The organism is Paenibacillus sp. SAF-068 (assembly GCF_051967555.1).
Taxonomy (GTDB): domain Bacteria; phylum Bacillota; class Bacilli; order Paenibacillales; family Paenibacillaceae; genus Paenibacillus.
Genome location: NZ_JBQCJX010000001.1, coordinates 1,757,972 through 1,815,642 on the forward strand (window position 1 = coordinate 1,757,972; position 57,671 = coordinate 1,815,642).

46 protein-coding genes (2 of these 46 running past the window's edge) are annotated in these 57,671 nt (G+C 45.4%); 38 read left to right on the plus strand and 8 right to left on the minus strand.

The genetic code is table 11. The annotated features are described in order from the left end of the window. The 9 genes from ACTHPG_RS07885 to ACTHPG_RS07925 form a co-directional block, all read left to right on the plus strand. A protein-coding gene (locus ACTHPG_RS07885) for an ROK family protein (RefSeq protein ID WP_440388559.1) crosses the window boundary here: on the plus strand, window positions 1–282 show its 3' end. 771 nt of this gene lie to the left of the window's left edge; 282 of the gene's 1,053 nt are visible here — the last part of the coding sequence; its start codon lies beyond the left edge, outside the window; the stop codon is at window positions 280–282. Window positions 283–331: 49 nt separating this feature from the next. Then, window positions 332–1,555 (plus strand): MFS transporter, encoded by a 1,224-nt coding sequence (locus tag ACTHPG_RS07890; protein ID WP_440388560.1) that lies wholly within the window; start codon window positions 332–334, stop codon window positions 1,553–1,555. 21 nt (window positions 1,556–1,576) lie between these two features. Then, window positions 1,577–3,817, plus strand: a complete 2,241-nt coding sequence (locus tag ACTHPG_RS07895; protein WP_440388561.1) for a helix-turn-helix domain-containing protein — start codon at window positions 1,577–1,579, stop codon at window positions 3,815–3,817. A gap of 255 nt (window positions 3,818–4,072) precedes the next feature. Then, window positions 4,073–4,447, plus strand: a complete 375-nt coding sequence (locus ACTHPG_RS07900) for a hypothetical protein (RefSeq protein WP_440388562.1) — start codon at window positions 4,073–4,075, stop codon at window positions 4,445–4,447. Between the two features lie 394 nt (window positions 4,448–4,841). Then, window positions 4,842–6,443 (plus strand): extracellular solute-binding protein, encoded by a 1,602-nt coding sequence (locus ACTHPG_RS07905; protein WP_440388563.1) that lies wholly within the window; start codon window positions 4,842–4,844, stop codon window positions 6,441–6,443. A gap of 110 nt (window positions 6,444–6,553) precedes the next feature. Beyond that, window positions 6,554–7,456, plus strand: coding sequence for an ABC transporter permease (locus ACTHPG_RS07910; RefSeq protein ID WP_440388564.1), 903 nt, complete (start codon window positions 6,554–6,556; stop codon window positions 7,454–7,456). A gap of 38 nt (window positions 7,457–7,494) precedes the next feature. After that, the gene (locus ACTHPG_RS07915) at window positions 7,495–8,367 is read left to right on the plus strand and encodes a carbohydrate ABC transporter permease (protein WP_440388565.1); all 873 of its coding nucleotides are present in this window, start codon (window positions 7,495–7,497) and stop codon (window positions 8,365–8,367) included. Window positions 8,368–8,453: 86 nt separating this feature from the next. Further along, window positions 8,454–10,160 carry a hypothetical protein gene (locus ACTHPG_RS07920; RefSeq protein WP_440388566.1) on the plus strand — a complete coding sequence of 569 codons (1,707 nt, stop codon included), beginning with the start codon at window positions 8,454–8,456 and terminating at the stop codon, window positions 10,158–10,160. A gap of 67 nt (window positions 10,161–10,227) precedes the next feature. Continuing rightward, window positions 10,228–11,193: a sugar phosphate isomerase/epimerase family protein gene (locus ACTHPG_RS07925; RefSeq protein WP_440388567.1), complete on the plus strand. Its 966-nt coding sequence runs from the start codon at window positions 10,228–10,230 to the stop codon at window positions 11,191–11,193. Between the two features lie 149 nt (window positions 11,194–11,342). Here the strand turns inward: ACTHPG_RS07925 and ACTHPG_RS07930 are convergent, their stop codons facing one another. The 4 genes from ACTHPG_RS07930 to ACTHPG_RS07945 all read right to left on the minus strand — a co-directional run bounded on the left by ACTHPG_RS07930 (window position 11,343) and on the right by ACTHPG_RS07945 (window position 17,405). Beyond that, window positions 11,343–11,978, minus strand: coding sequence for a response regulator transcription factor (locus tag ACTHPG_RS07930; RefSeq protein ID WP_440388568.1), 636 nt, complete (start codon window positions 11,976–11,978; stop codon window positions 11,343–11,345). Then, on the minus strand, window positions 11,975–14,056 hold the full coding sequence (locus tag ACTHPG_RS07935; protein ID WP_440388569.1) for a sensor histidine kinase: 2,082 nt from the start codon (window positions 14,054–14,056) through the stop codon (window positions 11,975–11,977). The genes ACTHPG_RS07930 and ACTHPG_RS07935 overlap by 4 nt, the downstream gene beginning before the upstream one ends. A 384-nt stretch (window positions 14,057–14,440) precedes the next feature. Further along, window positions 14,441–16,489, minus strand: coding sequence for a serine hydrolase (locus ACTHPG_RS07940; RefSeq protein WP_440388571.1), 2,049 nt, complete (start codon window positions 16,487–16,489; stop codon window positions 14,441–14,443). Between the two features lie 331 nt (window positions 16,490–16,820). Further along, window positions 16,821–17,405, minus strand: coding sequence for an AAA family ATPase (locus ACTHPG_RS07945; RefSeq protein WP_440388573.1), 585 nt, complete (start codon window positions 17,403–17,405; stop codon window positions 16,821–16,823). 286 nt (window positions 17,406–17,691) lie between these two features. Here ACTHPG_RS07945 and ACTHPG_RS07950 point away from each other — a divergent pair, with 286 nt between their 5' ends. After that, window positions 17,692–18,027 carry a PadR family transcriptional regulator gene (locus ACTHPG_RS07950; protein WP_190945664.1) on the plus strand — a complete coding sequence of 112 codons (336 nt, stop codon included), beginning with the start codon at window positions 17,692–17,694 and terminating at the stop codon, window positions 18,025–18,027. Beyond that, window positions 18,024–19,355, plus strand: coding sequence for an FtsW/RodA/SpoVE family cell cycle protein (locus ACTHPG_RS07955; protein WP_440388574.1), 1,332 nt, complete (start codon window positions 18,024–18,026; stop codon window positions 19,353–19,355). Before ACTHPG_RS07950 ends, ACTHPG_RS07955 begins: the two co-directional genes overlap by 4 nt. A 50-nt stretch (window positions 19,356–19,405) precedes the next feature. Here the strand turns inward: ACTHPG_RS07955 and ACTHPG_RS07960 are convergent, their stop codons facing one another. Beyond that, entirely contained in the window at window positions 19,406–21,217 is a 1,812-nt protein-coding gene (locus ACTHPG_RS07960) for an ABC transporter substrate-binding protein (RefSeq protein WP_440388575.1), read from the minus strand. Between the two features lie 135 nt (window positions 21,218–21,352). Between ACTHPG_RS07960 and ACTHPG_RS07965 the strand changes: the two genes are divergently transcribed. The 3 genes from ACTHPG_RS07965 (at window position 21,353) to yidC (ending at window position 24,242) form a co-directional block, all read left to right on the plus strand. Then, window positions 21,353–22,975 carry a DUF4153 domain-containing protein gene (locus tag ACTHPG_RS07965; protein WP_440388576.1) on the plus strand — a complete coding sequence of 541 codons (1,623 nt, stop codon included), beginning with the start codon at window positions 21,353–21,355 and terminating at the stop codon, window positions 22,973–22,975. Window positions 22,976–23,067: 92 nt separating this feature from the next. Beyond that, window positions 23,068–23,418, plus strand: a complete 351-nt coding sequence (locus tag ACTHPG_RS07970) for a hypothetical protein (protein WP_440388577.1) — start codon at window positions 23,068–23,070, stop codon at window positions 23,416–23,418. Further along, complete coding sequence (yidC, locus tag ACTHPG_RS07975; RefSeq protein ID WP_440388578.1) at window positions 23,355–24,242, plus strand: membrane protein insertase YidC; 888 nt, start codon at window positions 23,355–23,357, stop codon at window positions 24,240–24,242. The genes ACTHPG_RS07970 and yidC overlap by 64 nt, the downstream gene beginning before the upstream one ends. 184 nt (window positions 24,243–24,426) lie before the next feature. Here yidC and ACTHPG_RS07980 read toward each other — a convergent pair whose 3' ends face one another. After that, on the minus strand, window positions 24,427–25,536 hold the full coding sequence (locus ACTHPG_RS07980) for a helix-turn-helix transcriptional regulator (RefSeq protein WP_440388579.1): 1,110 nt from the start codon (window positions 25,534–25,536) through the stop codon (window positions 24,427–24,429). Window positions 25,537–25,665: 129 nt separating this feature from the next. On the opposite strand from ACTHPG_RS07980, the gene ACTHPG_RS07985 reads away from it, so the two are divergent. From ACTHPG_RS07985 to ACTHPG_RS08045, 13 genes are all read left to right on the plus strand, one after another. Continuing rightward, window positions 25,666–26,373 carry a class I SAM-dependent methyltransferase gene (locus ACTHPG_RS07985; protein WP_440388580.1) on the plus strand — a complete coding sequence of 236 codons (708 nt, stop codon included), beginning with the start codon at window positions 25,666–25,668 and terminating at the stop codon, window positions 26,371–26,373. Beyond that, window positions 26,357–27,460 (plus strand): saccharopine dehydrogenase family protein, encoded by a 1,104-nt coding sequence (locus ACTHPG_RS07990; protein ID WP_440388581.1) that lies wholly within the window; start codon window positions 26,357–26,359, stop codon window positions 27,458–27,460. Before ACTHPG_RS07985 ends, ACTHPG_RS07990 begins: the two co-directional genes overlap by 17 nt. A gap of 72 nt (window positions 27,461–27,532) precedes the next feature. Continuing rightward, window positions 27,533–27,826, plus strand: coding sequence for a hypothetical protein (locus tag ACTHPG_RS07995; protein ID WP_440388582.1), 294 nt, complete (start codon window positions 27,533–27,535; stop codon window positions 27,824–27,826). A gap of 78 nt (window positions 27,827–27,904) precedes the next feature. Continuing rightward, window positions 27,905–29,197, plus strand: coding sequence for an amidohydrolase (locus ACTHPG_RS08000; protein WP_440388584.1), 1,293 nt, complete (start codon window positions 27,905–27,907; stop codon window positions 29,195–29,197). 192 nt (window positions 29,198–29,389) lie between these two features. After that, complete coding sequence (locus tag ACTHPG_RS08005) at window positions 29,390–30,424, plus strand: dockerin type I domain-containing protein (protein WP_440388586.1); 1,035 nt, start codon at window positions 29,390–29,392, stop codon at window positions 30,422–30,424. A 92-nt stretch (window positions 30,425–30,516) separates the two neighbouring features. After that, on the plus strand, window positions 30,517–32,454 hold the full coding sequence (locus ACTHPG_RS08010; protein WP_440388587.1) for an S-layer homology domain-containing protein: 1,938 nt from the start codon (window positions 30,517–30,519) through the stop codon (window positions 32,452–32,454). A 435-nt stretch (window positions 32,455–32,889) separates the two neighbouring features. Beyond that, window positions 32,890–34,854 carry an ABC transporter ATP-binding protein/permease gene (locus tag ACTHPG_RS08015; RefSeq protein ID WP_440388588.1) on the plus strand — a complete coding sequence of 655 codons (1,965 nt, stop codon included), beginning with the start codon at window positions 32,890–32,892 and terminating at the stop codon, window positions 34,852–34,854. Window positions 34,855–34,882: 28 nt separating this feature from the next. Next, window positions 34,883–35,551 (plus strand): response regulator transcription factor, encoded by a 669-nt coding sequence (locus ACTHPG_RS08020; RefSeq protein ID WP_440388589.1) that lies wholly within the window; start codon window positions 34,883–34,885, stop codon window positions 35,549–35,551. Window positions 35,552–35,553: 2 nt separating this feature from the next. Beyond that, entirely contained in the window at window positions 35,554–36,885 is a 1,332-nt protein-coding gene (locus ACTHPG_RS08025; protein ID WP_440388590.1) for an ATP-binding protein, read from the plus strand. A 212-nt stretch (window positions 36,886–37,097) separates the two neighbouring features. After that, a complete protein-coding gene (locus ACTHPG_RS08030; protein ID WP_440388591.1) occupies window positions 37,098–38,933 on the plus strand; it encodes a UbiD family decarboxylase in 1,836 nt (611 codons plus the stop codon). Between the two features lie 281 nt (window positions 38,934–39,214). Next, a complete protein-coding gene (locus tag ACTHPG_RS08035) occupies window positions 39,215–40,306 on the plus strand; it encodes an HD-GYP domain-containing protein (protein ID WP_062834101.1) in 1,092 nt (363 codons plus the stop codon). Between the two features lie 168 nt (window positions 40,307–40,474). Further along, window positions 40,475–40,939, plus strand: a complete 465-nt coding sequence (locus tag ACTHPG_RS08040; RefSeq protein WP_440388592.1) for an SRPBCC family protein — start codon at window positions 40,475–40,477, stop codon at window positions 40,937–40,939. 23 nt (window positions 40,940–40,962) lie between these two features. Continuing rightward, a complete protein-coding gene (locus ACTHPG_RS08045) occupies window positions 40,963–41,124 on the plus strand; it encodes a hypothetical protein (protein WP_440388593.1) in 162 nt (53 codons plus the stop codon). Between the two features lies 1 nt (window position 41,125). Here ACTHPG_RS08045 and ACTHPG_RS08050 read toward each other — a convergent pair whose 3' ends face one another. Continuing rightward, complete coding sequence (locus ACTHPG_RS08050) at window positions 41,126–42,346, minus strand: MFS transporter (protein ID WP_440388594.1); 1,221 nt, start codon at window positions 42,344–42,346, stop codon at window positions 41,126–41,128. Window positions 42,347–42,575: 229 nt separating this feature from the next. Between ACTHPG_RS08050 and ACTHPG_RS08055 the strand changes: the two genes are divergently transcribed. Further along, complete coding sequence (locus ACTHPG_RS08055) at window positions 42,576–43,157, plus strand: TetR/AcrR family transcriptional regulator (protein WP_440388595.1); 582 nt, start codon at window positions 42,576–42,578, stop codon at window positions 43,155–43,157. A gap of 339 nt (window positions 43,158–43,496) precedes the next feature. Next, on the plus strand, window positions 43,497–44,465 hold the full coding sequence (locus ACTHPG_RS08060) for a D-2-hydroxyacid dehydrogenase family protein (RefSeq protein WP_440388596.1): 969 nt from the start codon (window positions 43,497–43,499) through the stop codon (window positions 44,463–44,465). Between the two features lie 170 nt (window positions 44,466–44,635). Here ACTHPG_RS08060 and ACTHPG_RS08065 read toward each other — a convergent pair whose 3' ends face one another. Then, window positions 44,636–45,673, minus strand: coding sequence for a LacI family DNA-binding transcriptional regulator (locus ACTHPG_RS08065; protein WP_440388597.1), 1,038 nt, complete (start codon window positions 45,671–45,673; stop codon window positions 44,636–44,638). Window positions 45,674–46,203: 530 nt separating this feature from the next. Between ACTHPG_RS08065 and ACTHPG_RS08070 the strand changes: the two genes are divergently transcribed. The 9 genes from ACTHPG_RS08070 to ACTHPG_RS08110 form a co-directional block, all read left to right on the plus strand. Beyond that, entirely contained in the window at window positions 46,204–47,253 is a 1,050-nt protein-coding gene (locus ACTHPG_RS08070; protein ID WP_440388598.1) for a 2,3-butanediol dehydrogenase, read from the plus strand. A 180-nt stretch (window positions 47,254–47,433) separates the two neighbouring features. Continuing rightward, window positions 47,434–48,747 (plus strand): hypothetical protein, encoded by a 1,314-nt coding sequence (locus ACTHPG_RS08075; RefSeq protein ID WP_440388599.1) that lies wholly within the window; start codon window positions 47,434–47,436, stop codon window positions 48,745–48,747. A gap of 332 nt (window positions 48,748–49,079) precedes the next feature. Beyond that, on the plus strand, window positions 49,080–50,183 hold the full coding sequence (locus ACTHPG_RS08080) for an NADH:flavin oxidoreductase (RefSeq protein WP_440388600.1): 1,104 nt from the start codon (window positions 49,080–49,082) through the stop codon (window positions 50,181–50,183). A 410-nt stretch (window positions 50,184–50,593) separates the two neighbouring features. After that, window positions 50,594–51,934: a beta-N-acetylhexosaminidase gene (gene nagZ / locus ACTHPG_RS08085; protein WP_440388601.1), complete on the plus strand. Its 1,341-nt coding sequence runs from the start codon at window positions 50,594–50,596 to the stop codon at window positions 51,932–51,934. Window positions 51,935–51,975: 41 nt separating this feature from the next. Next, window positions 51,976–52,680 carry a response regulator transcription factor gene (locus tag ACTHPG_RS08090; protein ID WP_440388602.1) on the plus strand — a complete coding sequence of 235 codons (705 nt, stop codon included), beginning with the start codon at window positions 51,976–51,978 and terminating at the stop codon, window positions 52,678–52,680. Next, the gene (locus ACTHPG_RS08095; RefSeq protein ID WP_440388603.1) at window positions 52,677–53,660 is read left to right on the plus strand and encodes a sensor histidine kinase; all 984 of its coding nucleotides are present in this window, start codon (window positions 52,677–52,679) and stop codon (window positions 53,658–53,660) included. The genes ACTHPG_RS08090 and ACTHPG_RS08095 overlap by 4 nt, the downstream gene beginning before the upstream one ends. A 303-nt stretch (window positions 53,661–53,963) precedes the next feature. Continuing rightward, the gene (locus ACTHPG_RS08100) at window positions 53,964–54,734 is read left to right on the plus strand and encodes an ABC transporter ATP-binding protein (protein WP_440388605.1); all 771 of its coding nucleotides are present in this window, start codon (window positions 53,964–53,966) and stop codon (window positions 54,732–54,734) included. Continuing rightward, on the plus strand, window positions 54,709–56,667 hold the full coding sequence (locus tag ACTHPG_RS08105) for an FtsX-like permease family protein (protein ID WP_440388606.1): 1,959 nt from the start codon (window positions 54,709–54,711) through the stop codon (window positions 56,665–56,667). Before ACTHPG_RS08100 ends, ACTHPG_RS08105 begins: the two co-directional genes overlap by 26 nt. A gap of 127 nt (window positions 56,668–56,794) precedes the next feature. Further along, on the plus strand, window positions 56,795–57,671 hold the 5' portion of the coding sequence (locus tag ACTHPG_RS08110) for a 4-hydroxyphenylacetate 3-hydroxylase family protein (protein WP_440388608.1). 569 nt of this gene lie beyond the right edge of the window; the window shows 877 of its 1,446 coding nt (coding positions 1–877); its start codon is at window positions 56,795–56,797; its stop codon lies beyond the right edge, outside the window.

Below are 57,671 nucleotides of genomic sequence, written 5' to 3' on the forward strand. Positions count from 1 at the left end.
GCAGCCGAATCAGGCGATGTTGCTGCACTTGAGATTCTGGAATTGCCTATGCGTTATATGGCTAGAGGTCTGGCGAATATTACGGCTTTACTTAATCCTTCCATTATTGTAATCGGTGGTGGTGTGGCAGCGTCCAACCCATCCTATTATCTAAATGAAGTACGCGCACGCCTCAAACGTTACACCATTCTGCCTGTACGTTTAGCTATAGCTGAACTTGGAAATAGAGCAGGAGCAATCGGGGCTTTGGCTGCGATCAGGTCGAATCTAGCGCGGACATAACAATAGAGAATAGATGAAGCCACTATAGAATTAAAGGATGGAGATCCGGATGAGAAGTAGACATATGAAGGCTTACACAGAGAAAATAAAAGCCGATTCCAATGATGCAAGACGTGTTTTACTCAAATTACAGGGCCTGTATCTGTTTATGGGGCTTGCCGGGGGGATGTTTAACCCGTACATTAATCCCATTTTGGTTGCGCAAGGTTTTTCCAGTAAAGAAACCGGATTTATCATGGCGTTTGGCACACTCGTATCTATTATTCTTCAACCTATATGGGGAATTCTGGTAGATAAGTTTAAAAAGACACGGTTCGTACTGGTAATAAGCCTGCTTGTTCCTGCATCGTTAGCGTACTTTTACAATATTCAAGTGTACATTATATTAATATTGATTTATACTTTATGCACTATATTTCAAGTGACACAAATACCCGTCGCTGACTCCTATGCGGTTACTGCCGCGAGAACAGCCAACACCTCGTATGGCATGATCCGACTCTTCGGCAGCATAGGAACGGGAGTTGGTGGATTTGCAGCAGGGATGTATCTCTCCCAGTTTTCCATTCACATGTTATGGCTGCCATTTCTCCTGTTTAATGCTCTCAGCGCCATACTGGCAAGTACACTTCCCCGGCAGACGAGCATCTCCTCGTCCTCGGTAACCTTCTCCGTAGGTTTGGCAAGATTGCTCCGAAACCGGACATTCCTTCTATTTCTAACAGGTTGTTTCCTGGTTAACCAAACGCTCACTGCGTTTAACTCCTTTTTCGTTATTTCATTTCAGATGGCTGGCGGTTCTGTGACCATGACAGGTACAGCGCTGTTGCTGGCATCGATCACCAATGTTCCATCCATGTTGGCAGCGGCATTCATACTTCGAAAATGGGGACATGAGCGTACGATGCTGCTTGCAGCTGGTGCGTATATGTTACGTTGGGGAATACAATGGCTATGGCCGACGCCTGAAGTGATGATTGGCGTTCAGGTGCTGCATGGATTATCCTTCGGATTCTTCTATATTGCAGCAGTGGAATATGTGGCTTCCGTTACGGGACGGGAGATGCAGGCCACTGGACAAAGTTTATTTAACATGGTGTTTGCTGGCTTTGGCGGAATTGTTGGGAATATGCTGAACGGATACTTGCTTGATTCTGGCGGTCCATCACTAATGTATCTGGCTTGTACAATCAGTGCGGCACTAGGATCGGTGATTCTGTATATCGTCAGCCGGCAGGCCAAAGAACAGAGAAGATCATACTCATTAGAATAGAGATGGAAGGAGTTGGAGCCTATGAAAGTAAATCTGAAGCGGAATTGGCACACCAAGTTGATGTATTCCTATTTCCCTATTTTCCTGCTTACGATTTCCATTCTGATCTTTCTCTCCTTCCTGATTGTCAACGAACTCTCGCGTAACGAAACACAAAAAGCCGACATGATCTCCACACGCTATATCGTAGATACACTGGAACGCTCGCTAAGCGACATTGAACTCCGGTTACTTGAAGACATTGGTGCGAACAAAACCTACAGTCGCTTTTTGGAGGCTGAACAGGGACAATTATCGAGTCAGTTTATCTATGATGCGGCAAGCGGGCTGGGACGTATGCTGGATCAGCAGGATATGATTCAATCCATTTATCTCTATCGCATGTCAGATTCGCAGATTCTTACGCCCAGAGGCATGATGCGTCTGGAAGATTTCGAGGATCGTGCCTATATTGAGCAAGCCTTGAAAGATCGGGAAAATCTCGGTTGGAACCTGCCGCGTGAATATAAGGAACGTTCTTTCGATGTACCTTCACAGGTGATTAGCATGAATAAATGGCTTCCTTTACCGTGGGGTGGGGAAGGTCTGCTGGTCATTACAATACGCATGTATGCAGTCGAACGGCAGATTGATCATATGACCAATGATAAGTTATCTGTTCTTCAGGTTCGGGACAACAGCGATAATCTGATCTATAGCGCGCATCAAATGGACCCTTCAGCAGGTGAAATCCTGAACCGTGTGTCTGCGGATAAGCTTGGCCTGGTCTTCGAGAGTGGCATCCAATCCGGACAACTGTATTCTTGGGTATCGCTTGTCTCTTATGTGTGGATTGGCATTGGATTATTAACGATTGTTGGCGCGGTGGCGGGACTGATCTACATTACGCGCAGAAATACGCGGCCCATCCAACTCATCATGAATCGAATACAGGCGTTACAACCTCGTGCCGAGGAGGATGAAGCAACTCCGTCCGTCAAGGATGAACTGGCTCTCATCGACCGTGCACTCGAACATCTGATTGCTCAAACGGTTGATTATGAGAAACAGCACCATGAAAACCTGCTGATTCATCGCAGACAGTTACTTGTTGATCTAATGGAAGGAGAGCGAATGGATTCGTTCCGTCAGCGACTTCGTCATCTGCAACCGCTAGAGGAACGATTCATGGAACCGAAGAGCGTTGCTGTCCTCATTGCAGAGATGAATGGTGACGACCTATCAACCAATCAGAATATACTGAAGATAGCGCTCATGAATGTGGTGGAAGAACTGGTACAGAATGAGTCTCAATTCGGTGGTTGGGCTGAATGGTTTGGGAACCGAAGGCTTGTTGTGGTAATTGCATCTGATGATCAGGAAGGACTGGACCGTGAATTGCTTATGGATCTGGCTAAACAGATGCACATGTGGATTGCAGAAAATTTCCGCCTCCGGTTTACCTTCGGGATTGGACGAACCGTATCGGGGTGGGAGGAGATTACTCAATCGTATGCCAGTGCAGATGCCGGTTTGCAGCATAGACTTACCCTTGGTAAAGATGCGATTGTTCTTAGTGAGCAACTGCCAGATCGTATTGAGCTGCAATCGTACAAGTACTTGCAGATGCTGGCCGACTTTGTCCGCGAATTCAGACTAACCGGTGATGGGTGGCGGACGCAGCTTGACCAGATGTTTGTTGCATTCGGCGAAGATCAGATTACAGATCAAGATATTCGCATGTTGTTGCAGGCATTAATCCAGATGTTGTCGCGTGAATTCGGAGAGCTGTCTGAGCGGTTACAGAGCCAATTTGCAGAGGAAATCCTGACTCGTCTTCGCAGTGATATCCAGCAGGCAGAGACACTGGGGGGCATTCAGGAGATTTTGCAGGAATGGCTGAAAGAGGTCTATCGCAATTATGTGTCTGTGAATGAAACGAAAAGTCATCGCGCAATGATCAATGAGCTGCGGATCTATATTGAAGAACATTTTGATGATCCGGATCTGTCGCTGAAACATCTGAGTGATCGGTTCCAAATTTCAGGCAAATATGCGAGTTATCTGTTCAAGGAAGAATTTGAGATGAAGTTTGTTGATTTCCTGGTGAAACTGAGGGTTGAAAAGGCCTGCCGCCTGTTGTCTGCATCCGATATGGCTGTACAGGATATTGCGCTGCAAGTAGGTTATGCCAATGCCATCTCTTTCGGCCGGGTATTTAAACGGATTATGGGTGTGACACCGGGGGATTATCGCAAGCAGAGAGGGAAACAAGGGGATTGAATAACGAGGTCCTGAGCGGTAAAACATGGAACATGCAATTTCAAATAAAATTCAATATATGCTCAAAGTGATTACATGAAATCTTCTGTAAGAGGAAATAAGGTTCGTACCTTAAGGTCCTTTGACAGAAGATTTTTTGATGTTTAATACAACATCTACAAATCTTTGGTCCATTAAGCTGGTTCGTGAAGGAAATTTACGAATGTCCTATACTAGATTATGACAATCCATTCATTCATAGCGCAGGAGTTGAAGATGATGTATGCATACGGACAGCAAGTGTGGGGATCGGTAGATATCAGTAAACAGGTCACCGTTACAGCAAGCAACAACACATTTACATTTAACGTAGATGGCTCGTCATATATGGTAATGATACCTGTTGGTACATACACGACAAGTCGACAGAGGCATGAATCCGAACTTATTCAAGCTATTTCGAAAGCGGCCTCAGCTCAGAACATTCCGGTACGGTATATTTTGGGAGGAATGCATTATGACGAGCAGTATAATGTATTGATCCTGGAACATCTGGATACAAGCAACGAACATGTCATTGATCAATTGGCGGGGAATGCCAGGGATACGATATTTGGTGAAGTGAGGTTTAATCTTCCGCCAAGAGACTAGTGCATTGAATCGTTCTATACGTGTTGCTGAACAAGAAGACCACTTCAGGTGTGGTCTTTTTTTGCTTTTAGAAGAGAATGCAATGGAAAATGGATTATTGCGATTTGAGCGATGCCTGATTGTACGTGAGTAATTAATATAAATACAACATATTATGTTATTATAGTTAACATAAAAGGCGCGAAAATTGTATGTTCTCAGGAAATATGTTTATATATCGCGGTATTTAACTAAAAATACGTCATTATTTCATTTTGAAAATAGTTTATTGTCTAATGTCGAGATCGTATGTAATGATTAGTGACATTCACAGGTGCAACAAAATGGAATGAACAAAGTGGAGTGGCAATCATGTGAATCCATATCAGAGTGTGTGCGAAAGGGGAAAGGTCAAATGAGATTATTTCAAAGACGTAAGGCAGGCAAGGCAAGTTCAATTCTCGCAGTGGTAACAGCATTCACTCTATTATTATCCGCATGTTCATCAGGAAGCGAATCTGCATCTTCTTCAGGAGAGTCGGGTTCGGGGGAAAAAACGACTTTGAAAGTAGAAATCTTCGACCGGGGAAATACTCCGGCGGGCTACACCATTTCGGACAGTTATCTGACTCGCTTCATTCAAGAGAAGTTTGGTGATCCAAACAACATCGATGTTCAATTTGTTCCGGTACCACGCTCGGAGGAGGTACAGAAGCTTAACGTTCTGATGGCGAGTGGCTCCGAAGTACCTGATATCGTATTTACCTACGACTCGGGAACATTCAATCGCTATGCAGAACAAGGAGGTCTGACTGAACTTACGGATCTGATCAATCAGAGCGGCCCTAACCTGAAGAAGTTCCTGGGAGACGAAACGCTGGCTTACGGTCAATACGATGGTCAACAGTTTGCAGTTCCAGGTAAACGTCTTGTACTTGGCAAGTACGCATCCTATGTTCGTCAGGACTGGCTGGACGCACTCGGATTGCCTTCACCTGAGACAGCTGAGGAGTTGCATACAACATTAAAGGCCTTTAAGGAAAAAGATCCGGGTAAGGTTGGCACAGGACTTATTCCTATGGGGATGTCCATTGCTTCGGCTCAATATGAACCTCTGATCTGGTCATTCATTGAACCACTGACGGAAGAACAAAAATATACATTAACACAACAACTGGGTTCCAATGACTATCCAACGTTGTTGCCTGGTTTCAAGGATGCCTTGAAATATATGAACACACTTTATAATGAGGGATTAATGAGCAAGGACTTTGGACTTGACAAAGATAAGAAAAAGCTGTGGGAGGATGTATCTAACGGCAAAGTTGGATTCTACACCGAAGATGCAGGGGAGATTTACATCTCCGGTACGTACAAAAACCTGCAAACCAATCAACCTGGCGCAGTGATCACACCGATTGATGCATTCAAAAACTCGGAGGGCAAATTCGCCAAACCGGCATATGCACCCAATGCGATGTATGTCATGATCCCGAAATCAAGCAAAAATGCGGAAGCAGCGATGAAGTACCTGGATTGGATGGCTTCAGACAACAACTTGTTCGACCTGCAATTCGGTGTTGAAAATGAGAACTATGAGCTTGTGGATGGTGTGCCACTGATCAAAGATGATGCTTCTCCTGAAATCGCAGGTCGTATCTATAATTCCGGTGACATTGCCATTATCGTCAACGGTAAATACGTTGGGGATGACAAGAAAAATGAAGAGGCTTATGTCGTACAGGTAGAATCGAAGTATCGGGATGATATGCGCAAGTCGGTAGCCATTTCCAACACGGACACGATTCAACCGGTACGCTTCTCCAAACCGATTGATGCAGAAGCTCGCTACGGTAACGGCCTGAAAGACAAGTTCATGGAGTTCTTCGTGAAAACAACCATTTCCAAACCTGCTGATTTTGAAGCTACTTATGACAGCATGATGAAGGATTACATGGCGAGCGGTGGTCAAGCAATCCTGGATGAACGTACAGAAGCTTACAAAGCGATGAAATAAGTAGAGTAGAGATCACATCTAATGTGCACGACAACAAGAACAGGGATTTCATTAGGGCGATGGCAGCATCGCCTTGATGAAGAATCCTGAATGACATGGGGGGAAGGTTTATGAAAACAAGCATCTATTTCCGCAGAAACTGGCAACTGTATGCGTTGCTCCTACTGCCCATGATCTACTTCATTATTTTCAAGTATGGGCCAATGTATGGCGTGCAGATTGCGTTCAAGGATTTTAACTTCTTTCAAGGGATCTCCGGTAGTGAATGGATTGGCCTGGATGCATTCAGAGAAGTGTTTCAAAATCAGGGATTTTACACGGCACTACGCAACACATTAGTGCTTAACATGCTGGATCTGCTGGTGTCCTTCCCGGCGCCGCTTATACTGGCCATCTTATTGTTCGAGCTGAAGAAAGCCTGGTTCAAAAAGTTGGCACAGACCTTACTGTACATTCCTCACTTTATTTCCTGGGTGATTATTGGAGGGATCGTACTTCAGGTATTCGGTACACAATCGGGGTTCATTAACAATATCTTAATGAGCATGGGATTCGATCCATTGCCTTTCCTTTCTGACAAAAACTATTGGCTTTTTACGTATCTTGCAGTAGGCGTGTGGCAGAGTGCAGGCTGGGGTACGATTCTGTATCTGGCATCCTTGACAGGCATTAACCGGGAACTGTACGAAGCAGCAGAAGTGGATGGAGCAAGTCGGCTGCGCAGAATCTGGCACATCTCCTTGCCAGGCATCAAAACGACAATTGTTACCTTATTGATCATCAATGTCGGCAACATGATCTCCATCGGCTTCGACCGACCATTTATTATCGGTAACGTGGCTGTACGTGAATACTCGGATGTACTCAGCACGTTGGTGTATCGTGTCGGTTTACAGTCTGGTCAGGTTACGCTCGCAACAGCTGTAGGTTTGTTCCAGGCATTAGTTGGACTTGTCTTCATACTCGGAGCGAACTATACGTCCAAGAAGCTAACCGATGAGAGTATTATGTAGTGGATTGAAACACATATGATCTGTAAGGAGTGAGTGGTATGTCTGAAAACACGGCGAATCGAATATTCAACACGGTAAACGTCATTCTTATTATCATTACGATGGTGCTGTGTCTTGCACCATTCATTCATATTATTGCGATCTCGCTCAGTTCGAACCGGGCTATCGGTTCAGGAGAAGTTTCCTTTTTCCCCAAAGAGTTGTCTTTTGAGGCGTATAGCAAAGTGTTTGCAGATGGATCGATGATTCGTTCCCTCATCTATACCATTTGGCTTACCGTCCTTAGTACGGTACTAAGCATGGCGATGACCATTGCAGCGGCATACCCACTGGCGAAGAGTAATCTGAAGGGGCGCAAGTGGTTCATGCTTATCATTGTGGTGACGATGTTCTTCAGCGGGGGCATTATTCCCGAGTACATTCTGATCAAAAATCTGCATCTACTCGACAGTACATGGGGACTTATTCTGCCTGGATTGATTAGTCCATTCTACATGATCATTCTTATCACATTCTTCCGAGGGATTCCTGAGAGTCTGGAAGAAGCTGCGGGCATTGATGGAAGCAGCCACTTCGGCACACTTATGCGCATTATACTGCCGCTATCCCTTCCGGTTATGGCAACGCTGAGCCTATTCTACGCAGTAGGACGGTGGAATGGTTTCCAGGATGCACTCATGTATATTACCAAGCCTGAGCTATACCCTTTGCAATTGAAATTGTATCAGATGATTCAGCAAAACCAGATTACAGAACTGATGCAGAACGAAGGCATTGGTGCGGTTCAAGTCCTGCCTGAAAGTCTGAAAGCAGCTAGCGTTATATTCTCAACGTTACCGATCCTGCTGGTGTATCCATGGTTGCAGCGGTACTTTATCAGTGGCGTAATGGTAGGTGCTGTAAAAGGTTAATAGAAGTTGTTCAAAAAGTTCATCTTCTCGGTACTGAAAACTGATCTTTTTGAACACGCACCTATAGTCTCGGGAGGTTGCATGACATGACACAACGAATGGTAGAAAAGATGTCCAAAGAACAGCAGTATGTAGTGAATCAGTCCATGTTGATGATGGATAGCTTCTATGACAAGGAGATGGATCTGCTTTGCAGTTTCGAAGAAGAGGATCCATCGCAGCACAGCACACGAGCCAGTGCACATTATGCGCTTGGGTTGTTGATTCGAAATGAGCCTGGTGATGTGGAACGCGCGATACGGGTGTTCCACAAGGTGCTCGACTATCAATATGACGCTCCGGATGAGATCTATCACGGAACCTTCGCGACCCGACCAACTGATGTGCATCCACCAGCGGGTCACTATGGTTGGAAATCTTTTGCGCCAGGCACGGCCTATTTCCTGGAACGCACCTTTGAGAAGGTGTCTGCGCAGTTTATCCATAAACTACAGGAAGAGAGTTCTCTGCTTATCGAGGCAGCAGATCCCAAACAACTGAAGCATCTGTTTCATTCGGCAGTAAATCAGGTCCTGCCACCCGTCTGGATCAGTTATGATCCCAATTGGCGCGAATTTATCGCTTGTGTCTGTGTGGTGGTAACGGCCGAATTCGCTGAATATATACCGGAGGCGCTCATGAAACGGATGGACCATGCCATGGAGTTGGCTGTACAAGGGTCAATAGAACGCAGGTTATTCGACGTAATCCCCATGAACACCAATATTGAGCTAATGCATATTTTCATCACCCACTACTACGGCCATCGCTTGAACCGAACAGAGTGGATTCAGCATTCGGATGAACAGGCAGAGAGAATGATGAAGGAGTTTGAAGCGTACAACGGTACATTCGCTGAATTCAATACGACAACGTATTACGGTGTGGATCTGTCCGTGCTTGGCATGTATCGAAAGTATGGACTCACCGAACATTTGGTTGAATTTGGGCATCGGATTGAATACGGGTTGTGGACTAACATTGCGCTCTATTACAATGCCAACCTCGAGAATCTCTCCGGCCCATTCTCTCGGGCGTATGACATGGAGATGCGAGAGCATAGTTCAATCGGTGTATTTATCTATCTCATGCTTGGTGAAGGGTATGAATATCTGGCGGGTATTAACTGTGAATCAGGCCATGATCCGCTGATTGCGCTCCTTGGGGTGGATGTGCCCGTGGAAGCCGTGCCGTATTTCAAGGCTCATCAAGAGGATCGGCTTGTGCAGAAACAGTTCATGGAACTATGTGAGCGCCATGATCCAACGTCGAATCGGAATCTATGTACGGCCAAAGCCTGGATTGGTGAGGGGCGGATGATCGGGGCCATGTCGGGAAGTGTGAATACGAACGGACAGATGCATCCAGCCACGATTCACTGGCAGACGGAGATGGGGGAGCGTTATTATCTCCGCTTAATCCGCCGTGAGGTAGGCGAGGGGTGGAACAGTCATCTGCGCGGAGTGACGTTTGATGCGGATCTCACGCCAGATTCGTTAACCATTAATGTCGCATTGGATACAGAGGAAGAAATCGACGTTTATTTTGAAATCAGAGGGCCTTCCCTTCGTCAACAGGACATTACACCAGCATTATGGAAGTTCCCTGGACTTACGTGTACCGTGAAGACTGAGGCGCCTGAACCAACCGTGTTAATGTACGTGAATCATGCGGAGATCATCTATCGTTATGTGCCGGGAAAGACTGCGAACAAGATGAGATTTGAATTGACCCTACATGAAGATAACGGATAGAGGAATGAATAGATAGAGATAAATGGACCATGAACAGGCGATAGAATGAGAGGCGGGAGGAATAATCATGTATACGGACAAACAGGAATATTCGTTCTCAACATGTTGGAATATTAAACGTCACACGACCGGACAAGGTATGATCGAGGAGATCAAGTCTCTCGGATTCAAACAGGTTGAACTGAACTACAACGTCACCGAAGAGATGCTGAAGACGATAGAGCCGATGATTAAACGGGGAGAGATCGGTATATCCAGTGTGCATAATACATTTCCGTATGTGGCTGATCCGGATTACGGGACAGATTCCGTCCTGCTTGGATTCGATGATGAGGCGCGCCGCAAACGGGCAATTGAACTGTTGCTTCGCTCAGCCGAGTACGCACATCGTTATGGTGCCAAGGCTGTCGTTGTACATCCCGGTGAGGTGCCGTTTGAATACAATATTGATGAAGCGTTGAAAAAGATATACCACGATCAGGGGCCAGACTCATCGGCATATCAATCTTTATGGCAAGAGATGCTGGAGAAGCGGGAAGATGGCAGTGCTCATTACCTGAGCCGGATTGAGGAAAGTCTGGAAGAGGTATGTGAGTTGTCCGAGCAGCGGGGATATGGGGTGAATTTCGGTATTGAGACCCGCTCACGCTGTTATCAAATGCCGACTTTGCACGAAGCGGGAACGATAATTGGACGAATGAAAGGCGCGCCGCTTGGACTCTGGTACGATATTGGTCATGGCATGATGATGGATCGAATGGGACTATACGATAATGTACGCGAGGCTAACGCGTTGATTGATCATGTGGTTGGCGTGCATATTCATGAAACCGTCGGGTTGGCAGATCATTGGTGTCCGTACATTCATAGTAAAGACATGACCTTGTTCGATTCATTTCTGGATATTATCGACCGTTCACCAGTGAAAGTCTATGAGCTGAAAGCCGCTTGTACACCCGAAGAGATTGATGAAAGTCATGGAATGATTACGTCTCGCATTGCTGAACGCCATGCGGCGCGTCAGCACGGATAAGGGAGCATACGCCTAAGCATGAATGCACCTTATAGAACAACCTCATAGGAAAGTAAACCAACAAATAGAGCGGTTAAGAACCAACCTCAGGTTGCATTACAAGGGTGTTCTGTCGCTCTTTTGTTGTTCTTTTAAAGTGGTGAATGTTTTCATCTTTTCTCAGGGAGTGTTACATCACCGAGAATACCTGCCTGATAGCCTTTGACTACGGCCCCGATACGGGATTTAACACCAAATTTCTGTGTAATAGAGGTGATATGATACTCCACTGTACGTTGACTGATCGCCAGATCATGTGCAATTTCCTTATTAGTCATCTCCAGTGCGATACGGTTGAGTACTTCGCGTTCGGTTGTAGTGAGTGATTCCTCCAGATTAGGAGATAACATGGTCTCAGGAATAAGTACATGACCCAACATACTTTGTTGGATGGCGTTGATAATCTGTCCATATGTTGCTTGCTTAGATAAGTAGGCATGGACACCCAGATCATAAGCTTTCAACTGGAATTCGTGATAATTGTACCCAGATAGCAGTATAATTTTGACGGTTAATCCGTATTGATCTTTTAATCTTCTCACAACCTCAAAACCATCAAGCTGTGGCATGCGGATATCCATCACGACAACATCGGGTTGCAACGCCTCTACTTCAGACAAGAAAAGCAAAGGATCGCTGAATGTCTTTAGTACCTGTATGCCCGGTTCACGGGTTAATCGGTTGTTGAGACCTTCCATAACCAGGGGGTGATCATCAAGCAGAACGACTGTAATGGGTTCGCTCATTGTTTAATAGCTCCTTTGCTTAAAGGCAAACGAATGTTTATTGATGTTCCTTTGCCAATGCTGGAATGTATGGTGAATTCACCACCAAGATGCTGTATGCTGCTTTGTATGGAGATCAAACCGAAGTGTCCAGTTGCAGTGTCGAATGTGGTATGGACATTAAATCCCAAGCCGTCATCCTTTACATGTAGAATCAAGTCATGATCCTTCGTATGCACCTGAATGGAGCAAAATTTGGCCTGAGAATGCTTCATCACATTGATGATAAGTTCACGGATCGTCCGAAAGACGGTTGACTTCAGAGGTTCTTGCTTCAACTCTTCAGCGAGGGCATTGTACCTCATTTCCATCCTGATGCCACTTTGCATTTGAAGCGAACGGATGAGCCATTGTAACGCCTCCTCAAGATTGCTTCGATCCATAATATGAGGGTACAGATCATCACACAATTGCCGTATATCTTTCTGTGAAGCATATAGACACTCCAGCCAAACAGCCGTTTGATCCGCATTGGTTTCTCCCGTATTATGAAATTCCTCCAGATCACGAGACAGGAAGATCAGGTTTTGAAGCAGTTGGTCATGAAGGAAATAAGAGGTTTTCATACGCTCTGCCTGTTGCGCTTCCATCAAAATATCATTGAACTTCCGATGACGGTTTATCATGTGTTCATGAAGAGCTGTCTGATCTACCCGATGTTCGTATCGCTTCTGCAGATCGGATAAGAGTTTGCCATTCAGGAGCATTCGAATTGCTTCCAGCCTGCCTTTAGCAATGATATCCTGCTCTTCTGCTGAAAAAAGGGTGCGATTTACTTTGTGACCAATACCCAGTAATCCTAACATCTCTGTCGTTGGTTCACCTGACAGCTCCAAAATCTGTGCCAAGTCATACTTCTGTCGTAACACTTCAATATCCAATGCCTCGTTATCGATATTCTGTATGGAAGCAAAAACCCCTGTGCCTTCCTGAGTATATCTGTCCTTATCATCAATCCATATCACAATTACGCCTTCGATATCCAGCATCTTGTGGAACATCTCGGCAAACACGTGGATCATGTCTCGCATGTTTTGCTGCTCAGCCATTCGCACAGTCAACCGCAGTTGCTGCTGTTCCAGCCAGTCTTTGTTAAGTTTGTTTTTCTTGCGGGAGCGGGTCAGCGTGTACTGGTACACCCATGTGATTAGCAAAAATGAGACAAACAGCATGCTAATGTGAAGGAATGTGTACAGATGAGAAGCAGCCAGAAACAGTAAAAACACGATCAAAGCATATAGAACATGAATCATCAATCGTGGCATAACCAGTTTGAAGTCAAGCATACTCCGTTGTACAAGTACATAAGTGAACATCCATGATAAAGGCAGGAATCCAATGAGTGTGTACTCTACAGGCAGTAAAGGTTCACCTTGAAGCAGGGTAGGAATAGCAAAACAGATGATGAAGGGAATCAGACTAACAATGATTCCGGTTAACAAGAGCGATAGCTGGTTCTGCTCCTTGCGATTGTAGCTTTTACGATTGACCCATGTTATCCAGATTAAAATCATAAGGGTGGCACAAAGAATGATGTTTAGCAGATTGGTTGGACCAGACGGTGCAGCAGGGGTGTTAACGATGGTAATGCCTGGATTGAACTGAACATTGGTCATCATCCACTGCTTGATGTACAGAAATACTAGGCCTGTAGAATAGGCAATCGCAATTCCTCTGCTGATGAATAATAACCACCGGAAACGATGCAGACGGGTGCGAAATACAAAAGACACATAAAATGCGGTTAGACAGTAAGGTAACCATGCCGCACAAAAGGCGAGAATATAATTAGATATAGGCAACTGGGATGTATATATCGTCAGTATACATAAGGCCATGGACAGGTTAAGCAGGTAGAATAGACGCATCACCCGTGAACCGGGTTGGTTAAACAAAGCGTAACTTCCGGTCAGCAACAGCAACAATTCCAAGATGGATGAGAAGCCGATGTTGAACCATTCACGTGGTCCAGGCTTCATCGTATGTTCCGAATCCTGACCGCGAGAATTCTCAATACCAATGGTGTAGGCTTCAGTCACTAAGAATACTCCTTGTTGTTGGAGTAGCCGGAATTCTTTTTCGGGTTCTAACAAGATAACGGTATCACCTGTTCTAATCCCTGAGGTATAAGCTAAACCTAGCGGATCTACATCATGCACTGCCCACGAATTGGAAACACTCGGTATTAGTGAAAGACCAATATAAGGATTAAGAAATGAAGAGATATGGATATACGTGGCTGTCAGTATAAAGGACAACATCGTTACAAGCCAAACATAACTAAATTTATATGTAATGAATCTATGTAATGAATCTTTTAATTTCATGGGAAAATCATCCGTTCTTATGATTGTATCAGTGGTATAGGATGTGAAAAAGCAAGCCATGTAGCAATGTCATGGCTTGCCGTGCATCACTCTATGTTAATGTAGCAGAGTGCCTAACATTTTGTACATCAAAACAGATGATTCCTGCCTAAGCATAAGCTGCTTCGATCTATAATTAACAGCACCGCTGCTGGATATGGATACTTCCGGACCGTAGAGACCTAAAGCGACAACAAACTGGACACCTTCCTCAGCCCAATGATCCTGTGAACCGGCAAGATTGGCAGATACAGCGTGTGCGCCCAGTAGTTGTTGTGCTGTTCTCGAAATGATCACCGCGGCCTCTTGCCTTGTTATGGCTTGCTCGGGATGGAACAATCCACGTGTACTACCTTGCACAATACCCAGTTCTAAGGCGGTTTGAATGTAAGCGGCATAGGGGCTTGATACAGTGTCCTTAAACTTTGGAGATTGAGTCGAAATCGACATCCCGCTTATACCCACGACCTGTGCTACAAACTCCCCACGACTTACAGGCTTCTCTGGTTCGAAAAGGGATTGATCCTGTGGATATAGGCCAATCTGTGTCAAGCGATAGATGTACGGAGCATAGGGATGGTCTTCTGGCACATCATCATACGGATTGGCTTCTGGCAATTTTTCGGACCAGCTGTCTGACTTGTTGTAGTAGAAATAAGTGATTTCACCTGACTGATTTTTTTTGAAACCAGCGAGCTTACCGTCCTCATCCATGAACAGCATATCCTTAAGGGGGGTTAAGGTGTGAGTCCCATAAGCATCAACAACCTGGAGCCCTTTCGCTGTAGCTGAAATATCATATATCCATGCGGGCAGGCGAATATCCCGATATAGTCCCTCGTAGGAACGGAGTGAAGACTCAGGTACGCTATAATCAGCATACTGCGTCTCATTGTTCGGATAAAATTGATCCATAAATGCGTGGAAAAGCGCTTCTCGCAGATCGGGTCCATCACTGTTGGAGACGATAAATAGTCCGGTCTTCTCGTTAGGCAACAGCCACATATTGGAATGGAAGCCCGCTAGATCGCCTGCTTTACTCACGACTTTCCGTCCATGATTGTACTGCGAATAGGTGGATTCGAATCCATACCCTGTGCCGGGTATATCAGGGTGAATGGAGACATCCAACGTTTGCATGTCCTGTACGGATGAAGGATCGAGGATACGTGCGCCTTGGTACGAACCTTGATTGAGTTGGGCTAGCATAAAATGAGCCATATCCCGTCCGGTCGTTATTAATCCGCCTTCAGGTGAACTGTCGGGCACATTGGGATACTGCGAAAGTTCCTCTCCTTCAGCACCATAAGGAGTCGCGAGTGTACTCAGAGTGTCTCTGCTTAATGTAAAATGGCTATCCGACATACCAAGTGGCTGGAAAATATGCTGTTGTACATAAGTCTCAAATGGAAGTTTGGACTGTTTCTGAACAATGTAGCCCAAGAGTGCGTAGCCGTAGTTGTCGTAACGGAAAACTTCTCCTGGAGAGCGGACAACGGAAGGTTTGTTATCTTGGATGAATTGCTCAAGCGGATAAGAACGATTAAGATCCCTGGGTATCGCTGCTGCATCCGTAAAATCAAACCCGCTGGTGTGCGTCATCAGATGTTCCAGTGTTAAAGCTGTTCGGGTATGGTTGGTCAGATCCAAACCATCTGTGTATGTGCTGATATCCTGATTAAGCTTGACTTTACCCTTCTCAGCCAATTGCATAATGGCGGTTGCTGTCAGCGTTTTGGAGATGGAGGCTACACGGAATAGAGTGGAGTCGGCATCGACTGGGATTTGTTTTGCCACATTGGCATATCCATATCCTTTATTAAGTACGATCTGTTCGTCTTGAACAACGGTGACTACGGCACCTTTCAGAGCAGATTTCATTTCAGGCTGAGCAAAGAACTGAGTGAGGAACGATTCCGTTTCCTGAGCGCTTATCCGTGGATGAGGTGTGCTACTCTCTGCCGATACGCTGCTCATTGTGGTAAAGCTCAGAGATGCAACCAGAAGGATGTTGGCTACCGCACGTTTCCATCTGGAATTCGATTTGTAGCTCTGTTGCTGATATTGTTGTTGTTGAGTTGCACATGTTGCTACATGAGATTTCATGAAATTCTCCTTTGTATTGAGATCTGTACGTTGTCTTACATTTGAGGTACATTTATAATCTATCAGTTCGACTGAATTGGCGATTCCGTAGTACGCGCTTATTACGGCAGGACTTCCGCAATCTTTTTTGCGTGATCCCGCAATCGCTGATGGTGAAGAGTGAGTTGCGAATGATCATGGACACATGAAAAGATGATCTTGAATATATGAAAAGAGGTATTGTCGTGATGGACCCAACGGGGGTCTCGACAAATACCTCTTTTTGTTTCTTCTTTTAATTTCCATGTGAAGGGACATAGCACAAAGGAATTGTAAAGTGAATTTTATAAAGCTACTCGTACATCCGTCGTTCAAGTTCAGCATAGGCAATCGCAGGATCATCACTGGAGTTGTCAATATAAGCGACGGATGAAGCGGGGAGGGGCCAGGTTACTTCTTTACGGACGAGAGAAGCTGTGAAGGCATCCCAGTGAGCAAGTTTCCACTCATCCAATGGAGATTGTCTTGCTGTAATCCGTTTGTGATATAACGCTTCATTCTCAAGATAAATATAGGCCACACGCACATCCGTATCATCCAGGGTACGTCCAATTCGTGCAAGTTCCTGGGCAATCCAATCCGGGGTACCGATTTCTTTGGTAAATGGCCCGACAACAATCGTATCGATATCCAACTTCACGTTATCCAGAGCGGCATCCATCGTAATGCGATACCCAAGATCACGGCACAGCCGCTTGTATTCAGGTGAATCTCGGTCGGATGGGTTAAATCCCTGAAGGGTCATAATTGCCTCGGCCGCAGGACGAAGCAGGATATCCATGTCGAAGAAAGCAGCTTTATGTTTACGGGAGAGGGTTTTAGCTAGTGTTGTCTTTCCGCTCCCAGCTCCGCCAAGAAAGAAAATTAGTTTGCTCATGAAATGTAATTCCTCCTTAAATGTATTGAAAAAAATAGGTTATGTAATTGAATTATTCGAATAGATGGATTCATCAGAATAGTTCGTCAATAAAAGGTCTTTATATTTTAACATAAATAAAAAAGGGTACTAGCTAGACAGAAAAGGAAGGATAAGGTAATATCATACCTAGTTGTTCTATGCATAGATTTCCGATGTATATAAAAAAGAGATTTGAAAGTGTAAAAGTGTATTTTTCAAAATAAAAAGTCTTGCTAAATGAATTGAAAAGGAAGGAGTGAGGGCGTTGCAGGTTAACAAACAAATGATTAAAGGCAGTACCGAGACACTGATCCTAACTTTATTGAAGGAACGACCGTTGTACGGTTATGAATTAATTAAGGAATTACATCGTCAATCCGAGGGTGTGTTTAATCTGAAAGAAGGCACGTTATATCCTATTTTGCATGCCATGGAGATTGAAGGATGGGTAGAGTCGTACTGGATGGAGGTTGAAGGCCGTAAACGTAAATATTATTCGATCCGAGACAAGGGCATGGAGGCCTTACAAAGTAAAAAAGCAGAGTGGAATTTGTTCCGTAGAGCTGTGGATCGGGTGCTTGGGGAAGGAGGCCTGACATGACGAATCGACATGAACGTATTGAGCATTATCTTGATTACATGTGTGTTCAGGTTAAAGCTCGTGAAGTACATAACGACTTGCGTGATGAGTTGGGAAACCACATGGAAGAGATCATTTTGGACAAAGAACAAGAAGGTTACACAGAGGAAGAAGCAATTGCATATGCCATTGAACAGATGGGTGATCCAACTGTCGTAGGCAAGAGTATGCACCGATTGCATCGCCATCGAATGCATTGGGGGCTGTTAACGGGACTTGCCAGTTTGCTAATCATAAGCCTGCTGCTGATGTGGATTTATACGACAAATATCTCAGATGAAAACTATCAGTTGATATATATAAGTCATTTGATGTATACCATTTTTGGTTTAATACTGATGGTGTTTTTGATGTATTTTGATTATCGAAAATGGAAAAAAGCTGCCTGGTGGATCTATATTTTGTTAAGTGGTATGTTGTGGGTTAATCCGCTGGTATCACCGTTTGATTACGGTGTACAACGGTTCTGGAGCATATTCGGGTTTACAATTGATCTTACAACGACATCGATGTGGGTATTGCCTCTCGCCATAGGTGCAATTATGCTGGATAAGTTGCGCACCAAGTGTGATGTACAATCCGTCTCAACATATATTCTTCTTGTGGCTTTGCCGTCTTATAGCCTATTTCAAGCTTCAGATTGGGTACGATTGTTTCTGTTCGGAACGGCTACGCTGATCATGCTTGCATGGATTACACGAAAATGGCTCTATACTTTCATCGGAGCTACAATAACCGGAAGTGTTATTATGTTGCAGTTGTTTTTGACAGGTGAGTACAAGCGCTTTGAGAGACTCAGTGTCGTTTTAAATCTTCAGAATGATCTGCTGGGGAACTTCGAGTATAACCGTTCAATTATAAGTATCCTTCAGTCCGCCGGATGGTGGGGCAACGGTTTTGACATAACCTTCGGAATTTCCCAAAGGTTTTATATGGACTATCCCGGAGTGATGCTTATTGATGTGTTTGGCTGGTCAGCAGGCATTTTGCTATTGCTTGGAATCGTATGGTTTATTGCCAGCATGTTAAAGACGCTGCCTTGTATTAGAGATGATTTTGGTCGAATGATTATTTTCAGTATTACAATTACGTTCGCTTTGCAAATGTTATATTCTCTTGCGATGACTACGGGAAAGGTTCCAATTGTCAGTGTCAGCTTTCCTTTTATCGGGCGCGGCATTCATATAGTATTAGAATACGCCATGATGGGTTTACTGCTTGGAGTATATCGTCGTAAAGATACCATTTTATTGAGAAGCAAACAGAGACATCCGATTACGACATTGTGAAAATAAAAAAGACACGTGATTGGATGATATAATTATATATAATACGATGTTTAATCAAACTGACGTGCTCGCGCGTCAGAAGGAAACCAGATATGACGCAGGTTCACCCAACCCTGGCTATTGAAAGATAGGCCACGTACCGAAGGCAGATATGCGGTTTCTACCGGTTTTTCGGATAAATGAAACAGTAAATTCTGATCAACTAAAAAATGCTCCATTCGGTCTAATTCAGAAGTTCGATCTGCTGCAATCGGAGAAGCAACAACGGTTTGCAACATCTCATGAATCGTTATGCGAGCAGAATCATCCAGATGCTCGGACAACGTGGAGTACAAATCATACCTGCGCAGTTCTTCGTCTCTGTCCCGAATCAGAGAAAAGAGAATCAGATCAGATTCCAACCGCAGATCTCCTTTGAACTGCTCCATCGTGCCTGTGCGGACGGTGCAGGAGTAACCGCACTGCTCCAATATAGATGCCAGTTGTTGGGCATCCCTGCGGTATTGTGGAATGGTAGCGATGTGCAGGGAGACGGGACTAACGGAAGTGAGTTGGTTGGTAACCTCTCTAAGTTTCTCATGCTCAACCATCTCCATATTCACCGTACTCAAATCAGTTATCACGACCTTAGAGTCATCTGCATGTGGGTTATCTCCATAGAGTCCAGCAAGGCTTGACTGGATGTGTGCTCTTACTTCCGGATCGTTTAACGGTCCGGCTTTTTGCGTATTACACGTGAGTAATTTATGAACCATCACGCCTGCACTAATCTGTGTCCAGTCTGCACCCTCGGACGAAGACGGATTATGGACAAGATGGAAGAACGGGGTTTCGATATCTTGACTATCATCCATTTTGGCCGAGGCACTCCACGGAATTTGCAGGATATCTACCCGGTCCATATGTGCTCTACCCTGAAAATATGAAGAAAAGGCTTCAAGTCTGCATAAGTGATCATCCCAGGCCGTGACCTTGAACGGTCCCGTCCCAACAGGTTTTTGCATTCCATGCAGATCACCCGCATGATTCATCTTCTGTTCGTGTGTTCCCGGTGAGTGTACAATCGCCGCACGACTTGTTGTAAGAAAGGACAGGAACAATTCGTGAGGTTTTTTAAGCCGGAAACACACGGTCAAGGGACTGACCGCTTCAATAGATAGAATCTGTTTACTCACATCACGGTACAGTGTTCGGCGGTCTGTAGATTGCAGCCGTTCAAACGTATGCACAATATCATGGGACGTCAGCATCTGACCATTGTGAAATGTAATGCCTTTTCGTAAATAAAACGTCCAGGTCTGTCGGTCTGCACTGACATCCCAAGTATGAGCGAGACAGGGGAGAATGTCGCCTTGTTCACCACGTTGAACCAATCCGTCAAAGACATGGCTGGTAACAAAGGATTCAGCTAATAGATTAATGTACAGCGGATCAAGCGCATGAAGCTGTTGACGCAGGGGCAACCGTAGTGTATCAATCTGCTCATTATTGGTGCCTGCTTCTGTATGATGTCCTGAATACCCAAGTAACCACTGGTTTAGATAATCCTGCATGGTTGTTGAACTGGAGAATGCACTCACCTGCTCGGCAGCTTCCTGCAATTCCCGGCGATTCATGGCCTGCATCATGTATTCAGCAGCGATTTGGTCAGCCGGGATGAGTAAGGTCAGTGAAGAACGCCGACCGCGGCCACGCTGGGAAATCCAATTTATCCATTTATGAGCAACCATCTTTTTGACAATCGTTAATGTATTACGATGCGTGCAATCGAGCAATTCAGCGAGGTTGGCAAGCGTAAGTTCATGTTCTGTAAGGTGGCCGTATTGGCGATGTAACAGCAGGTATTGCTGATGTAATTTCAAAGTGAAGATTCCCTCCTAGAGGTGAACACTAACGGATTTCTCTAAAATAAGAAGTTTTATTGATTTTAATTTCTATTTATATTCCTATTTTATCATCTAAAATTAGTCATAGAAAGGTTAATGGAGGTTTTTCCCATGATTGATAAAATAATGGATTCACCGCATCGTGCTCTAATCACGCTACTGTCTGCATGGATACTTGCTATCATTCACCAGTATTTATTCTATGGTAATGATTTAGGAGTATCTTATCCAATCTTTGTTATTTTCTTTTATGTCTTTATGTATTTGTTTGCACGGGACCGTATTAGGTCCTTCAAGTTGATTGATGCTTTTGTGGCGGGTGTAGTGTTGTTGTTATCGCTAACGTTCCTGTTATACGATAACGAACTGCTGCGTGTACTTAATTTTCTGGTTGTACCGGGCCTCATCATCTTACATATGACGTATCTAATGGGTAGAAAACAGAAGCAGTGGTGGGAGATTGGTTTGATTGGTACGGCGATTGACCATTTACTGCCTCAAGCCATACGTCATTGGGGGACTGTTGCGGCCATTGCTGTGAGAGCAGGCGGGCGTGGCATGGGCAAATCACAGAAAACGGTTGTTTTCAAAGTGATTATCGGTCTCGTGGCGTCTTTGCCTATCCTCATTGTAGTTGTCGCATTACTGTCTTCAGCTGACGGAGTCTTCGATCAATATTTATCCGGTTTCCCGGAGTGGTTAAATCAACTGACCCTTACACCAGGACTGCCAAGAATCATCTGGATGTTCATCGGAGGTATATTGTTATTCGGTTATGTATGGGGATTTGTCCAGCCGATGCAATATGAGGCAGAGAAGAGAGAGAATGCACATTGGAAAAATGGAGCAGCACCCACGCTTGATGATAAGCGTGATCACACCTACATATTCTCTCCTGTGGGTCCACTCCCTAAGGGTCAGGTTACGAATAAAATTACACCCGAGCCCGATCGCACTCCGGTTCATCGGGAACCATTCAGATTGGACCCCATCATTGTGGGTACCATGCTGATCGTCATCAACTGTGTGTACGTTATGTTCGTACTTGTACAGTTTTCGTATCTGTTTGGCGCGGGAGAGGGGCATCTTCCGGTAGATCTGTCATACGCTGAGTATGCGAGAAGTGGATTCGCAGAGTTGGTTCTCGTTACAGGTATTAACTTTTTTATTCTTATTGTTGCATTGCAATTCACACGTCCGAGTGGAAAAGTAGGCATGATCGTGCATCAGGCACTTCTCCTGATTCTGGTCAGCTGTTCAGCAATTATGTTATATTCCGCGTTTATGCGCCTAAATCTTTATGAACAGGCATATGGATATACGTACATCCGGTTCCTGGTACACGCATTCATGATCTTCCTGGCACTTCTGTTGCTGATTGCCGGCCTTCGTATACGTTACACGTCGATTCCGTTGATTCGCTGCTATATTATACTGGCACTTACTGCCTATGTTGCCGTCAATTATGTGGGCATGGATCGCAGGATTGCCCAATTGAACATAGAACGTTACCATCAAACTGGCAATATTGATGCATCCTACCTGGCAAGTCTATCGGCAGATGCCACTCCGTTACTTCGAGAGTTTGCTCTGAAGGAGTACCCGGATCTCAAGAGAGAAATGCTGGAACGTCAAGCCTATCTGGAGAGGGATACATCCAATCGTTCCTGGCCTTCTTATAACGTTGCAAAACACAGAGCTGAGCTAGAAATGTCCAAATTGAGAACGGAATAGTTGAATACTGGCTGTTTTCACGAACGGATTTATGCAAAAACAATATGTAAGTGTTATAATATAAAAACTAACCTATAAAGGGGGTGAATCCCTTGTTTGAACTGCAGGAGTTATTACCATATTTATTCTCGATTGGACTCATCTTCACCGTTAGCTATGCTTATATCGCCCATCTACACTGTGGCATGACAGAGTACTGGATGGAAGGTGGCGTGGGTGGTGGACTTGAACCCGTACTTCCCGCATTGTGTTTGGATAGACAACACAGACAGGAAGTCTGGAGCCGCTTGATCAGACGAAGAGAAGCGCCCGATGAAGATGATTCAGATTGTCATTCCTCGTTGAACGATTGGTCAACAAATCAACGAGGAGGATATATATGGAAAATAAGACTAACAAGGGATTCACTTTTGGATCGGGCAAGGGACGGATCTATGGCCTGATTGCTATATTGTTTGCAGTCATGCTGCTTGCCGGATGCAGCAACAACGTGTCGGAGATTACTTCATCGACACCGGGATTTTTTAATCACTATATTGTATTTCCGCTGTCTTATCTGATTCAGCATATTGCTACTCTATTTAGCGGAAGTTACGGGGTTGCAATTATCGTCATTACGCTGGTCATTCGTCTGGCGCTGTTGCCATTGATGATGCGTCAAGCCAAGTCCCAGCAGGGAACACGAGTCATTATGAACGCCATGAAACCCGAGATGGATGCGCTCAAGAAAAAATATGAAGGCAAAAATGACCCTGCTGATAAGCAAAAGCTGTCTCAGGAAACGATGGAGCTATACAAGAAGCATAAGTTCAATCCGCTGAATATTGGTTGTTTGCCGATGCTCATTCAGTTGCCTATCCTGTCAGGAATTTACACAGCCATCCGACTTACACCGGAGTTGTCCTCCCATTCGTTCCTTTGGTTCAAACTGGGCGCGCCGGACTACGTACTGGCTGTGGTGGTTGCGGTCATTTATCTGATTCAAGCCAAGGTATCACAAGCCAATATGGCGCCTGAGCAGCGAAAACAGTTCGCTATTATGGGATATATCTCCCCGTTAATGATGGCATTCTTTTCTCTATCAGCCCCGGCAGCCATGCCGCTCTACTGGACGGTTGGGGGTTCGTTCCTGGTACTACAGACGTTATTATTCCGCAAGATGTACCCTGTAGAACACCCGCAGGAGCCTGTAATTGTGGAAGTGAGTCAGAAAAAGAATAAAAAATCTGGTTCCTCCAAATCTACTCGGAAACCTGCAAAGTCGTAGGGTAACATATGGACGTAAATTACGGCCGCTTTATGTATGTAGTAATGAACGTGTGATACGTAGCAAAAGGTTAAGAAAGAAGCCGATCCTTCAGGATCGGCTTCTTTTTTTGCTGTATTCAAGAAACGAAGTAGATTAAATGTACTCGCATTCTATTGAGCAGCTATTCTTCTGTTCTGTCACGTCATATTGCCGGTTCATCCGACAGTTGGAAACGGGAAACGAAATACCAGATGAGCTCGCGACGGGAGGATACCTTGGTTTTGGCGAAAATCGATTTCAAATGATCCTGAACAGTATAGACTGAAATATGCATCGCTGCAGCAATCTCTTTGGACGAATAGCTGCGCAGCACATAACCCAGCAGTTCCCGTTCTCGACTGGATAATCCATGGCTCTCGGCAAGCAAGGGCAGCAAATCCTGCGGCATCGCCTGCTCCAAACGGATGGCGATCTGATCCGGTCCCACGAGCTGTTGCATAAGACTGGCATGAAGGATGAGGTAACGGCCATCCGGAAGCTGGATACAGACTTTGGAGGGCGAGTCGGGAGTGAGTTGAGTATCGTCAGCCCGTTCTGCCCGATTCTTGCGCTGCAAGTGGGAACTGACTGCACGTACCGGACGGGGCAGAACATCCGGCCCTATATGTTCCAGCATACGCAATTGGGACAGCCAATACTCCGCCGGGGCGTTCAGGGATAAGAGCTGGAACGTATCCGAGGTGATCATAATCCCGGGTTCCTCAGGACTTCCACTCGTGATTTCCTCCACAAGTGTCAGACTTGTTGACCGCAGCATCGATGCAATCGAAGCAGTCCAGGTCTGAATCAGCAACCGTTCTTCTTCTGTAAAAAAAGAATTCTCAGTCTTGCGATACAGGGTTAGATATCCCCAACAAGCGTCTCCACTGACGAATACAGCGCGCAGTTCATCACCGAACCCCGCTGGCTGAAGAATGTTGATATAACGTGGGCTTTGTTCATGCTGTGCGTTCATGGCCGTGTGAAGTGTAGCTGTATGTTCACCGCTGCGAATTAACTCAGCGTATTTATGTATGTCTTTTTCCATGTATTCATTCATGAATAACCGGTCATGAATGGCTTCAATGCCTTCTTCTGTCACGGCTCCGGTGGAGAGAAGAGTCAAAGGATCAACGGTGGTGAAACAGTATGCGTCGAACGGTATAACCGTCTGGATCTGCTTGAGAACAGCTTCCCGGTAGGTACGTGAAGTCCAGGTTCCTTTTTCAAGAGAAGTGATAAGTCTGTGGCTCCGGTCAATACGTGATGTCAACAAAGTTTCTCCTCTCTCTATGCGCATATCCCAATGTTCTGGGATTGTAGGCTTGGCGTATCCTTCTATAATGAAATTAGACGAACAACGAGTCAAGTCTAACTTCAATTCAAGAGGAGCGCGGTGTCCATGAATCACAAGCCATCACCGATGAGCTGGGAAACAGCAGATGTTCATCGTTACGAACAATCGATAGCCCTGAAAATTCCGGGTTATTCTCATATGCATGATCTGATGGAACGGCTGCTTGCAGCATATTTTGCGGATAACAACGGTATTCATATACTTTCTGCAGGAGCTGGAGGGGGAAAAGAATTAGCTCTGCTTGGTTCACGTCATACCGGGTGGGTGTTCACCGGAGTAGATCCTTCGCTGCCGATGTTGCAACTTGCTGAGAAACGAATCGCGGAAGCGGGTATTGGCTCCAGAGTGACGCTGCAACCTGTGACGGTTGAAGAATTGCCGGAGGATATTTTATATGATGGGGCGACAAGCATGCTCATGTTGCATTTCCTTCAAGGGATGGAGGCCAAAAGAACGTTTCTGAACAGCCTTGCAGCGAGACTTAAACCGGGTGCACCCCTAATCGTTGCGGCTGTAAATGCCGATCTTCGTTCACCTGCACATCCAGTCATGATGCAAGCTTGGGAGGATCACATGCTCAGTGTGGGTGTGCTTCCTGAAGAGTGGGAGCGCTTTGCAGCTTCCTTGGGCCGTGAATCCGATCCAATATGCTCTGAAGAGATGACTCAGCTACTGACCGAATGCGGTTTCTCACATATTACACGTTACTTCGGGGCGTTCTGGGTGGAGGGGTATTATGCAATTCGAAACTAACGTGAAGCCTGTGAAAGATCAGATCTGGGTCGTTGGCGGTTATGGTCAAGTAGGGCAGATGATATGTACTCAACTGGGAAAATTGTTCCCGGGTAAAGTATGGGCAGCAGGTACACGCATGAACCGTGCGGAAGAATTCAGCAGGTCTACAGGTGGTGCGGTACTGCCCCTGCAACTGGATGTGACCAAACCTGTGGAGCCGTCCATGTTACGGTCTGTGAGGCTGGTCATCATGTGTGTCGATCAGAGTGATACCCGGTTTGTTGAATCCTGCGCAAAAGCTGGAACGGACTATATTGATATCTCTGCAAAATATGATTTTCTCGCCCAGGTTGAACAACTGCACACCAAAATGCAACATTCCAAATCGACCGCGATACTCAGCGTTGGATTATCGCCGGGAGTAACGAATTTGCTTGTACGTGAAGCGACCATGCATATGGATCAGGTGGAGGAAGCAGATATTACCGTGATGCTGGGACTCGGGGAGAAACACGGAAAAGCTGCTGTGGAGTGGACGGTTGATCAGATGAATGCCACCTACCAGGTGATGCAAAAGGGCAAGCCTACGGAGGTGCAAAGTTTCGGAGATGGCAAAAGGATCGATTTTGGAGCGGAATTGGGAAACCGGAAGGCCTATCGATTTAACTTTTCGGACCAGCACGTGGTTGCTCGGACCTTACGTATTCCAACTGTATCGACCAGACTATGCCTGGACTCCCGCTGGATCACAACATCCATGGCAATCTCCAAACGTGCGGGGTTGTTTTCGTTGCTGCGTATACCGTCTATTCGTAATGGAACAGTGAAGGCCCTTGGTCTTATTCCTGGCGGAGAGCCGATCTATGCGGTCAAGGTCGATGCCATTGGATGGGAAAATGGGGAACAAGTTCGCGTCGAGCAATTGCTTGTTGGGGATAAGGAAGCAGATGCAACAGCAGCCGTAGCAGCAGCTGTGGCCGAACACGTATATAAAACAGAGTCAGCATTGCCACATGGTGTGTTTCATATTGAACAGGTCTTCTCTTTACAGGACATTCAGGATGCACTTCATACGCCTCTACAGGTGACGACCCAGATCACCTAGATTCATGTTCTTTTGCTCGCACCCTCCGATCTGCTATGATGGAACATAAACATGGCAGATCGGAGGGAGATCATGGACTGCGTTGCTGTATTACCTTATTACAGAGTACAGAGAGAAGTGACGGGACTCGCCCAAGAGATTGAGATGAATGCCCGCTCCATGATTCTGTATTCAGATAAAATTGTGACCAAATACCGCGAGTTCAACATTACGGAAGTGTTTGATATGTCTTTTCGCCGCATGGGTGATAAAGGTGGGTTTTTCTATCTGCACACAAGTACAGGCGTGTATCCATATATGGTTGAAATTGATCCCAAACCCTTTATACAAAGTTTCAGAAAGATGACGATCCAAAATTTAAAATGACTTGACCTTGCCGTTACGTTAAGGCTTAACCTCGGATATGGAAGGAACGATAAACAATCCAGAGGAGCTGTGAATGTAATGAGTATACTGATTCAGCAAGCTACGATCCTAACGATGAAAGATGCCGATGCCCCCTTTACGGGGGATATTCGTGTTGAAGCAGATCGCATTACGCAGATTGCTGACCACATTTTGCCGCAACCGCAAGATGAGATCATCGATGGCCGCCTTAAGATCGCCATGCCGGGTCTGATTAATGCCCACCAACATACGCCAATGAGCCTGCTCCGGGGATTCTCGGATGATCTGAAGCTAATGGACTGGCTTGAACGTAAAATGCTGCCTGCCGAAGCAAGGATGAACCCGGAAGACATCTACTGGGGGTCCAAGTTATCCATCGCCGAGATGATCCGTTCGGGTAGCACGGCTTTTGCGGATATGTATATTCATATGAATGAGATTGCGGAAGCTGTTCAGCAAACGGGCATCCGGGCATCATTGACACGGGGAATGGTATTCATGGAGGACGATGGGGGACGCAGGTTGCAGGAAGCGATTGATCTTGTAGAGCGCTGGTCTGGAGCCGCCGATGGGCGAATTACAACCATGTATGGACCCCACTCCCCATACACATGTCCAATGGAGCCGCTCCTTGAAGTCATTGCCATGGCTGTCAAGGGGGATATCCCGCTGCATATCCATCTGGCTGAGACGAAGGAAGAAGTCGTGAAGATTCGTGAGCGTTATGGCATGACACCGACAGAGTACTTGGAAGAAGCGGGGATGTTCGAACAGGCACATGTGCTGCTTGCGCATGGCGTACACCTCAATCGAAGGGACATCGGCAGATTGAAGGGTATGCGAGGTGGTGTAGCACACAATCCGGTCAGCAATCTGAAACTGGGGTGTGGGATCGCTCCAATTACCGAGATGTTGGAACAGGGAATCAACGTGGGGATCGGAACGGATGGAGCGGGAAGTGCCACAACCGTGGATATGTTCGAGGAGATCAAAGCCGCAACCTGGCTGCAAAAACTCGACTATGGCGATCCCACTCGCTTGCCAGCCAAGAACGTTCTACACATGGCTACAGGCGGAAGTGCGAGTCTGCTGGGTTTACAGGATGAAGTGGGTATACTTGAGGTAGGTCGCAAAGCGGATCTGATCCTGATCGATCTGGCGAAACCACATCTTCAACCGGTACATGAGGTAGAGTCGCTACTGGCTTACAGTGTAAATGGGGCGGATGTGGACACTACGATCGTGAACGGTCAGATCCTCATGCAAGGCAGGAAGTTGTTAACGATTGATGAGGAAGAACTTTACCGTGAGGTGAAGGTTAGAGCCAATAGAATTGTCGAGGGAATTTAATTTTTAGTGAATTTAATCCGAACTGGAAAAATATTTGTGTTCAAAACGCTATGGAGGCTTACTCCATGGCGTTTTTTGTCGAATTACAACTGGGAATAGTTCTGTGGTCCTGTTCAGAATTGGTTCAGAATGCCTCGTTATACTGAGCATGTAGTTGTTCAAATATGAAATGTACACGAGGAGGAACATGAATTGAAGGGGAAACAAAACAAAAAACGGCTTAAGCCAATATTGAAAAAAAGCATGTTGACTGCGCTCGGATTGGGCATTGCATTGCCTATAGGTGGAACGCTCCCGCAGGCTAACGCAGGAGCGATTGGTCCGGTAATAAACATTTCGCGACCTGTTCTTAATGATGGCATCAACTGGTTAAGTTATTCATCAGAACAAAATAATCCTTCTTTTGTACCCGATGTGCCCATCGAGGTAACCATCAATAATACAGTCAGAATCAATCTAAGTACACATTTTCGATCAGATGAGTTTAATACGCTCACAGCCATCTCAAATGATGAAAGTATAGCTAGGGTATATATAGAAACTGTAGAAAATGAGAGTACATTGGTTGTTGTTCCTTACAAGAGCGGCAAAATCAATATTGAATTGAAAGCAAGATATACTGTATCTGATGTACCAGAGACTGTTACGGATAACATTGAACTTTACATTAGTAAAAAAGGGGATGTAAATGCAGACGGTAAAGTGAATTCTCTGGATGCAGCAGACCTGTTCGATTATTTGCGCAACATGGTAAGTCGCCGCGGATTTAGCTATGTAGAGATGAACCGTATGGACGTGGATCGTAATACGGAACCCACACTGGGGGATATGGATGCTTTGTTAAAAGGATATAAAGGCAAAACACTTGGCGGGAAAAACAACGACTATGTGTTGACCTTCAAGCAAGTGGATGATGCCCCGTATGTACTGAATGGTCAATTGAAGGATTACATGGAGAGTGCAGTTGCTGTTGATTACTATTTAATGGATATTGATTATGATGATACCCTTAATACTCCTTCTTATCAGTGGTACCGCGCAACAGACGCTTTAGGAGAAGATAGGGTGCCAATCGTAGGGGAGACACGAGAACAGCATAGTGTTACATCTGAGGACGAGAATCATTATCTTGTGCTTGAAGTTATTACCCACTCCACTTCAAACCCAAATACGGAGCCTAGACGGACATTCATTGTTGGAAAAGAAAAAATACAATTTCCTGATTAATTCATATTCTTTATTTTAGTTAACGAATAACAACACTTTTTCTATCTTTACCATACCGATCTATTAATTGATACAGACATGGAGGCTATTACATGTTTCAACCGAAAAAGAAACGTCCTAGAATCAGAAAAACAATGTCGGGTCTGATCGCACTGACATTACTCTCTTCACTTATTTTGCCAAATGTAGCTGGAGCAGAACCGGTAGAACCATCACAAGTACAATTTGCAAATGTGAGCGTACAGGCAGGGCAGACCGTTCATGTACCTGTTGCATTGAAGAAGTCCTATTTCGGAGTGAAAGCTTATAATATGCAGATTGATTATGATACGTCTGCACTGGAAATTGTTCGGATCACGCCTAAATCGATTAACGCCATCGCTACCTCCCCAAATGAAGATGGTGTAGCAGATTTCCAGTACGAAATTAACAGTGCGGAAGGCTGGGTACGAATCATATGGGTTGATTTTACCGGGGGTGACCATTCAATTCTAGATGAAACCCAATTATTTGATATGGAGATCAAGGCCAAAAGCAACGCGACGCCTGGAACGAAACAGCTATCCGTAGATCAAACGGATTCAGAACATTGGCATTTTACGAATGTGGAACATCAGAGCTACACTGAATTGTCCGGTGGAACCATCACAATTACAGCAGCAAACTCAGGTGGTGGCAATTCTACACCTAATCCAGGTAATTCTTCGGGAGGAGGAGGCAGTGTATCGCCAACTTCACCAGTGGTTACACCTGTTCCCTCTACTCCAGCGGTAACCAAAGGTGTAGACATCTATGTGAACGGACAGAAACAAGAACAATCTGCCACGGCTACCACATCAACGGTAAACAATCAGGTCACCACCACGATTCACGTGGATAATGACAAAGTCATCAATCAGATTGGAAGTGGACTAAGAACTCTCCTGCTGCCTATGACAGGTACTGGCAAGGGTGCGGTCGTTGGTGAATTGAACGGCAAATTGGTCAAAACGATGGAAGGAAGCAATGCCGAAGTTGTCATTCAGACAGACAGCGGTACGTACAGCCTCCCGGCTAATCAGATTCAGATTGATCAGGTTCTTAACCAATTCGGAAGCACCGTTCCAATGGAAGATATCACGATTCAGATTGCCATTGAACCTAGTGCTGCATCCAAGCAAACAGCCATTCAGGCCGCAGCGGACAAGCTGGAGAACACTACAGTGGCTGCAGCTCCGGTTGATTTTGAAGTCAAAGCCATCTGGAATGGACAGCAAGTTCATGTGGATCGTTTTAACTCCTATGTAGAGCGCTCTATCACATTGCCAGAGGGTGTGGATGGTTCTAAGATCACGACTGGAGTTGTGCTTCAGCCTGATGGCAGCCTTCTGCATGTGCCGACCAAGGTTATCAAAGGCAATGGACAAGACTCTGCTATTATTAACAGCTTGACCAACAGCACGTATGCCCTGATCTATCATCCGGCCACATTCAGCGATGTAACGAATCACTGGAGTCGTGATGACGTACAAGATCTGGCATCCCGACTGATCGTACAAGGTACTGGTGAAGACGTGTTTGCGCCGGATCGGAGTATTACGCGAGCAGAGTTTACGGCCGTTCTGTTAAGAGGTTTGGGTTTGCACTCCCCGATTAGCACAGAAGCGAGATCATTCACGGATGTGAAGACAGGAAGCTGGTATGAGGATGAGGTTCAGACGGCTGTGTCCTACGGCCTGATCTCAGGTTATGCTGACGACAGCTTCCGTCCCAACAGCGAAATTTCTCGTGCTGAAGCGCTGACGATTGTGTCACGTGCGATGAAACTAGTCGGTCTGGCACAGGCCGACGCGTCAGAGACAACAAGTCTGTTAAGCGGATACAGCGACAGCACTAAAGTACAGGCATGGGCAGCTGAGCCGGTTGCATCGGCGATCAAACAAGAGCTGGTTCAAGGTGCTGATGGCAAGCTGATGACAGAGGCAGACATTAGTCGTGCGCAGTCAGCGGCGATTGTGAAAAGATTGCTGCAAAAAGCCGGATTGATCTAAACGATATAAGTTGAACTAAAGATTATTTACACAGACACTACGATGACAGAATAACCTTCCAATCGCTGTTATCCCCAGATTTTTTGATTCCCTTTTCCAAAGGGGAAAATCCGGGGATAAAGGCGAACGCTTCGCTTTTTCAGGTTTTTTCTGTCCTCTCCGTTATGTGTAAATGATTAGTTTAACTTATACTATCAAATGCAGTAACGAAATAAGACAACCCGAGTCCATATCTAAGGATTCGGGTTGTCTTGCACCTACACTTATTTGAAATGATTTATTTCAAAATAAGTGTAGGTGTTTTTTTACATATCGTTCTTTTGAACCACTCCTACAGGCCAATGCTCCAGTTCATTATCAGTTCACACTGATTTGTTACGCTATGAACATCAAATAGATAGATATTGTGCTTGACCAGGAGAGGAAGAGATCCATATGAAAATACTCGAAGTCAAAAATGTGAAGAAGTCATACACCTTATATGGAAAAGAAAAAGTTCCGGTACTCCACGGTTTGAACCTGAGTTTTGAGACAGGCGAATTCGTCTCCATCCTCGGTGAATCTGGCTGCGGTAAGTCGACACTAATGAATATTATTGGTGGCATGGACTCCGATTATGAAGGGGAAGTCATTGTTCGTGGCAAGAACTTAAGTGCCATGACAGAGAAGGAAATGGATGATTATCGGAAGAATAATATCGGCTTTGTCTTTCAAAACTTTAATCTGATCCCGCATCTGTCTGTCCTCGAAAATGTTACAATTGCGATGCAAATGACGGACACGAATGAGAAGGAGCGGAACCGGCGTGCCGTTGATATATTAACAGAGGTCGGACTGAAGGATCATCTATACAAGCGCCCTAACCAATTATCTGGAGGTCAGAAGCAACGGGTTTCCATTGCAAGGGCTTTATCCAACAATCCGGATATTATTCTCGCAGATGAACCAACGGGTGCTCTGGATCGGGAGAATGGAGATCAAATCCTTGCTTTGCTGGACAGTATAGCGAAAAAGGGAATGTTGGTCATCGCCGTAACCCACTCTCAGAAAGTCGCTGACTCAGGTACACGGATCGTAAAAGTAGAAGAGGGACGTATTAGTGACGATATTCTTCTGAAAGATCCTTCCAGGGCTGTCTACGAGAGTGGCCAGGACTCTTCCCGAAGCCTGGGATTGCTTGCTTCATTCAACATGGCACTTAAAAATATGAAACTCAACGCCAAGCGTAATATATTGGTAGCATTGGGTGGATCTATAGGTATATTAAGTGTACTCCTGATGCTTTCTTTGGGAAATGGTATAACGACATATATGAACGACGAAATCAATTCAAGTATGGACCCTTTGCTCGTGGATATAACCAAGCCGGGTGAAGAAGCCAAAAACATGCAAGGTCCTGAGGCCTTGATGGCGACAGGTGAACCGTTCACCGAAGCGGATATCGAGACGATTCGCAATTTCCCTAATGTAGATCATGTAGAGACAATCACGACCATTACGGGCCAATCGACTATGGTGAATGAACAACAAAGTGTAGGACTTGCGCAGTTAACAACGTTAACGGATGCTTTTGATCCAGCATTACTAACAACAGGTGTTCTGCCGGTAGGAAATCAGATGTTGTTGCCCCTCGATACGGCGAATAAATTAAGCGGAAATGACCAAGCTGATTCCATGATCGGCAAGTCTGTGTTTTTATATATCAATGAGATGGATAGCACTAATAAACCGGTAACGTTGGAGAAAGAAGTAACCATATCAGGGATCTACGAAGCGGCAGAACCACGTTCTCCAATGCAACAATCCCCGGGATACATCTCATCTGAGACGTTGGAGCAGATGTATACGGACAAAGGAATAACGATTGGGCCGATTCAGGTTAACGCCTATGCAACCGATATGAAATATGTAAATGAAATTAATGAAGCTGCTGTTGACGCTGGTTTTGCAGGCTCCCAAATGGCCAAAGTCATGGAGAATATCACGACATATGTAAGCATGGCATCCATTGTACTCGCGGGTATTGCAGGCATTTCGTTGATTGTATCTGGTATTATGATATTGGTTGTACTCTATATTAGTGTCGTGGAACGGACGAAGGAGATCGGAATTCTTCGGGCGATTGGAGCAAGAAAGAAAGATATCAAGCGAATATTCTTCTCCGAATCAGCCTTACTGGGCGTATTTAGTGGTACCATTGCGGTAATCTTTGCAGTGATCATAAGTTATGTGTTAAATATACTTCTGGACAATGCGTTTGGAGCAAAACTGATCAATCTCTCGGGATATTATATCCTGTTTGGTCTCGTGGTAAGTACAGTGATTAGTATCGTGGCCGGTTTGATGCCATCATCAAAAGCGGCCAAGCTGGACCCGATGGAATCTTTACGATACGAATAAATTCAATTGCGGAAAGGATAATGGCTACATGAACACGATTCTGGTGGTGGACGATGATTCCCATATCCGCAAATTAATCCGAATCTATCTTGAAAAAAATCAATTTTCCGTGCTGGAAGCATCAGACGGTCAAGAGGCGTTGGATCTTCTCTCTCATACGAAAGTTGATCTGGCAATTGTGGATGTAATGATGCCGCGAATAGACGGCATTGAACTGACAGAAGATATCCGGTCTTATCTGGATATTCCGATCCTGATGGTAACTGCCAAGGGAGAATCGAAGGACAAAGTCAGAGGATTTAATGCAGGAACAGACGATTACCTCGTTAAACCGTTTGATCCCGTGGAGTTAATCCTGCGTGTAAAATCGTTATTGAAACGATATAACAAAAGTTCATCGAACCTGATTCAGGTCAGTGGTGTAACGATTGATTTGGGCAATCTCATGGTTGTTGCGGACGGACAAATGATTGAATTGAAAAAGAAGGAATGTGAATTGTTATTTTCTCTGGCGAGTTCGCCAGGGAAAATATTCACACGTACACAACTTATTGATGATATATGGGGCATCGATTATGAAGGTGATGAGCGTACGGTTGATGTACATATCAAGCGGTTAAGGGAACGTCTTGAGCATGTTCCTGAGTTAGTCATCTCAACAGTAAGAGGACTTGGTTATCGTCTGGAGCGGGCATGAACATGTTTAGGAAAAGCCTGCGCCTTCGTATCGTAGCTACATTTATCGGGATTGTTCTGGTGAGTCTGATCCTCTCCTTTATGATCAATAATGGGTCCCAGGAAAAGACGCCAAATCGTTTTATGGTTACCTTTGCAGAAGATCTCGCTACACTGATTAACCTGATCGATGATCCGGAAAAAGTGAAATCAAGCTTCGATATCTTTGCCCGCTACGGGTTGAATATCACTCCCGTGACTGAACAAAGTGAAGTGTTATCCTCCTTGCCAAAGGATAAAGTCCAATCGTTATTTGAAACGGGTACAACGGATGCCATGTTTATGTCCAGTATAGATGGAATTGCGACCATAGGCGTTCCTGGAACAGGTGAGGGGATAGGTACATTTCTGATTCAGAGCGATTTCTCTTCTCTTTTTCATACATTGCGAAACACGCTCTTAACCTCACTGTTAACAGTTTTGGTCATTGGAAGTTTGTTAATCCTGTTCATGTCCGGCTACATTGTGAAACCGATAAAGCGATTAACGGTTGCAGCGAAGGAGATGTCCTCAGGGGATCTTTCGGTTCGTTTGAAACATAATAATCAGGATGAGTTTGGGGAACTGATGGAGAGCTTTAATCATATGGCCAGTGAGTTGCAAAAAATCGATTCGGTTCGTGATGACTTTGTTAGCAACGTCTCTCATGAAATGCAGTCTCCGCTCACGTCGATCAGGGGATTTACCAGAGCACTGCAAGATGGGGTTATTCCATTAGAAGAGCAGAAAGAGCATTTGGATATTATCTATGAGGAAACGCTGCGCTTATCGAGGCTCAGTGACAATCTGCTTCGGCTAGCCTCGCTGGATTCGGAGCATCATCCGGTTCATTTCACCACGTTCCAGGTCGATGAACAATTAAGAAGGGCGATCTTACTGGCGGAGCCGCAGTGGTCGCAGAAGGACATCCAGATCGAATTGGACTTGTTGCCCTGTGAGATCACAGTGGACAAAGATTTGTTTGATCAGGTCTGGCAGAATTTAATCAACAATGCGATCAAATACACCGGCCCTAAGGGTACCATTCATGTCGAGATTGAGACGTCATCTTCATTCGTGAAGGTATTGATTAGAGATTCTGGGCAAGGAATACCTGAGGAAGCACTACCGTATATCTTTGATCGATTCTATATGGTGGATAAAGCGCGAAGCAGCTCACTTCGAGGCAATGGATTAGGGTTGTCCATTGTGATTAAAATTTTGAAATTGCATCAATGTACAATTGATGTCGAGAGCGAAGTAGGAAAAGGTACGCAGTTTATGGTCACGATTCCCAGATCGGTTAGTGCATCATAAGGCACGCAGAATAGAAAAAAGCAATATGCAAACAATTGATTCCTGTGCGTTCAGGATTCATATTGCTTCATATTGCTTTTTTTGATAGAAGTATACTCGACAAAATTTCATATATAGTTTTGTTTAGCGGTGGATCATTTGATAAGATAGAAGAGACTTTATGTGAATCTATGAACTTAATCAATTTATCATACACAGAATGGAGCCATTCAATGAAATATCGCAATATGGAAGATTGTATTAACGATCTGGAGCAGCACGGTCATTTGATTCGGGTCAAAGAAGAGGTTGATCCTCATCTGGAGATGGCCGCCATCCATATGAAAGTGCACGAGGCTAAAGGCCCGGCGTTGTTATTTGAACATGTCAAAGGCTCGAAGTTCCAGGCTGTATCGAATCTGTTCGGCACGGTGGAACGAAGCAAATTCATGTTCCGCGGTACGCTTGAAGGCGTACAACGGGTCATGGCAGTTCGTGACGATCCCATAAAGGCGCTTAAGACGCCATTTCAACATGTCCGTACAGGTCTTGCTGCGTGGCAGGCGCTGCCGAAACAGAAGTCTATTAGCCTCCCGGTGTCCGCACAAGAGATTCAAATCTCGGACCTGCCGCTTATCAAGCATTGGCCAATGGATGGTGGGGCATTCGTGACATTGCCGCAGGTATATTCGGAAGATCCGGATAAACCAGGCATCATGAATTCCAATCTGGGGATGTACCGGGTTCAGTTGAATGGCAATGATTTTGAAATGAACAAGGAAATTGGATTACACTATCAGATTCATCGCGGAATCGGTATACATCAAGCCAAAGCGGTCAAAAAAGGTGAACCACTGAAAGTGAGTATTTTCATCGGTGGTCCACCAGCACATACACTTTCAGCCGTTATGCCTTTGCCTGAAGGACTTAGTGAGATGACATTTGCCGGTTTACTCGCTGGACGTCGCTTCCGGTACAGTTACAAGGACGGGTATTGCATCAGTAATGATGCCGATTTTGTCATCACGGGTGATATCTACCCAGGCGAGACGAAGCCTGAAGGTCCGTTCGGGGATCATCTGGGTTATTACAGTCTGACGCATGAATTCCCGTTAATGCGTGTGCATAAAGTCTATGCCAAACCTAATGCCATCTGGCCCTTTACGGTTGTTGGTCGTCCGCCACAAGAAGATACAGCGTTTGGCGATTTGATTCATGAGATTACAGGAGACGCGATCAAACAGGAGATTCCGGGCGTCAAAGAAGTACATGCAGTCGATGCGGCAGGGGTCCATCCATTGTTGTTCGCCATTGGCAGTGAACGTTACACGCCGTATCAGGCGGTGAAGCAGCCGACAGAGTTGCTTACGATCGCCAACCGTATTTTGGGTACGGGTCAGCTCAGTCTGGCGAAATATCTGTTTATTACCGCTGAGGATCAGCAGCCTTTGGATACCCATAAGGAAGTTGAATTCCTGACCTATATTTTGGAGCGCATGGACCTGCAGCGAGATATTCATTTCCACACGCATACGACGATTGATACACTGGATTATTCGGGTACGGGACTGAACAGCGGCAGCAAGGTCGTTTTTGCAGCATATGGCGATAAGATTCGGGATCTGTGCACGGAAGTTCCAGAGTCTTTGAAAAACATACGCGGATATGAAAATCCGCAGCTCATCATGCCGGGCATCGTCTCCATCCAGACATCAGCCTTCACAAGTTACGCGGATACAGCACAGGAGATGCAAGCATTCACGTCTCTATTGTCAGAACAGGGAGGACTGGACTCGTGTCCGATGATTATCCTCTGTGATGACAGTTCGTTCCTGAGTGCTAATCTCAGTAACTTCTTGTGGGCCACGTTTACCCGCAGCAATCCTTCACATGACATGTATGGAGTTAATAGCGGGTATGACCACAAACACTGGGGTTGTGATCAGATTATTATTGATGCGCGTACCAAACCTCACCAGGCACCGCCGCTGATTCCTGATCCTTCGGTCGAGAAGAGCATCGAACGTTTATTTGTGAGTGGAGCAAGTCTGGGTTCGATCAAAATTTAGTGCGAGATTTCTTGTGGAAGTTCAAACGAATGAGTTTGAACTTCTTTGGCCTGCCCTGATACAGCGATGAGACGCAAAGAGTTAAAGTTTAAAACCGGGACTAATTTGAATTTTGGAGTGAGGATAAAGTCTTATATGTTCGTATTTACCTTTGCGATTAAGGTCGTTTGAACTATGTATGAAATGAAGAATTATAACGATATAAAGAAGTATAGGTATTTTTGTGGCCCCGTTCCATTGGGTGCTGTTACTATAATGAATTGTTCAGGGGGAATACCGATTTGAGAATCCATATTATGAACCTGCAAGACGGAGACCGTCTGACTGCGGATACATTCAGCGATGCAGGATTACACGTTCTCGGGAAGGGAACTGTGATCAAAAGTGAGGATATCTCCTTGCTTATGCAGCACCGTGTAGATTATGTAGATATTGAATCACGTGAAGAGGAAATTACGGAGGCCGAATTTTTTGCTGCAGCGGCAAAGCATGCTTCCGGGTCAAGCGTAAGCACGAAGGAAGAGCCGCCTGAAGAAGAGATGAAGTCCCAATTTATTCAGACTGTACATAATTATCAAAATGCTTTTCTCGAAGCTCTGACTGTTGGCAAGTTCAACGCCACTATGGTGGATGATGCACTGCAACCGATGGTTGAGGGACTGGATGAGCAGAAAGATGTCGTTCATCTCCTGATGATGCTGGAACGCGATGACGTCAATAACTATACACATTCAATCCAGGTAGGTTTGTTGTCCTTCTACCTAGCGAACTGGCTCGGATATTCTCAGAAGGAAAGTTACCAGATTAGTCGTGGTGGTTATCTGCATGACATCGGAAAGTGTAAAGTATCCCACCGGATTCGGAACAAAACAGAACCGTTGACAGCGGACGAGCAGCTGGAAATGCAACGTCACACCATATATGGTCATGAAATTATCAAAAATTCCATGACGGATGAAGCGACAGCACTGGTTGCTCTACAGCATCACGAGCGGGAAGATGGGTCTGGTTATCCGATGCAGCTTGAGAAAAGTGAAATTCATCCATATACCCAGATTGTATCTGTAGCCGACATCTATATTGGTATGAGATCCGGAAGCCACGGAGGCAGCAATCCAAACCTGATTAACAACCTTAGAGATATTTATGGAATGGGATTTGGCAAATTGAATGAAAAGCCGGTTCAGGCATTGATGCAACATTTGCTTCCTAACTTCATCGGGAAACAGGTTCTGCTCAGCAACGGAGAAAAAGGTGTAATTGTCATGAACAATACGTCTGATATTTTCAAACCGCTCATTAAAGTGGAATCGGAAGAATATCGCGATCTCTCCAAAGAGCGTACGCTTGCCATTGATGAATTGCTTATTTAGAATTGATGGTTATCGCAAATCCATCATTTCCATTTTTTTTGAAAGACGGGCCTCCTGCACTAAGACAGGGGACCCGTTTTTTGTTATATCAACCTTTATGTGTTGTTCGACCAAAGAAGCAAGCGTATACTTTGCAAAGACCTTATTTTTCCTATGGGAGCGATCGTCATGATTGAAATATCAACCGAGATTACGATACATGCCTCGATAGAACGGTGCTTTGACTATGCCCGGAATATTGACTTACATACACAGACTGTCTGGAAACATACGCGAGAACGAGCCGTCGCAGGAGTAACCAGAGGAAGAATTGGAGCAGGTGATACCGTTACATTTCAAGCTACCCATTTGGGGGTCAGACAGCAGCTGAAGTCCCGAATTGTGCAGTTTGAACGACCGTTTCTATTTGTGGATCAGATGGAGAAGGGGGCTTTCAAGAGCATGCGACATGAACATCATTTTAGTGTGATTGGAGATCAGAAGACCTGCATGAGAGACACGCTACGGTTTGAAGCGCCACTTGGATTACTGGGTTGGGCAGCGGAGCGCCTTCTACTGAAAAGATACATGCAAGCATTTCTGGAGAGTCGTAATCGTAAACTCAAAGCGATGCTTGAACAGCTTCCAGAATGAAATGCATAAAGGAGAGATGACGTTTGTTTGACAATGAATATTATGTAGGTTGGGGCACTCTTGCCTTGATCAATGCCGGGCTGGCACAGGGAAAAAACAGAAGCGGTCGGAACTGGCTTCTGATTTCCCTGTTCGTTGGTCCGTTAGCAACCCTGTTTATTGTGGTGTGGAATAAACTGGACTAATTCAATGACCTAGATTCCGATGCATATAACGATCGATCATCCAGAACAGAAGTGCGGCTGCACTAACTCCCGCACCTAACCAGCAAACGGCTGTCCAACCTGCCCATGCGTACACTTGAGTAGAAACGATGGAGCCGGTTGCACTGCCGATCGAGTAAAAGATCATATACGCTGCCGTCAGGCGGCTCTGTGCTTCTGGGCGAACTTCGTAGATCAGGCTCTGGTTGGTAACATGTACGGCTTGCACGGCAAGATCGAGCAGGATAACGCCCATGATTAGGAACCAGAGGGAGTGATGGACATATCCGATGGGCAGCCAGGACAAGAGCAGAATGACAAGAGAGATACCGGTTGTTTTTTGCCCAAGGCCCCGATCGGCGAGTTTACCTGCACGGGCGGCAGCCAATGCTCCTGCCGCTCCTGCGAGGCCGAAAGCACCTACGACCGTATGAGACAGAGAAAGTGGAGGGCTACTTAGCGGCAGAACCATGGAAGTCCACAAGATGCTGAAGGCTGTAAAAATCAGCATGGCCAGTACACCTCGTACTCGTAATACACGCAACTCACGGTATAGTAGCAAGACGGAGCCGAGTAGTTGGACATAACTTTGTTTCACATGTGGGGATTGTTGCCTTGGGAGAACAAGAAACAAGGCCACAATTCCGAGTAAAGTAAGGCTGGCAGAGAAGAGATACACCGATCTCCACCCAAGCCAATCGTTCAGCGTACCTGCAACCGTTCGTGCAAGTAATATGCCAATGACGATTCCGCTGGTGACCTGCCCGACAATGCGACCTCGTTCAGAAGGTGCTGCCAGGTGTGCAGCAAAGGCAACCAATGTTTGCGTAATGACCGCGAGCAGACCTACGACAGCCATACCGGTGAATAAAAGTGAGCTGGACTGTGCGGTTCCTACGAGAACCAGTGCAAGTACGGATAAGAGCATTTGGGTGATGATCAGCCTACGGCGGTTTAAGAGGTCACCAAGTGGAACGAGGAGAAACAGCCCCAGAGCATAACATATTTGAGTCACTGTGATAACAACCCCTATGGATGATGGAGAGAGGTTGAATTCTTGAGCAATCGAGTCCAGCAAAGGTTGAGCATAATAGATATTGGCGACTGCAAGTCCACTGCACACGGCAAAGAGAAGAGCAACTAAGCGTGACATGGCAGGACGTTCCTTAGTGGTTAATTGTACATCTGAAGAAGAAGTTTGCATGATGGATGTCCCCTTTCTATTATGTACTGATCGGTATTTTATGTTTCGGGATAAACATACTTTATTTGCATGAACACTGTCAACAGAGAGTTGCATGAGATTTTTAATGTAGTTAAAACGCTTTATCTCTGGAACTCATTTTGTTTCAAATGAGTGATCTTTGACTTATTTATTGTTATGAGGTTAAAATAAATAAATATACTGATCGATACATAAAGAGGTGGATTGTATGGTTAGACAACGGGAATTTGATACGGATAAAGCACTTGATGCAGCGATGCATACATTTTGGGACAAGGGATTCGAAGCGGCATCTTTGAGTGATTTGACGAGTGCAATGGGCATTCAACGTCCCAGTCTGTACGCGGCTTTTGGCGATAAGAAGGAATTATTTGAAACTGCGCTTCGCAGGTATACCACTCAGCATGCGGCACAAGTCAGAGCCAGACTTCAACAGGGCTCCTCCGTGCGAGAAGCCTTTCGAGAACTGTTTGAACATATCGGCGCAGAGGGGAGTGTGACCGAGCCTAGCCACGGCTGTTTTTGCATTAATACGATGGTTGAACTGGCTCCACATGATCCTAAATTCGCTGTCCTTACACGGGAGCATCAGATGTATCTGGGTGTTCTTTTCAAGGAAACCATAGAACGTGGACAGCAAAAGGGGGAATTGTCTGCTCACTTGAACGCGAGTGCGGTCGCGCAATCTTTGGTTGTATCCATGATTGGATTGACTGTTCTGATGAAGTCAGGACCGGACCGCTTGTTTGTTGAGCAGAGCATCCAGGTCACGTTGTCTTTGCTGCAGTAATAGGGAATTATCCTGTTCAAAGTGATGTGGAGCAGTTTATTTTATGAAGTTGCTTCCCTGCTCTTATGTGTGTCTGAGGACATTGGGCAGATCAATGCAGAGTTGTTACAATGTAAATTAATTAAACTAAATATTTACACAAAACGGAGAGGACAGAAATAAGCTGAGGAAGCGGAGCGTTCGCCTTTATCCCCGGATTTTTCCTTTATAAAAAGGAATCGAAGAAAATCTGGGGATAACAGCGATCAGAAGGTTGTTCTGTCATTGTAGTGACCAGTGTAAATATTCTTTAGTAAAATTTATAGATAAGAATTGAGCAGATCTAGGAGGCGATCAGGAATGGATACGAAGTTGCGCTGTGCCGTTTTGGATGATTATCAGAACGTTGCGCTGACGTCGGCGGACTGGAGTCCGCTGATGGATCAGGTAGAAATTCAGACATTCAACAACTATATGGGCTCCGAAGAAAAAGTCATTCAAGAATTGCAGGACTTCGACATTGTGGTTCTTATGCGGGAACGTACACCGTTTCCGGAGAAGGTCATTTCGCAGCTCCCTAAGCTAAAACTTCTGATTACAAGTGGTATGCGCAATGCGTCCATAGACCTCAAGGCTGCGGAGATGAACGGGATTATTGTGTGTGGAACCGAGGGAAGCTCTAATCCGCCGACGGAACTTACGTGGGCACTCATTCTGGGACTGTCCAGACAACTGGTTACGGAAAATAATGCACTTCGTTCCAATCGAAACTGGCAGAGCACTGTAGGGTTGGATCTGCACGGAAGAACACTTGGATTGCTCGGTTTGGGTAAAATAGGCACGCGTATGGCTGAGATCGCACGAGCATTCGGCATGAACGTGATGGCCTGGAGCGAAAATCTGACACGAGAGAAAGCCGAAAAATATGGCGTGATCTATTCAGAGACCAAGGAGCAATTGCTTGCACAGAGCGATATCGTTTCCATTCATCTGGTGTTAAGTGATCGTACACGTAATCTGATTGGACAAGCCGAATTTCAACAAATGAAACCGAGTGCGCTGCTCATCAATACGTCACGAGCGGGCATTGTCCATCAGGAAGCCATGGTGGAGGCGTTGCAAAGTGGTTGGATTGCCGGTGCTGGTCTGGATGTATATGAGCAGGAACCGCTGCCGGTTAACCATATTATGAGAACATTGCCTAACGTTCTGGCTACACCTCATTTGGGGTATGTGACTCGTGGCAATTATGAGATTTATTATAATCACACCGTAGAGAACATAGAGATGTTTCTGAAGGGAACGCCAATCAGGCAACTGCTTCCTTAGAATAATTGTATATTGAATAACGACCCTGCGTATTGTTATATGAACTCAATGATAAATAAGGTGTTGTCAGGATTGGATTATCCCTGAGCAACACCTTATTGGTGTTTCAGTGTAGTAGAAGAACTAAAGGGAAAGGTATAGTCCTAAGCACTTCATTCCATTCACCGAAATTAAATGCGCGGTCCTGACAGAGAAGAACGGATCGGGGCAACGCTAGATTCACGAACGATTAAACGAGGTTCAAACTGAATGTGCTCGTAGTCGGTCGTGCTCATCTCCCGAATACGTTTTAACAACAACTCGGTAGCGAGTCTGGCGACTTCTTCCCCCATAATGGACACCGAACTAATCTGCGGAGACGAGACAGTGGTCCATTGATTGTTGTCCACACCCACCACAGCCACATCTTCAGGAACACGAATGCCTAACTCCTTGAACCGATTAACCAAACCAATGGCGACCATATCATTAATGGCATAGACGGCATCTGGCATATGCGTAAGTCCGTAGAAATAATCTGCAGCATTGGCACCGGTATTCAATGAAAAGTCCTCACCGAAATAGACGAGCGAAATGTCCACATGGCCAACAGCTTGCTCATACGCCCGGAAGCGTTCTTCAATAATGTCTTTAGGTGCTCCGGCATAGGCAATCCGGGTCCGGCCGATCTTGAACAGATGCTCCATCACCAGTTTGCCTTCAGGTTGAGACAGAGAGACGATATCCGCTTTCATGCCCGGTTCCAGTTTCTTGCCGTAGTTAATCATGGAGATAGGGAGAGGGGCTTTATCGATCAGTCCGGGTAACGTTTTGGGATATGCGAGAGGCATGAAGATCAGTCCGTCGACATGCAATTTTTTTACATTACGAATGGTTTCCAGTTCGGTTCGGGCATTTCCTGCCGTATTGATCTGCACGACATGGTACCCATGCTGCTTCGCCGTTTGCTCTACAGACCACGAAATTTCCGGGATAATGGCGTTACGTATATCAGGTACAACGAGCGCGATTTGGTGTGTTTGCCTAATTTTCAGACTCTGTGCGGAGGTGTTGGGTACAAATCCCAGTTCCTCAATGGCCTGCATTACCTTATCTCGTGTTTTAATACTTATGCCTTCTGAATTGTTGATGGCCCGGGATACGGTAGCAATGCCCACACCGGCACGCTCTGCCACGTCCTTGATGGTAAGTTTCTGTTCTTTCCTCAATGTATGGTTACCTCACTTTATCGGAAACGATTCCGAATATTTAGGAATATGTATGCACTTCACGATAGTTATATAACTTAATTATAACATTTGAGCCATGAAGTATCCCATGAATGGACCATACTTATGCCGAGACATGGATTGAATTTAATCCATTTGTCATACCATCTATATAAATTGAACTAAACATTTACACAAAACGGAGAGGACGGAAAGGACCTGAAGAAGCGGAGCGTTCGCCTTTATCTCCGGATTTCCCCTTTATATAAGGGATCAAAAAAATCTGGGGATAACAGCGATCGGAAGGTGGTTCTGTCATCGTAGTATGCAGTGTAAATATTCTTTAGTTCAATTTATATAGCAAAACAACTGAAATTAAAGCATAAGCACTCCAAAGCGAACTCAGTATGATCACCAAATAGACATATTAGTGTAGAAATATGTTTGACAGCGTATCTAAAATGTGACATATTTAATTTACGGAAACGTTTCCGATTATATCATAACTTATGATCTGGGAGATGAAATGAATGAAAGCATTACGCTGGCATGGAGTTAAAGATTTGCGTCTCGAAAATATTAATGAACCTCACCCCACAGAAGGTAAGGTCAAAATAAAAGTGGAATGGTGCGGCATCTGCGGCAGTGATTTGCACGAGTACACAGCCGGTCCAATTTTCATTCCTGCTCAAGCTCCACATCCGCTAACAGGGGAACAAGCGCCTGTTGTAATGGGGCATGAATTCTCAGGACAGGTGGTTGAAGTAGGGGAAGGCGTTACACGTTTCAAGGCGGGCGATCGTGTAGTCGTAGAACCGATCTATGCATGTGGACACTGCGAAGCTTGTAAACAAGGCAAATACAATCTGTGCGATCAAATGGGTTTCCTTGGACTCGCTGGAGGCGGAGGCGGATTCTCCGAATATGTAACTGCTGAAGAATACATGGTTCATGCCATACCGGATTCAATCTCGTATGAACAAGGTGCATTGGTTGAACCTTCGGCTGTGGCACTTCACGCTGTGCGCCAAAGCAAGTTGAAAGTAGGCGATACCGCAGCAGTGTTTGGTGCGGGCCCGATTGGATTATTGGTTATCGAAGCACTTAAAGCTTCGGGAGCTTCTGATATTTATGTTGTGGAGTTATCGGACGAACGGAAAGCCAAAGCGGCAGAACTGGGTGCGATTGTGATTGACCCAACACAGTTCAATGTAGTGGAAGAGATCCATCAGCGTACACAGGGTGGCGTTAACGTAGCCTATGAAGTAACAGGTGTTCCACGTGTACTGCAACAAGCGATCGATTCGACACGTATTGGCGGTGAATTAATGATCGTCAGCATTTTCGAACAGGAAGCGCCAATTCACCCGAACTCGATTGTTATGAAAGAGCGGACGGTCAACGGCATTATCGGTTATCGCGATGTGTTCCCTGCAGTGATTAGTCTGATGGATAAAGGTTTCTTCCCCGCAGACAAGCTGGTAACCAAACGCATTTCGTTGGATGAAGTAGTGGAACATGGGTTTGAAGCACTCCTAAAAGAAAAAAATCAGGTTAAGATTCTGGTGAAAGCAGAATAGAAACATAGGCAGTAAAAGCAAGTAGACAACACATCATCAGATGTGATTGTCTACTTTTTTTGTATAGATCGGGCGGAATTTGTTGCATGTACGGGTCGAATTACATAGTATAAAAAGATACAATTTGTATCATCTTGGTGTGAAGGTAAATATTGTGAAACTATGAAGGAGGAAGCGGACATGCAGAGACCTGCGAAATGGACAGCCGTCATTTTGACTATCGTCGCTGGAGTGAGCTGGATGTTAATGGGTAACTCCAAGCCCAGAAACAGCACGTCTACGAGTCAACCACCTGCAACTGAACGTGGGCTTGCCAAGGTGTCGAATGCACCGATCAGTTCAGCGGATGTAACATCGAAGATTGAACTGCTGGGGAGACCTTTTAGCAAAACTCCCTATGCTAATAACGTCTGGGACATGCAATTGTACAATGGCAAAATATATTTGGGTCACGGAAACAGCAGCAATCTGGGTGTAGCGCCAAATTCAGGTCCTATTCCAGTCATTTATTATGATACAACGAATGCGAAATTCAAGACCCAGTCGGTAACCAATAGTGATCCGGGCATTTTGCCATCGACGAAGATGTATGTGGATGAGGAACAGATTGATATCTACAGAGTGCTGAACGACAAGTTATATATCCCTGGCAATGATTCGGATAGTGAGAAGTGGGAACTGGGCAATTTCTATCGTTTGGATGGAGAGACGTGGACCAAATATCGTAATCTGCCTCTCGGTGTACACGTATATGATTTAGCTTCTTATCAGGGCAAGATGTTTGCCGCGCTGGGTACGGAGTCCAAACCAACCATATTAATCTCTCATAATGAAGGTGAAACTTGGCAGAAATACGCGACGATCAATACCTTTGGCTTCCGGGCGTACACGATGTTTCATCTTAACGGCAAATTGTATGCTTCTGGCATGATGTATCCAGCCAATAAAATATGGAATGACAAAACGAATATTCTGGAAATTAATGAACAGCTTCAGAAAAGGGATGTTGTCGTCTACGGCAGCAAAATGCTGCCCGGACTAACCTATCAAACGGGCACGATTCCTTATAATAAAATAGGGAAAAATGTTAACTTTAATAACAAACTGCTCTATATAGCCGGAGGCGTGTTCAATGATGGACAGCTGCTGCCCAAATCCCTGAATGTCATGACCGACATTAATCAGGCCAGACGAGTGAATCTGCCAGATACCAAGGCGCTTCCAACCGATGTGTTGCTGCGTGAAGGCAAGGTGTATGTGCTTACGTACACGCGCCAAAGTGCCAATCTGTATATCAATCGGGTCTACCAATCGACGGATCTGACAACATGGGATGAAATTTTACGTTTTAACCAAGACACGTATGCCAAGTCATTTGAAGAGAACGAGGGTGACTTCTACTTCGGTCTTGGTACCGATCCGGATGTATTATCAACTTCGTCAGGCAAATTGCTTCGAGTGAATCGCGGAGATATCCCCGTGAATGCTAATTAAATTTTAAGGAAGATTATGGATTATATACTATGCTACATCCACATTATTGGTGACCGGGAAATACCTGAAGATGTGGTAGATTACAGGGCAGACTGCTGCGGCAGTGTGTTCTGAGGGAGGCTGCCACAAGGTAGCTTTCTTTTTTTGTCCATAAAATTAACTTGAAAGCCTAACTTTGAAAATTTGAAAATAAAATTAAGAGACTATAAAATGGATAGAGAAATAACCCTAAACCAGTCAGCTGGATTACACTTGTTACGATATACAAAAGCATGTCGCATTTCACGTGAATGCGGGGTTGCATACTTCCAATTGCAAAGGAGCAGTGTACCATGAACGTACCTTCAGCATTATTCAAACCTTTCACCACGGACAAGCTTACATTGTCTAATCGAATTGTTATGGCCCCCATGACACGCGGATTCTCACCAGAGGGTGTACCTGGACCGGAAGTTGCTGAATACTACCGGCGCAGAGCAGCAGGCGGAGTGGGACTCATCATTACGGAAGGTACAGGCATTAATCATCCATCTTCGGTTAGTGGAGCGAGTATACCCTTGTTTCATGGTGAAGATTCGTTGCAAGGATGGGCCAACGTTGTGGAAGCTGTACATGAGGCGGGTGGCAAAATCATGCCGCAATTATGGCATGTGGGTACTGCACGTCGTTCCGGTGATTTGCCTAATGCAGAAGCAGAACCTGTAAGTCCGTCAGGCGTTAGCATGGCAGGTGAACCATCACGTGAACCGTTGAAGGAAGAGGAGATTCAGGGTCTTGTACAGGCATTTGCCCAAGCAGCAGCGGATGCACAGCGAATCGGGTTTGACGGGATTGAACTGCACGGAGCCCATGGATACCTGATTGACCAATTCTTCTGGGAGCAGACGAATCGACGAAGCGACAATTATGGTGGTGATTTGGTACGGCGAACCCAATTTGCAGTTGAAGTGATTGAGGCTTGTCGTGCGGCAGTTGGTCCTGATTTTCCAATTGTGCTCCGCTTCTCCCAATGGAAGATGGGGAATTATGATGCACGTCTGGTGGAAACGCCGGAGCAATTGGAGCAATTCCTGGCACCACTCAGTGCTGCTGGCGTGGATATATTCCATTGCTCTACACGGCGGTTCTGGTTGCCTGAATTCGAAGGTTCTGAGCTGAACCTCGCGGGGTGGACACAGAAAATCACTGGCAAACCAGCCATTTCGGTTGGGTCAGTAGGACTTGAAGCCGAATTTGTGGACAGAGCAACCGAGAATCAGGGAACAGGGGATGCCCATCTGGATCTATTAAACGAGAAGCTGGAGAACAATGAATTTGACCTGATCGCCTTAGGTCGTGTTCTGCTTAGTGATCCAGAATGGCCTGCCAAAGTTCGTGAAGGTCGCATATCCGAAATCATCCCATTCACAACAGAAGTGCTGCAAACCCTCCATTAATTGAAGGCCTAGAACGTTTGGCAACAGGTGGACCGATGTCGACCAGCGCCGAACAGTAACGAATTACAACAAAAAATGAAAACAAACGAACAAATAGGCCGCCTTTGGGCGGCTTTTTTACCTACCTATAATAATAATTTCAACACATGAAAAATTCACAATAGAAAAACAATTTCTGCACCGCTGCACCTCTTTATCACATCCATACATCCCTCACGCGCGTAGTCACAACACCATTAAGTTCCACATCTTAGGTTCCAATGCAACACCTATTTTGCTGTTTATGTGCTTTAGTATCAATCTGATCGATCTTCAGAAGCGCTTATTTTGAAAATCATTCACCTTATGATAAGGTTAGGCCTGAACCCAAGCGTTGCCAAAACGACATTACATAAGGAGGATGAATATCCTTGTACAACTATAGTTTCAATTCGAATACGATTTGGAAAAAACCAATGCATATGATCTGTCTTTTGCTAGGTATCGTTTTGCTTTTATCGGCATGCGGACAAACTCAGAAACCTTCCTCCGCAACGGACTCGAACAACCAATCGAACACGGGATCCAGCACAGGACAATCTTCTTCATCGCCTGAGGGAAATGCCGTTCCACCGCAGGAAGAAGCAGAAGAGCAACCACAGGAGGAAGCAGATCCGGTTCGGGAGCAACTCCGCCAATTGACTTTGGAAGAGAAGATTGGACAGATGATACTTGCTGGTGTTCAAGGGACAATGCTGGACGATCAAGCGAAACAAATGATTACGGATCAGAAGGTTGGGGGCATTATTTTCTATGCAAACAATGTAACAACCCTTGAGGGGACAGCCAAGTTTGTGCAATCCATTAAGGAGACGAATCAGTCCAACCCGGTACCAATCTTCATGAGCGTTGATCAGGAGGGCGGCAAAGTCAGCCGTATGCCGGAGACGGTGGAATCGATTCCTTCCAACAAAAAGGTAGGGCAAACGAAAGATAGTGACCTTGCTGAAACGATGGGGAGATTGCTGGCCAGACAAGTCCAGCTTGCAGGTTTTAATGTGGACTTTGCTCCCGTGTTGGATGTGAACAGTAACCCGAAGAACCCGGTGATCGGAGATCGTTCTTTCGGCAGTTCGGCAGAACTGGTATCGCGTATGGGGATTGCTGAGATGAAAGGTCTGCGGAGTGAAGGCATTATTCCGGTCGTGAAGCATTTTCCGGGACATGGCGATACGTCCGTAGACTCTCATCTCGATCTGCCTGTCGTGATTAAAACGGAAAAACAACTGGCCAAGCTGGAATGGATTCCGTTCCAGGCCGCAGTGAAAGAGCAAGTGGAAGCAGTCATGGTGGCACATATTCTGTTCCCCAAGCTGGATCCCGATCATCCGGCTTCCTTATCTGATGTTATCATTGGTGAACATTTGCGCGGGGAGTTCAAGTATGACGGTGTAGTCATTACAGATGACCTGAGTATGGGGGCAATCGCTAAGAATTTTAAGCTGAATGAAGCTGCACTAGCGACGGTTAAAGCAGGTAGTGACATTCTTTTGGTAGCTCATAGTTATGAAAGTGCCAAGACGATTTTTGATACATTAATCAGTGCAGTGAAGTCAGGCGAGATCTCCGAATCCCGAATTGATGAAAGTGTATATCGTATCCTGGCATTGAAGCAGAAGTACAAGTTATCAGACGACCAGAAAACCTCTGGTGACCTGAAGCAGTTAAACGCAGATATTGTGGATTGGCGTAAGCAAATCGATGCTCGATAACAGATCCTGTGTTATGATTTTGGCAGAGGTGAGACCCAACCATGTATACCATTATGATTGTAGAAGACGATCCCAAGATTGCGGGATTATTGAAGTCACATATTGAGCGTTATGGAGACAAGGCCGTTTTGGCCGAGGATTTCGAGATGATAGTACAACAGTTTGAGCAGGTACAACCGCATGTTGTACTTCTGGATATCAACTTGCCCAGTTACGATGGTTTCTATTGGTGCCGCCAGATTCGTACACTGTCTACATGCCCAATTCTGTTTATCTCCGCCCGGAGCGGAAAGATGGATCAGGTCATGGCACTGGAGAACGGAGCGGATGATTATATTACGAAGCCCTTCGAACATGAGATTGTCATCGCCAAAATCCGGAGTCAACTGCGCAGAGTGTATGGGGATTACGCTGTACGTGACGAAGAACGCAAGGTAGAGTTAAATGGCTTGGTCGTGTACTTGGAAAGACTGGAGATTCAGCTCGGTGATCGCAAAGTGCAGTTGACGAAGAAGGAAACCATTCTGCTGGAAACATTATTGCGCCGCAGTCCCAAACTGGTGAGCAGGGAGACCATTCTGGAGAAGCTGTGGGATGACTCTTTTGTGGATGACAACACACTTAGCGTTAATGTAACAAGGGTGCGTAAGCGACTAGCCGAGCTTGGCATTACGGATGCATTGGAAACGGTCAGAGGTTCGGGTTACCGGTTGAATAATAACTGGAAGGCCGCTTCTCCATCATGAGACTTTTTATACGAGAACATCTCGCTTTAACTTGCTGGGTTGTTGCCATCTTGTTCACCGTAGTAGCCGTGTTCTGGTATGACGGTTACAACGATTGGACTACAGCTGCTTATGCCGTAGCATTGGGGTTATTTTTGTATGTTGGCTATTTGGTATATCGTTATTATTCACATCGCTCTTTCTATGATCGGATATCAAGATCCATGGATTCGCTGAAGGAATTTGTACCCTTGAACGAAACTAGTCCATTATCACGGGCACTGGAAAAGCTGCTGGATTCACAATATGGACAGTATCATGCTCATCTGCATCGGCTGGAACAGCGGCAACAAGAATATCTGACGTTCATGAACCAGTGGGTACATCAGATGAAGACACCATTATCCGTCATTGAGTTGACGGTGGAGGATCAGGAAGATGACGATCCCAGGCTTATAAGCATTCGCGAGGAAGCGGACCAGATGAGACGGGGATTGGAAACGGTGTTGTATGTGGCACGTTTGGATACTTTCGAACAGGATTTCAGTGTTGAACCAGTGGTATTGAAGAACGCTGGCGAAGAGGCGATCCATGAACTGAAGCGATTCTTCATCCGCAATCACGTCTATCCAGAGATGCATATTGATTCTGAGCTGGTTGTGCAATCCGATGCCAAGTGGATTCGTTTTGTCTTGGTACAGTTACTGTCGAACGCAATCAAGTATTCAGCGGGCAGCGGACAAAAGATTCATATGCGGGCATATGAATCGGAACGCTCCATTGTGCTGGAAGTGCAGGATCAAGGCATAGGAATTCCGAAGTCGGATCTGAACCGAGTCTTCCAACCGTTCTTCACCGGGGAGAACGGGCGGCATTTCAAAGAGTCTACAGGTATGGGACTCTATATTGCCAAAGAAGTGTTAACACGAATGAATCATCGGATCGATCTGGAATCCGTGTATGGCGAAGGAACAACTGTCCGAATTACTTTCAACTCCTAAATTGTCGGTGACAGATTATAGACAAGCGTGGAATTGTATAGTGAAACGAAAGAAGTCTGAGTATAGGTTGAAGTGAGAGTAAAGACGTCTGTTGCCTAGTCTGGGCAAAGACGTCTTTTTTTGTTTGCCATAATGCAACCTTACAACATTGTCATGTTGGTGAAAGGTTAAACCATAGGAGAATGGCCGAAACTTCGATAGACTGTAGTCAGAAGATCAAAGAAAAGGCGTCGCATAATATGCATGCACACTGCATGGATGTAGCTTGATTTAAATTTTATACATGACTAAGGAGTTGTAACTATGGAGATTTGTTCTGTAAAACAGATCAGCAAAATCTATAAAGGGATCGTATCGTATGAAGCTTTATCAGGTATTGACCTCAGTATCCAGGAAGGAGAGTTTGTCGGTATCATGGGACCATCCGGCAGCGGTAAAACCACCTTGCTGAACATGATCTCTACAATCGATCATCCCACATCAGGGGAACTGCGAATTGCAGGAAAGAATCCGTTTGAACTTGAACCAGACGATCTTGCGCTGTTCCGGCGTAAAGAACTGGGATTTGTATTCCAGTCCTTCAATCTGTTGAACACACTGACGGTCAAGGAAAACATCGTATTACCCCTTACGCTTGACGGCGTTTCACTGACAGAGATGAACACACGTGTGGAAAGACTTGCGGGCAAGCTGGGAATCGAAAGCATTTTGAACAAGCGGACCTATGAGATCTCTGGTGGACAGGCACAGCGTACGGCTATTGCCAGAGCGCTGATTCATTCGCCCAAGCTGATTCTGGCTGATGAACCAACAGGTAATCTGGATTCGAAGGCGGCAAGAGATGTGATGGAGATTCTGGAAACCCGCAATCAGGAAGACCGGGCTACGATGCTACTGGTTACCCATGATGCAGTTGCCGCAAGTTATTGCAGTCGGGTCGTCTTTATCAAGGATGGCAAACTCTACAACGAAATACACTACGGCGATAATCGAGCAGCCTTTTACCAGAAGATTATTAATGTATTATCCCTAATGGGAGGGTCCGGACATGAATTTTCGCCAGTTCGCCATTAATAACGTTGTTCGCAACAAACGAATATACCTGGCTCATTTTCTGAGCAGTACATTTTCCGTCATGATCTTCTTTATCTACGCATTGCTCTTGTTCCATCCCGATCTGAAAGAAGGGTTAAAGGGATCCAATGGAACGGTTACTTTGCTTGCTAACCAAGGGTTTATGATTGCGGAGATCATTATATTCATCTTTTCATTCCTGTTCCTGCTTTACTCGGTAGGTTCGTTTCTGAAGACACGCAAGAAAGAATTTGGTATTTTCCTGATCCTTGGCATGACACGCAAACAAATGAATCGGCTGCTGTTTATGGAGAATATGTGTGTCGGTTTAGCTTCGATCATTACGGGCATCGGACTCGGTCTCATTTTCGGCAAATTGATTCTGCTCATCTGTGGCTCCATGCTGGCTGTCGAGAACAGCCTTCGGTTCTACTTTCCGCTGAAAGGCATTGCCCTGACGGTTGGCGCATTTCTGCTGTTGTTCGTTGTCATCGCAATGTCGTCATCCTTGCTCATACGCAAAGGTTCACTTATTGAACTTGTGAAATCGGAGGAAAAGCCAAAACCGGAACCGAAAGCATCGCGTTTGCTCGCCTTGCTATCCGTACTGTTCATTGGCGGAGGCTACGCAGGGGTATTCACCTTTGTATGGGTAAGCTTCTCGTTTCCGCTATTACTGGCAAGTGTCGTGGTTGTAATTGCAGGTACATACTTACTGTTTACACAGCTCAGTGTGTACGTTATTCGGGCACTCAAAGGCAATTCACGGTTATTTTTCCGTAAAACCAATTTGCTCTTTCTATCGGAACTTACGTATCGAATGAAAGATAACGCGATTATGTTTTTCATGGTAAGTATCATCTCAGCTTCTTCATTTACGGGAATTGGCACCATGCTCGCAATAGCTGACCCGGGGTTGTCGTCCATGTCGAATCCGTACGCATTCAGCTATATGAATTCATGGGATACTCCCCAGTCAGAGCGACATATTCGGCAGATTGAAGAAACGTTGATTGATCATCAAGTTCCCTACGTGAAGGGCAGTTATGCTCCTATATATGAAAATAATAATGGAAGTATTATCAAGCTAAGTGATTATAACCGTCTGGCGAAGGCACTGGGGTATGAAGAACGTACGTTGAAACAGGTCGATGAGTCATTTATGACACCAAGCAATCTGGCGGTTCGCAAGAAGTACCGTGAACAGGCTGAACAAGGATTCTCCGGAGGGGAGATCAATCTGGAGGTGGATAGTCAACGCGTACCTGTTCAGCTATCGACACCTGGCACCGAGATTGTGATTCCTTTTCAAAATGAAATTAATCTCTACATCGTAACTGACGAATTGTTTAATCAGATGAGACCCGCGTACAACGAGGAAGTTGGCATGCCTGAAGGTTTCTATTCGATGAGAACGATCCAATTTATCGTGAAAGATTGGATGGGCACACGCAGCTTTGCTCCTGACTTGATCAAATCGATTCAAGATGATCATTCCGACAAAGGTTATTACGAGGTCAGCGCACTTGTGGTGGATTGGCTTAATTCCAAGCAGACCAATGGCATCATTCTAATTTTGAGCGGCCTGATCGGCATTGTTTTCTTCACCTTTGCAGCAAGCTTCACCTATTTCAGACTCTACGCAGACCTTGAACGAGATGAAGCACAGTATCGCATGATTGGCAAGATGGGACTCAGCCGTCCTGAACTCCGCCAGATTGTAACAAGGCAGCTATTGCTTATGTTCTTCCTGCCGATTCTGATTGCCGTCATCCACAGTTCAGTGGCCTTTGTAGCGTTGCAACAGTTGGTTGATTTCTCAGTCTTCGGATACAGTCTTCGCATCTTCCTGGTCTTTGCTTCCATGCAGATCCTGTATTTTGCACTTGTGCGCTGGCGGTACCTGCGTCATATGTATTCCAAGTTAGTCTAAAAAATATATGACCTAACAGACATCGGACTTGTAGTTCGGTGTCTGTTGACTTTTCTATCTCAGGCACAGTACTATTTTAATAGATACAGAATGTATCATTACATAGTTCTAAATAGGGAGGGCGTACATGAGCATCACGATGTCATGTGGACAAGCATACATTCAACGATTGAATGATGAGCGCAATGTATGGCTGGACGGAGAGCGTGTCCAGGTAACTGGGCATCAGGCCTTTCAGGGTACACTTCAAACGATAGAAGGATTATTCAATCTGGTGGATGACCCAAAGACGCGGGAAACCGTGGCCTACTGGGACGAACAGACGGGAAGTTACGTGCACCGCTCCTTTCTTGTGCCTCGTTCCGTTCTTGATGTGAACAGCAGGGCGGATGCTTTTCGGCTTTGGGCTGATAAGACGTATGGGGTGATGAGCCGATTGTCTGATTATGCCCGATCCCGCCTGACCGGTTGGTATGCAACACGACATGAGATGACAGCGCATGACCCGGCTTTTGCAGGTAAAATATCCGATTATTTTGAACAAGCCAAACGTAAAGACGCTTTCCTGACGATTGTCCAGCGGGACCCGCAGATTAATCGGTCCTTGCCAGTTGGTGAAGATGAGGATGCCATGCTGCGGATTGTCCAAAGTAATACGGAGGGCGTGGTGATCCGCGGAGCCAAAATGGTAGCAACAGCAGCCCCTTATGCAGATGATATCATGGCTTATCCCGTTCAACGAATTCCAGGGCACCGGCCAGAATTGGCCCATATGGTGGTTGTAGCCGCGGACAGTCCGGGCTTGCACATGATGTGCCGAGAATCTTTTGCGGCCAAAGATACAGATCAATCACATCCGTTAAGCTCGCAATATGATGAGATGGATGCCGTATTATTTTTTGACGATGTATTCGTACCCTGGGAACGTGTATTGCTGCACAATAACCCTGAAGCCGTATGGCAGATTCGCTGTAATACAGCTTCAGCCAGTCTGGCCTATCACC

Bases quoted from the DNA above. Each gene is read 5' to 3' on its own strand.
- ACTHPG_RS07890 (WP_440388560.1), top strand. From the start codon at position 332: ATGAGAAGTAGACATATGAAGGCTTACACAGAGAAAATAAAAGCCGAT.
- ACTHPG_RS07895 (WP_440388561.1), top strand. From the start codon at position 1,577: ATGAAAGTAAATCTGAAGCGGAATTGGCACACCAAGTTGATGTATTCC.
- ACTHPG_RS07900 (WP_440388562.1), top strand. From the start codon at position 4,073: ATGATGTATGCATACGGACAGCAAGTGTGGGGATCGGTAGATATCAGT.
- ACTHPG_RS07905 (WP_440388563.1), top strand. From the start codon at position 4,842: ATGAGATTATTTCAAAGACGTAAGGCAGGCAAGGCAAGTTCAATTCTC.
- ACTHPG_RS07910 (WP_440388564.1), top strand. From the start codon at position 6,554: ATGAAAACAAGCATCTATTTCCGCAGAAACTGGCAACTGTATGCGTTG.
- ACTHPG_RS07915 (WP_440388565.1), top strand. From the start codon at position 7,495: ATGTCTGAAAACACGGCGAATCGAATATTCAACACGGTAAACGTCATT.
- ACTHPG_RS07920 (WP_440388566.1), top strand. From the start codon at position 8,454: ATGACACAACGAATGGTAGAAAAGATGTCCAAAGAACAGCAGTATGTA.
- ACTHPG_RS07925 (WP_440388567.1), top strand. From the start codon at position 10,228: ATGTATACGGACAAACAGGAATATTCGTTCTCAACATGTTGGAATATT.
- ACTHPG_RS07930 (WP_440388568.1), bottom strand. From the start codon at position 11,978: ATGAGCGAACCCATTACAGTCGTTCTGCTTGATGATCACCCCCTGGTT.
- ACTHPG_RS07940 (WP_440388571.1), bottom strand. From the start codon at position 16,489: ATGAAATCTCATGTAGCAACATGTGCAACTCAACAACAACAATATCAG.
- ACTHPG_RS07945 (WP_440388573.1), bottom strand. From the start codon at position 17,405: ATGAGCAAACTAATTTTCTTTCTTGGCGGAGCTGGGAGCGGAAAGACA.
- ACTHPG_RS07955 (WP_440388574.1), top strand. From the start codon at position 18,024: ATGACGAATCGACATGAACGTATTGAGCATTATCTTGATTACATGTGT.
- ACTHPG_RS07965 (WP_440388576.1), top strand. From the start codon at position 21,353: ATGATTGATAAAATAATGGATTCACCGCATCGTGCTCTAATCACGCTA.
- yidC (WP_440388578.1), top strand. From the start codon at position 23,355: ATGGAAAATAAGACTAACAAGGGATTCACTTTTGGATCGGGCAAGGGA.
- ACTHPG_RS07985 (WP_440388580.1), top strand. From the start codon at position 25,666: ATGAATCACAAGCCATCACCGATGAGCTGGGAAACAGCAGATGTTCAT.
- ACTHPG_RS07990 (WP_440388581.1), top strand. From the start codon at position 26,357: ATGCAATTCGAAACTAACGTGAAGCCTGTGAAAGATCAGATCTGGGTC.
- ACTHPG_RS07995 (WP_440388582.1), top strand. From the start codon at position 27,533: ATGGACTGCGTTGCTGTATTACCTTATTACAGAGTACAGAGAGAAGTG.
- ACTHPG_RS08000 (WP_440388584.1), top strand. From the start codon at position 27,905: ATGAGTATACTGATTCAGCAAGCTACGATCCTAACGATGAAAGATGCC.
- ACTHPG_RS08010 (WP_440388587.1), top strand. From the start codon at position 30,517: ATGTTTCAACCGAAAAAGAAACGTCCTAGAATCAGAAAAACAATGTCG.
- ACTHPG_RS08015 (WP_440388588.1), top strand. From the start codon at position 32,890: ATGAAAATACTCGAAGTCAAAAATGTGAAGAAGTCATACACCTTATAT.
- ACTHPG_RS08020 (WP_440388589.1), top strand. From the start codon at position 34,883: ATGAACACGATTCTGGTGGTGGACGATGATTCCCATATCCGCAAATTA.
- ACTHPG_RS08025 (WP_440388590.1), top strand. From the start codon at position 35,554: ATGTTTAGGAAAAGCCTGCGCCTTCGTATCGTAGCTACATTTATCGGG.
- ACTHPG_RS08030 (WP_440388591.1), top strand. From the start codon at position 37,098: ATGAAATATCGCAATATGGAAGATTGTATTAACGATCTGGAGCAGCAC.
- ACTHPG_RS08040 (WP_440388592.1), top strand. From the start codon at position 40,475: ATGATTGAAATATCAACCGAGATTACGATACATGCCTCGATAGAACGG.
- ACTHPG_RS08050 (WP_440388594.1), bottom strand. From the start codon at position 42,346: ATGCAAACTTCTTCTTCAGATGTACAATTAACCACTAAGGAACGTCCT.
- ACTHPG_RS08055 (WP_440388595.1), top strand. From the start codon at position 42,576: ATGGTTAGACAACGGGAATTTGATACGGATAAAGCACTTGATGCAGCG.
- ACTHPG_RS08060 (WP_440388596.1), top strand. From the start codon at position 43,497: ATGGATACGAAGTTGCGCTGTGCCGTTTTGGATGATTATCAGAACGTT.
- ACTHPG_RS08070 (WP_440388598.1), top strand. From the start codon at position 46,204: ATGAAAGCATTACGCTGGCATGGAGTTAAAGATTTGCGTCTCGAAAAT.
- ACTHPG_RS08075 (WP_440388599.1), top strand. From the start codon at position 47,434: ATGCAGAGACCTGCGAAATGGACAGCCGTCATTTTGACTATCGTCGCT.
- ACTHPG_RS08080 (WP_440388600.1), top strand. From the start codon at position 49,080: ATGAACGTACCTTCAGCATTATTCAAACCTTTCACCACGGACAAGCTT.
- ACTHPG_RS08090 (WP_440388602.1), top strand. From the start codon at position 51,976: ATGTATACCATTATGATTGTAGAAGACGATCCCAAGATTGCGGGATTA.
- ACTHPG_RS08095 (WP_440388603.1), top strand. From the start codon at position 52,677: ATGAGACTTTTTATACGAGAACATCTCGCTTTAACTTGCTGGGTTGTT.
- ACTHPG_RS08100 (WP_440388605.1), top strand. From the start codon at position 53,964: ATGGAGATTTGTTCTGTAAAACAGATCAGCAAAATCTATAAAGGGATC.
- ACTHPG_RS08105 (WP_440388606.1), top strand. From the start codon at position 54,709: ATGAATTTTCGCCAGTTCGCCATTAATAACGTTGTTCGCAACAAACGA.